Annotated in this window: 56 protein-coding genes and 2 pseudogenes (2 of these 58 cut by a window edge); 8 read left to right on the forward strand and 50 right to left on the reverse strand. The window is 40.7% G+C overall.

The genetic code is table 11. The annotated features are described in order from the left end of the window. Nucleotides 1-1,256: the 5' portion of an AGE family epimerase/isomerase gene (locus strainIA91_RS09840; RefSeq protein ID WP_400166607.1), read on the reverse strand. The gene continues 547 nt to the left of window position 1, outside the view; 1,256 of the gene's 1,803 nt are visible here — the first part of the coding sequence; it begins with the start codon at nucleotides 1,254-1,256; the stop codon falls past the left edge of the window. Nucleotides 1,257-1,268: 12 nt separating this feature from the next. Continuing rightward, nucleotides 1,269-2,612 carry a PhoH family protein gene (locus tag strainIA91_RS09845; RefSeq protein ID WP_400166608.1) on the reverse strand — a complete coding sequence of 448 codons (1,344 nt, stop codon included), beginning with the start codon at nucleotides 2,610-2,612 and terminating at the stop codon, nucleotides 1,269-1,271. Nucleotides 2,613-2,711: 99 nt separating this feature from the next. Between strainIA91_RS09845 and strainIA91_RS09850 the strand changes: the two genes are divergently transcribed. Then, nucleotides 2,712-3,029 (forward strand): hypothetical protein, encoded by a 318-nt coding sequence (locus tag strainIA91_RS09850; RefSeq protein WP_400166609.1) that lies wholly within the window; start codon nucleotides 2,712-2,714, stop codon nucleotides 3,027-3,029. Between the two features lie 320 nt (nucleotides 3,030-3,349). Here strainIA91_RS09850 and strainIA91_RS09855 read toward each other — a convergent pair whose 3' ends face one another. The 3 genes from strainIA91_RS09855 to strainIA91_RS09865 form a co-directional block, all read right to left on the reverse strand. Next, nucleotides 3,350-3,544: a hypothetical protein gene (locus strainIA91_RS09855; protein WP_400166610.1), complete on the reverse strand. Its 195-nt coding sequence runs from the start codon at nucleotides 3,542-3,544 to the stop codon at nucleotides 3,350-3,352. A 589-nt stretch (nucleotides 3,545-4,133) separates the two neighbouring features. Further along, complete coding sequence (locus tag strainIA91_RS09860; RefSeq protein ID WP_400166611.1) at nucleotides 4,134-4,982, reverse strand: hypothetical protein; 849 nt, start codon at nucleotides 4,980-4,982, stop codon at nucleotides 4,134-4,136. Nucleotides 4,983-5,013: 31 nt separating this feature from the next. Further along, a complete protein-coding gene (locus strainIA91_RS09865; protein WP_400166612.1) occupies nucleotides 5,014-5,940 on the reverse strand; it encodes a hypothetical protein in 927 nt (308 codons plus the stop codon). A gap of 396 nt (nucleotides 5,941-6,336) precedes the next feature. Here strainIA91_RS09865 and strainIA91_RS09870 point away from each other — a divergent pair, with 396 nt between their 5' ends. Next, the gene (locus strainIA91_RS09870; protein ID WP_400166613.1) at nucleotides 6,337-7,494 is read left to right on the forward strand and encodes an iron-containing alcohol dehydrogenase; all 1,158 of its coding nucleotides are present in this window, start codon (nucleotides 6,337-6,339) and stop codon (nucleotides 7,492-7,494) included. Nucleotides 7,495-7,564: 70 nt separating this feature from the next. Further along, nucleotides 7,565-9,751 carry a patatin-like phospholipase family protein gene (locus strainIA91_RS09875; protein WP_400166614.1) on the forward strand — a complete coding sequence of 729 codons (2,187 nt, stop codon included), beginning with the start codon at nucleotides 7,565-7,567 and terminating at the stop codon, nucleotides 9,749-9,751. Between the two features lie 91 nt (nucleotides 9,752-9,842). Here the strand turns inward: strainIA91_RS09875 and strainIA91_RS09880 are convergent, their stop codons facing one another. The 14 genes from strainIA91_RS09880 to strainIA91_RS09945 all read right to left on the reverse strand — a co-directional run bounded on the left by strainIA91_RS09880 (nucleotide 9,843) and on the right by strainIA91_RS09945 (nucleotide 24,239). Next, entirely contained in the window at nucleotides 9,843-10,580 is a 738-nt protein-coding gene (locus tag strainIA91_RS09880) for a pseudouridine synthase (protein WP_400166615.1), read from the reverse strand. Beyond that, nucleotides 10,567-11,232 (reverse strand): SMC-Scp complex subunit ScpB, encoded by a 666-nt coding sequence (gene scpB / locus strainIA91_RS09885; protein ID WP_400166616.1) that lies wholly within the window; start codon nucleotides 11,230-11,232, stop codon nucleotides 10,567-10,569. Before scpB ends, strainIA91_RS09880 begins: the two co-directional genes overlap by 14 nt. Nucleotides 11,233-11,237: 5 nt before the next feature. Next, a complete protein-coding gene (locus tag strainIA91_RS09890) occupies nucleotides 11,238-11,969 on the reverse strand; it encodes a segregation and condensation protein A (RefSeq protein WP_400166617.1) in 732 nt (243 codons plus the stop codon). 7 nt (nucleotides 11,970-11,976) lie between these two features. Continuing rightward, nucleotides 11,977-12,987 carry a tryptophan--tRNA ligase gene (locus tag strainIA91_RS09895; RefSeq protein WP_400166618.1) on the reverse strand — a complete coding sequence of 337 codons (1,011 nt, stop codon included), beginning with the start codon at nucleotides 12,985-12,987 and terminating at the stop codon, nucleotides 11,977-11,979. 143 nt (nucleotides 12,988-13,130) lie between these two features. Further along, on the reverse strand, nucleotides 13,131-15,077 hold the full coding sequence (locus tag strainIA91_RS09900) for a tetratricopeptide repeat protein (RefSeq protein ID WP_400166619.1): 1,947 nt from the start codon (nucleotides 15,075-15,077) through the stop codon (nucleotides 13,131-13,133). A 162-nt stretch (nucleotides 15,078-15,239) separates the two neighbouring features. Then, a complete protein-coding gene (locus tag strainIA91_RS09905) occupies nucleotides 15,240-17,306 on the reverse strand; it encodes a tetratricopeptide repeat protein (RefSeq protein WP_400166620.1) in 2,067 nt (688 codons plus the stop codon). Between the two features lie 130 nt (nucleotides 17,307-17,436). Beyond that, the gene (locus strainIA91_RS09910; RefSeq protein ID WP_400166621.1) at nucleotides 17,437-18,192 is read right to left on the reverse strand and encodes a nitrilase-related carbon-nitrogen hydrolase; all 756 of its coding nucleotides are present in this window, start codon (nucleotides 18,190-18,192) and stop codon (nucleotides 17,437-17,439) included. Nucleotides 18,193-18,194: 2 nt separating this feature from the next. Then, nucleotides 18,195-18,509: a YbjQ family protein gene (locus strainIA91_RS09915; RefSeq protein WP_400168258.1), complete on the reverse strand. Its 315-nt coding sequence runs from the start codon at nucleotides 18,507-18,509 to the stop codon at nucleotides 18,195-18,197. Next, nucleotides 18,490-18,714, reverse strand: coding sequence for a hypothetical protein (locus tag strainIA91_RS09920; protein ID WP_400166622.1), 225 nt, complete (start codon nucleotides 18,712-18,714; stop codon nucleotides 18,490-18,492). Before strainIA91_RS09920 ends, strainIA91_RS09915 begins: the two co-directional genes overlap by 20 nt. 18 nt (nucleotides 18,715-18,732) lie before the next feature. Continuing rightward, nucleotides 18,733-19,755 (reverse strand): ribosome small subunit-dependent GTPase A, encoded by a 1,023-nt coding sequence (gene rsgA, locus strainIA91_RS09925; protein ID WP_400166623.1) that lies wholly within the window; start codon nucleotides 19,753-19,755, stop codon nucleotides 18,733-18,735. Between the two features lie 90 nt (nucleotides 19,756-19,845). Then, a complete protein-coding gene (locus tag strainIA91_RS09930; RefSeq protein ID WP_400166624.1) occupies nucleotides 19,846-21,087 on the reverse strand; it encodes an exo-beta-N-acetylmuramidase NamZ domain-containing protein in 1,242 nt (413 codons plus the stop codon). An 11-nt stretch (nucleotides 21,088-21,098) separates the two neighbouring features. Then, nucleotides 21,099-22,250, reverse strand: coding sequence for an acyltransferase family protein (locus tag strainIA91_RS09935; RefSeq protein ID WP_400166625.1), 1,152 nt, complete (start codon nucleotides 22,248-22,250; stop codon nucleotides 21,099-21,101). 175 nt (nucleotides 22,251-22,425) lie between these two features. Beyond that, nucleotides 22,426-23,145 (reverse strand): hypothetical protein, encoded by a 720-nt coding sequence (locus strainIA91_RS09940; RefSeq protein ID WP_400166626.1) that lies wholly within the window; start codon nucleotides 23,143-23,145, stop codon nucleotides 22,426-22,428. Nucleotides 23,146-23,153: 8 nt separating this feature from the next. Then, a complete protein-coding gene (locus tag strainIA91_RS09945; RefSeq protein ID WP_400166627.1) occupies nucleotides 23,154-24,239 on the reverse strand; it encodes a hypothetical protein in 1,086 nt (361 codons plus the stop codon). A 199-nt stretch (nucleotides 24,240-24,438) separates the two neighbouring features. On the opposite strand from strainIA91_RS09945, the gene strainIA91_RS09950 reads away from it, so the two are divergent. From strainIA91_RS09950 to strainIA91_RS09960, 3 genes are read left to right on the forward strand one after another with little or no spacing between them, the layout of a single operon-like run. Next, complete coding sequence (locus strainIA91_RS09950; protein ID WP_400166628.1) at nucleotides 24,439-24,870, forward strand: Smr/MutS family protein; 432 nt, start codon at nucleotides 24,439-24,441, stop codon at nucleotides 24,868-24,870. Between the two features lie 16 nt (nucleotides 24,871-24,886). Next, nucleotides 24,887-25,732 (forward strand): CPBP family intramembrane glutamic endopeptidase, encoded by an 846-nt coding sequence (locus strainIA91_RS09955; protein WP_400166629.1) that lies wholly within the window; start codon nucleotides 24,887-24,889, stop codon nucleotides 25,730-25,732. Beyond that, a complete protein-coding gene (locus tag strainIA91_RS09960; protein ID WP_400166630.1) occupies nucleotides 25,716-26,477 on the forward strand; it encodes a class I SAM-dependent methyltransferase in 762 nt (253 codons plus the stop codon). The genes strainIA91_RS09955 and strainIA91_RS09960 overlap by 17 nt, the downstream gene beginning before the upstream one ends. 254 nt (nucleotides 26,478-26,731) lie before the next feature. Here the strand turns inward: strainIA91_RS09960 and strainIA91_RS09965 are convergent, their stop codons facing one another. The 31 genes and pseudogenes from strainIA91_RS09965 to strainIA91_RS10115 all read right to left on the reverse strand — a co-directional run. Continuing rightward, a complete protein-coding gene (locus tag strainIA91_RS09965) occupies nucleotides 26,732-27,193 on the reverse strand; it encodes a hypothetical protein (protein WP_400166631.1) in 462 nt (153 codons plus the stop codon). Between the two features lie 162 nt (nucleotides 27,194-27,355). After that, on the reverse strand, nucleotides 27,356-28,015 hold the full coding sequence (locus tag strainIA91_RS09970; RefSeq protein ID WP_400166632.1) for a methyltransferase domain-containing protein: 660 nt from the start codon (nucleotides 28,013-28,015) through the stop codon (nucleotides 27,356-27,358). Nucleotides 28,016-28,018: 3 nt separating this feature from the next. Further along, nucleotides 28,019-29,239, reverse strand: a complete 1,221-nt coding sequence (locus strainIA91_RS09975) for an MFS transporter (RefSeq protein ID WP_400166633.1) — start codon at nucleotides 29,237-29,239, stop codon at nucleotides 28,019-28,021. Between the two features lie 302 nt (nucleotides 29,240-29,541). Further along, the gene (locus strainIA91_RS09980; RefSeq protein WP_400166634.1) at nucleotides 29,542-29,703 is read right to left on the reverse strand and encodes a uracil-DNA glycosylase; all 162 of its coding nucleotides are present in this window, start codon (nucleotides 29,701-29,703) and stop codon (nucleotides 29,542-29,544) included. A 174-nt stretch (nucleotides 29,704-29,877) separates the two neighbouring features. Then, nucleotides 29,878-30,192 (reverse strand): CGGC domain-containing protein, encoded by a 315-nt coding sequence (locus strainIA91_RS09985; RefSeq protein WP_400166635.1) that lies wholly within the window; start codon nucleotides 30,190-30,192, stop codon nucleotides 29,878-29,880. 44 nt (nucleotides 30,193-30,236) lie between these two features. Continuing rightward, nucleotides 30,237-30,626, reverse strand: coding sequence for a VOC family protein (locus tag strainIA91_RS09990; RefSeq protein WP_400166636.1), 390 nt, complete (start codon nucleotides 30,624-30,626; stop codon nucleotides 30,237-30,239). Between the two features lie 267 nt (nucleotides 30,627-30,893). Next, nucleotides 30,894-31,247, reverse strand: coding sequence for a NifB/NifX family molybdenum-iron cluster-binding protein (locus strainIA91_RS09995; protein ID WP_400166637.1), 354 nt, complete (start codon nucleotides 31,245-31,247; stop codon nucleotides 30,894-30,896). Nucleotides 31,248-31,272: 25 nt separating this feature from the next. Further along, entirely contained in the window at nucleotides 31,273-33,126 is a 1,854-nt protein-coding gene (locus strainIA91_RS10000; RefSeq protein WP_400166638.1) for an NAD(P)/FAD-dependent oxidoreductase, read from the reverse strand. A 695-nt stretch (nucleotides 33,127-33,821) separates the two neighbouring features. Beyond that, nucleotides 33,822-35,027: an MFS transporter gene (locus tag strainIA91_RS10005; RefSeq protein WP_400166639.1), complete on the reverse strand. Its 1,206-nt coding sequence runs from the start codon at nucleotides 35,025-35,027 to the stop codon at nucleotides 33,822-33,824. Nucleotides 35,028-35,049: 22 nt separating this feature from the next. After that, nucleotides 35,050-36,429 (reverse strand): hypothetical protein, encoded by a 1,380-nt coding sequence (locus strainIA91_RS10010; RefSeq protein ID WP_400166640.1) that lies wholly within the window; start codon nucleotides 36,427-36,429, stop codon nucleotides 35,050-35,052. Then, the gene (locus strainIA91_RS10015) at nucleotides 36,426-37,154 is read right to left on the reverse strand and encodes a hypothetical protein (RefSeq protein WP_400166641.1); all 729 of its coding nucleotides are present in this window, start codon (nucleotides 37,152-37,154) and stop codon (nucleotides 36,426-36,428) included. The genes strainIA91_RS10010 and strainIA91_RS10015 overlap by 4 nt, the downstream gene beginning before the upstream one ends. A 19-nt stretch (nucleotides 37,155-37,173) precedes the next feature. Next, entirely contained in the window at nucleotides 37,174-37,845 is a 672-nt protein-coding gene (locus tag strainIA91_RS10020; RefSeq protein ID WP_400166642.1) for a glycosyltransferase family 2 protein, read from the reverse strand. Further along, nucleotides 37,842-38,714, reverse strand: a complete 873-nt coding sequence (locus strainIA91_RS10025) for a 1-acyl-sn-glycerol-3-phosphate acyltransferase (RefSeq protein WP_400166643.1) — start codon at nucleotides 38,712-38,714, stop codon at nucleotides 37,842-37,844. The genes strainIA91_RS10020 and strainIA91_RS10025 overlap by 4 nt, the downstream gene beginning before the upstream one ends. A 183-nt stretch (nucleotides 38,715-38,897) precedes the next feature. Next, nucleotides 38,898-39,125 (reverse strand): SDR family NAD(P)-dependent oxidoreductase, encoded by a 228-nt coding sequence (locus tag strainIA91_RS10030; RefSeq protein WP_400166644.1) that lies wholly within the window; start codon nucleotides 39,123-39,125, stop codon nucleotides 38,898-38,900. Then, nucleotides 39,122-40,252, reverse strand: coding sequence for a hypothetical protein (locus strainIA91_RS10035; protein WP_400166645.1), 1,131 nt, complete (start codon nucleotides 40,250-40,252; stop codon nucleotides 39,122-39,124). The genes strainIA91_RS10030 and strainIA91_RS10035 overlap by 4 nt, the downstream gene beginning before the upstream one ends. Before the next feature lie 137 nt (nucleotides 40,253-40,389). Then, entirely contained in the window at nucleotides 40,390-41,832 is a 1,443-nt protein-coding gene (locus strainIA91_RS10040; protein WP_400166646.1) for a radical SAM/SPASM domain-containing protein, read from the reverse strand. A gap of 23 nt (nucleotides 41,833-41,855) precedes the next feature. Continuing rightward, nucleotides 41,856-42,587: an outer membrane lipoprotein-sorting protein gene (locus strainIA91_RS10045; RefSeq protein WP_400166647.1), complete on the reverse strand. Its 732-nt coding sequence runs from the start codon at nucleotides 42,585-42,587 to the stop codon at nucleotides 41,856-41,858. A 228-nt stretch (nucleotides 42,588-42,815) separates the two neighbouring features. Then, nucleotides 42,816-45,074, reverse strand: coding sequence for an RND family transporter (locus strainIA91_RS10050; RefSeq protein ID WP_400166648.1), 2,259 nt, complete (start codon nucleotides 45,072-45,074; stop codon nucleotides 42,816-42,818). 59 nt (nucleotides 45,075-45,133) lie between these two features. Beyond that, the gene (locus strainIA91_RS10055; RefSeq protein WP_400166649.1) at nucleotides 45,134-45,715 is read right to left on the reverse strand and encodes a TetR/AcrR family transcriptional regulator; all 582 of its coding nucleotides are present in this window, start codon (nucleotides 45,713-45,715) and stop codon (nucleotides 45,134-45,136) included. A gap of 105 nt (nucleotides 45,716-45,820) precedes the next feature. Continuing rightward, nucleotides 45,821-46,651 (reverse strand): SDH family Clp fold serine proteinase, encoded by an 831-nt coding sequence (locus strainIA91_RS10060; protein ID WP_400166650.1) that lies wholly within the window; start codon nucleotides 46,649-46,651, stop codon nucleotides 45,821-45,823. Continuing rightward, complete coding sequence (locus strainIA91_RS10065) at nucleotides 46,639-47,328, reverse strand: rhomboid family intramembrane serine protease (protein ID WP_400166651.1); 690 nt, start codon at nucleotides 47,326-47,328, stop codon at nucleotides 46,639-46,641. The genes strainIA91_RS10060 and strainIA91_RS10065 overlap by 13 nt, the downstream gene beginning before the upstream one ends. A 137-nt stretch (nucleotides 47,329-47,465) precedes the next feature. Then, nucleotides 47,466-48,206 (reverse strand): methyltransferase family protein, encoded by a 741-nt coding sequence (locus strainIA91_RS10070; protein ID WP_400166652.1) that lies wholly within the window; start codon nucleotides 48,204-48,206, stop codon nucleotides 47,466-47,468. Between the two features lie 181 nt (nucleotides 48,207-48,387). After that, nucleotides 48,388-48,756 (reverse strand): annotated as a pseudogene (locus strainIA91_RS10075) (tyrosine-type recombinase/integrase); the annotation flags it as partial. A 246-nt stretch (nucleotides 48,757-49,002) separates the two neighbouring features. Continuing rightward, nucleotides 49,003-49,452 carry a PepSY-like domain-containing protein gene (locus strainIA91_RS10080; protein ID WP_400166653.1) on the reverse strand — a complete coding sequence of 150 codons (450 nt, stop codon included), beginning with the start codon at nucleotides 49,450-49,452 and terminating at the stop codon, nucleotides 49,003-49,005. 124 nt (nucleotides 49,453-49,576) lie between these two features. Beyond that, the gene (locus tag strainIA91_RS10085; protein WP_400166654.1) at nucleotides 49,577-50,431 is read right to left on the reverse strand and encodes a hypothetical protein; all 855 of its coding nucleotides are present in this window, start codon (nucleotides 50,429-50,431) and stop codon (nucleotides 49,577-49,579) included. 70 nt (nucleotides 50,432-50,501) lie between these two features. Continuing rightward, on the reverse strand, nucleotides 50,502-51,767 hold the full coding sequence (locus tag strainIA91_RS10090; protein WP_400166655.1) for a HAMP domain-containing sensor histidine kinase: 1,266 nt from the start codon (nucleotides 51,765-51,767) through the stop codon (nucleotides 50,502-50,504). After that, the gene (locus strainIA91_RS10095; protein ID WP_400166656.1) at nucleotides 51,760-52,437 is read right to left on the reverse strand and encodes a response regulator transcription factor; all 678 of its coding nucleotides are present in this window, start codon (nucleotides 52,435-52,437) and stop codon (nucleotides 51,760-51,762) included. Before strainIA91_RS10095 ends, strainIA91_RS10090 begins: the two co-directional genes overlap by 8 nt. Before the next feature lie 744 nt (nucleotides 52,438-53,181). Then, nucleotides 53,182-54,075: a TlpA family protein disulfide reductase gene (locus strainIA91_RS10100; RefSeq protein ID WP_400166657.1), complete on the reverse strand. Its 894-nt coding sequence runs from the start codon at nucleotides 54,073-54,075 to the stop codon at nucleotides 53,182-53,184. A 184-nt stretch (nucleotides 54,076-54,259) separates the two neighbouring features. Then, a complete protein-coding gene (locus strainIA91_RS10105; protein ID WP_400166658.1) occupies nucleotides 54,260-55,339 on the reverse strand; it encodes a Fic family protein in 1,080 nt (359 codons plus the stop codon). Nucleotides 55,340-55,616: 277 nt separating this feature from the next. Beyond that, entirely contained in the window at nucleotides 55,617-55,982 is a 366-nt protein-coding gene (locus strainIA91_RS10110) for a hypothetical protein (protein WP_400166659.1), read from the reverse strand. Nucleotides 55,983-56,469: 487 nt separating this feature from the next. Further along, nucleotides 56,470-56,655: pseudogene (locus tag strainIA91_RS10115) on the reverse strand (tyrosine-type recombinase/integrase); the annotation flags it as partial. 520 nt (nucleotides 56,656-57,175) lie between these two features. Here strainIA91_RS10115 and strainIA91_RS10120 point away from each other — a divergent pair. Beyond that, nucleotides 57,176-57,370, forward strand: a complete 195-nt coding sequence (locus strainIA91_RS10120; protein WP_400166660.1) for a type II toxin-antitoxin system VapB family antitoxin — start codon at nucleotides 57,176-57,178, stop codon at nucleotides 57,368-57,370. Next, on the forward strand, nucleotides 57,367-57,671 hold the 5' portion of the coding sequence (locus strainIA91_RS10125; RefSeq protein WP_400166661.1) for a PIN domain nuclease. The gene runs 106 nt beyond the window's last position; 305 of the gene's 411 nt are visible here — the first part of the coding sequence; it begins with the start codon at nucleotides 57,367-57,369; its stop codon lies beyond the right edge, outside the window. The genes strainIA91_RS10120 and strainIA91_RS10125 overlap by 4 nt, the downstream gene beginning before the upstream one ends.

The raw sequence follows: 57,671 nt of genomic DNA on the forward strand, positions 1-57,671 counted from the left end.
AGATACACATAATAGGCATATTCAGAGGCATGATAACCTGCTTTCCATCCCCCGCCCTTTCCATCGTTGATGATAGTCTGTCCGTCATTGCTCACCTCGGCAAACACACCGCCGTATTGATGATCCACAAGATAACGTGTATAAAAATGAAGAGTGGAATCGGCCATTTGAAGATACAACACCTTACCAGTCAGATCATAGAGCTGCAAGCCGGCCATGACAGCCTGTTGCTGTTCCCACCAGGATTTGTTCCAGTTCCAGTTCGGCAGATTGGTTGAACGGTTAAAGGCTCCCCACATCCCTCCGTGTTCTTTGTCGAAAGCATAGTCATACATATTCCCGGTAATCAGTTCTGCCGCATCCAGATACGTTTCCTGAGGATTGGACCGGTAGAGTCTGGCCAGGCACCATGAGGCTTTATTCATGTGACCGCTGTTGCCCCATTCCTCCCGGCCGGGATCAGTGCTCCCATCCCCCCATGAAGCACTGAAATACTCTTTAAAAAAGGGGGTGGACGGTGTGATGGTAGGCACCAGCTTCGTGAGAATCAGATCCGTCTGTTCAAGCCACCGGGACATATACCGGCTTTCGGGGTCATGCATCGATAGAGTTACCAGATGTGTTGTGATCGCATCCACAATGCCGTTGAAACTTTTGTCTTTGGGATAGGACCAATTGGCATTGGCATATTCAAAATATCCGTCATGCAATGTATCCCACATCCTGTTTTCCAGCACATCAAAGGTTTCGTCAATCCAACTTTTCATTTCCGGATCCCGGGTACATTCCCAATAAGCTGTCAGTCCCAGAAGGGCATACAGATTTTGAAAAATAGTTTTTCGGTCGTTGGGATAGGGGACCGATCCGTCCATTTTCACGACTGTATACCAGCCGCCTCTGCTTTCATCCCAGGCATGTGCCCGCATGAAACGGAGGGCTCTTTCTGCCATATTCAAATAGCTCGTATCGCCGTTCACCATAAAAATCCGGATCATGGCATAGGCGTTCCGGCTTTGTGTCAGGGTGGAGGCATAGTCGGCCGTACCCCACTTGGTTTCAATATCACCATTCCGCTTAATTTCCGTATAAAAAGCGCCTGTTTCATGATTAAAGGTTCCTTCCCAGAAGGTTGCCAGACTGTCCAGATGGGGACGTGTATTTTCAGGGTTGGTCAGCCAGGGATGGGTGGGTGTGTAGGCATGTAAAAAAACAGCACATACCAGAAAAAGTGCGAATATTTCGCGAAACAATTTCATATAGAAACTCCTTTATAGCAGATTGGAAGCAAGCTCGGCCAGTTCTGACCGTTCACCTTTTTCCAGGTTAATATGTGAATAGAGTGGTTGTCCCTTCATCCGGTCAATGAGAAAACTGAGTCCGTTACTTTGACTGTCCAGGTACGGATGATCTATTTGATAAATATCTCCCGTAAACACCAGTTTGGTTCCTTCTCCGGCCCGGGTAATGATGGTTTTAATCTCATGGGGAGTCAGGTTCTGGGCTTCATCTATGATAAAATAGATTTTTTGCAGGCTCCGTCCCCGGATATAGGGCAGTGGTGTAATGATCAATTTTTCCAGTTCCAGCAGTTCCTTGATCTTCTCATTCCGTTTATCTTTGTCGTCAAACTGATTCTGAATCACTTTTAAATTATCCCAGAGAGGTTGCATATAGGGATCCAGCTTGCTTTTCACATCTCCCGGCAGAAACCCAAGGTCCCGGTTACTCAGGGGGATAATAGGACGTGCCAGGTAAATCTGGCGATAACTTCTTTTACATTCCAGAGCGGATGCCAGGGCCAGCAGGGTCTTCCCCGTTCCCGCCTTTCCCGTCATCGTCACCAAAGGGATTTCATCATTCAACAGGGCATGGATGGCAAAGGTTTGCTCTGCATTCCGGGGGTTCACACCATACGCATGGACCTTATCAACCCGTTGCACAAGATCTTTTCCGGCATGATAATGGGCCAGAACGCTGTGGTTTTCCGTCTTAAGGATAAAATATTTATTCGGGACTGGTGCTTCGGTGGAATATTTTTTCATATTATCAGGAGGAATTTCGTAGGGTGGTTTGTATAGTTTATCTATCTCATCCCCGGGATACCCGATAATCAATTCCTTCCCGGTATATAATTCGTCTACACTGGCAATCCGGTCCGTTGTATAATCTTCGGCATGGAGTCCAAGAGCTTTGGCTTTCATGCGCAAATTAACATCCTTACTAATCAGGACCACGGCATTCCGGCGGGATGTTTGAACCTCCTGAATTTCCAGGGCTGTGCTCAAAATCCTGTGATCGGCGCTATCCTCCTTAAAAACGGCCCGGAGGACCGGATGAAGCTCACGGGTCATTGTGATCCGGACCTTCCCCCGTTTGTCTCCAAGAGGAATACCCGCTTTAAAAATCTGTGAACCGGTGATATTGTCCAGAAATCGGGTAAATTCCCGGGCATTCAGATTAATGATCTGATTCCCCCGTTTAAAATTGTCCAGCTCTTCCAGTACCACAATCGGGATAACCACATCGTGCTCCTGAAAATTCTGGATACAGGTGGAATCATGGAGGATAACATTCGTGTCGAGGATAAAAGTTTTCTTTTGGGATGCGGACATAGACTCTCCAACTTTCCAGAATATACAAAATAGAATGATGAATGATGAATGATGAATGATGAATGATGAATTGAGAATTGAGAATTGAGAATGGGGGGATTGGTACGTCTCTGGCTCAACATTCAAACGCCTTCGGCGATCAAAAATTCAAGCGGCACTTTGTGCCGTTCAATTGCTTCGCAGTGTTCAAAAAAGAAGTCCAGTCACCTATTGAAATCTGCAAAGCCGGGATTGAAGATCGAACGCAGTGAGATCCTTGAACGCTGCGCAGCAGCGTTTAATAATTCAAGCGGCACTTCGTGCCGTTCAATAGCTTCGCTGCGCTCAGCATTCCAGCACTGCTTCGCAGTGTTCAAAAAAGAAGTCCAGTCACCTATTGAAATCTGCAAAGCCGGGATTGAAGATCGAACGAAGTGAGATCCTTGAACGCTGCGCAGCAGCGTTTGAAAGCCGCGAAGCGGCTATTGAACCCTTGAACCCTTGAGCCCATGAGCCCCTGAACCCATGAACCAACTATCAGAAGCGAAGCGACGCCAAACCAACTTCCAGCTTCAAACTTCTTGAAAATGATTGCCTGCCCCGTGAAATAGGACCAGGGAAGTGACGCGTGATGCGTGACGGGTAACAAGGGTTTTTGTGAGATAATTATTGTTTATAGTGATGAATATTAGTATGTGTTAGTTAATTGTGTAAAAGGGGATTTTTAACAATAGAACATCTCAATATCTCAACAACGTTTAAACGTTTACAGCAAACGTATCCACCCAGGTTTCACCATTCCAAAATTTGATTTTGGACATATCATCCATAAATGTATCACGATCCACGGCATCCCAGGCATTGGATCCCTGATCAGGGCGCAATTCATAATGAAAAATATCATTGACATTCATATTCTTAATGGTAAATGATGTGTCAAAAAAATACATCAAATTAGATCCATTATAATATACAACTGCGGATACATATAACTCATGATTGGGTAAGGCGTAGATTTCCTCAATAATCCCTCTTCCCTCATAATCAAGAACTTTCGATTCATTCGGAAATCGTACATAAAACCAGGGAGACGTAAATTCCCTGATGGATTTATTATTTATTGTATAATCCGGATCGTCAAAAGGGGCACATCCACTGAAATTCGGCCATTTGAATCCAAATAATACAGGACAGTTATAATGATTATTGGTCCCACCCAGCAATAATTCATCATATCCATCATTGTCAAGATCGATGATAAGCTTTGCGTAAATATATCCCGGATGATAAAAGGTGTCTACAACTTGGCCCTCATCATTAAAACGAATCAGTTTCGACGGATACCATGGATAATGATTAAAAATACTGACGATTTCATCCTGTCCATCTTTATTGAAATCGTGTAGGATAATATATTTTGTGATATAACTGTCCGAAAAAGAAGTTTTACCATACGTGTCTTCCGTATGATTGTTCCAGAAGCTGCTGGAATTTTTTTTCTACATGTACTATCGAATCCATCATGGAACAGTGGAAATGTACCTATTCTCCAAGATATAAACGGAGAATAAAATTCTTTTTCAGTGGAATATTGGTAAATCCAAAAAAGTGCTTTGTCTGTTTGATGGGATGATACATCGTGTCCTCTTCAAATCCGATGATCAGATCATGCCGAACGGAATAGGTCTCTCTGCACAAAAAATCCAGTTCATACTGACCGGCGATTTCCTGTACTTTGATATCCAGACGATTGTCAATGCCTTCTTTTAATAATAGATCTTTCCCACGGGGAACCGTTTGCAGGGCAGTCCGGACTTTTTCTGCATCCAGCGTGTAAATAATATCCGGGACATGGACTTGAATCACCAGATCCTGGGGATATTCAATTTGCACAGGACCCAGTTCAATCTGGCCTTGATTGTCTGTTAAATACGTTTTCCCAATGGTATCTACAGAAACAAGGACATACTCGTACAATACCGGATCATTGGCAATAATGTACATGGTATATTCCTGACTCTGTCGATGCTTGGCCAGGCGTATCATCAGGTTCTCTTCTTCCGACGTAAAAACAGCAACTATCTCAAGGTCACTCTTACTCTTCCGGGATTTGTTGTCTGCTGAAAGGATGGCATAATTTGATACTGTAGATGGTATGTGATGTGTTAAATCATACCCCGGTACGGTATCTGTACGGATGGATGAGGGAAATTGGGGCATGGCATGGGTCACTTCATGGTGAAACAAGGTATAAAATTCCTTCGTCGCTTCATACCGGCTCCTACAAAAGGGACATTCCTGAAGATGGGCCGTGATATGTTTATTCACAGGTTTGAGAAAAAGTTCATCCAAAACATACTGTTCAAGATTTTTTAAATCAGGGCACTCCATAATATTAGATATAGTCGCATTCCAGGTATTTTCAGATTTTTTTGTAGAGCTCCCTCATTTTCTCCCTGCCCAGGCGGATCAGATATTCCAGGCGGGATTTATGGTGGGGAAAGGTATTTTCACGGGGGATAATCGTGTTCCAGTACTCAGGCAGAGCCTCTGTATGGCCATCCTGAATTAAATCACTAAAATAGTGTTTGAGAATGATCTGATAATTGGTTTTCATGCTGTCATCTATTTTACCCCTTCGATAGTAGGTTTCCACAATGGCATCCTTCAGAATCATCATCAGGTGATTTATCAGGATATCGCGCCGTTCCTCCGGAGAATGCTCTTCTGCAACCAATACATGATCCGTGATTTCTGTCCGGAGATTCAGAGATAACACCTTTCGAAAGGCCTGATGAACCAGACTTTTTTCAACCATCATGGCATAGATCTCTTTTCGTTCGATTTCCACCAGGATTTCCTGTATATAGTGGGGAAAATCCTGATGAAACCTGATGTTTTTATACAGGATCTGTATCAGATCATCAAAATAAATCATCGGCCGTTTTTTCACGTAATCCGAGGGAAACATCCATCCCGGATGAAAAAGGTAAAGATACGTTTCATTGCCCCAGGATCTTTCATACAGACTTTTATTTCTTTCTGAAGCCAGTGAAATATTTCTGTACAATCGGAAACCTTCCATATCTACTTGTTTAAAATACCGTGCCAGTTCCTGATCAACACACGACAGAATCAATCCTTTTAAAGCAAGAAACAAATCTGCCTCGGATGTCTCCTGAAGATTTGGAAAACGTGATTTGAAAAAGGTCTGAAACTGGATAAAACACCGGGGTTGGTCCTGCTCAAACAGCGGCATAATGCAATCAGTGGCTAAATCCTCGAGATCCTTGCCTACATCACTTTCTATGTTAAAATAGAGTTTTCCACGGTTCTTTTTTACACGCAAATAACTAACGGCTATCGCATAGCAATACTGATAAAACTGTCGAATCTCACGGCCGTTTACACATCCTTGATACAGCTTTGAGATCAGTATGTGAAGCTCACCAGAAACCCAGGGCGTCATTCCTTACTCGCGTCTTACAAAGGTTTAGACCACTTTTTACTGATCATCAAAGGAAGTTTTCCGAAACAAACCTATATTAATTTTACATAAGATAGCAAGAATTTTTTTGGGGATATTCAATACACATCACCTTTGAAATACCTTGCAACTACCCTCTGCAGCGCAACATCTGTAAACGCAATCGGACAGTGCTGTATCCATTCTCCATTCTCCATTCTCCATTCTCAATTTCCAATTCTCAATTCTCCATTCTAAATTCACCCAAACGCCGGAGGTATGATGCGTTCTTTCACATTACATATTCCCACACGTTTTGTTTTCGGTTGGGGAAATCTGGACCGTATCGGACGGGAAACCAAACGGATTGCCCAAAAAGTCTTGATTGTCTGTTCGTCCGGAAGTGCCGTAAAGACAGGCACACTGAATCAGGTTATCAGGTCATTGTCCGAAGAGGGGATTGAAGTGGATGTGTTCGATCAGGTAACTCCCAACCCCCGGGTGAGCATGGTTAACCGGGCAGGTGAACTGGCCCGGGATTTGAAGGTTCAGGCAATTTTAGGACTCGGTGGCGGATCAGCCATGGACACCGCCAAAGGTGCCGCTATAGTCGCAGTAAACGGGGGTTCAATCTGGGACTATGTACACATTCACAAAACCGTCAATAACGCACTACCGGTGATCACAATTCCCACATTAAGTGCCACAGGTTCGGAAGGGAACGCGTACGGAGTCGTTACTCACGACGAAACACGGCAAAAAGCCGGTTTTGTTTGCTATGCCGCCCGTCCGAAAGTGGCACTCATCGATCCTGAACTAACCCTGAGCGTCCCTGAGGATTATTTAAAAGACGGTGCCGTGGATATCATATCCCACGCTCTGGAAGCCTATTTTACCACCCGTGATGAAGCCCCGCTGAATGACGGACTCTCCCTTTTGCTGGTCCGGACGACAGCCGAAGCAATACAACATATTTTGAGTGATCCGGCAGCACATTTACCCCGTGAGACTTTTGCCTGGACTGCCACATTGGCATTATCGGATCTGAATGACGCCGGCCGTGAGGGTCCCTATGCCATGCATGCTCTGGCCCATCCCCTGAGCGGACTCTATGATATATCCCACGGACGGGCTTTGGCCTTTATCATGCCCCGGTATCTGAAAATCTTTGAGGATGTTTGTCGGGATAAGATCCTGAAACTGGGGGAAACTTTTGGCTTCAAGGGAACCGATCCCCATAAAGCACTCAATACATTCACCGGCTTTCTGAAAAGGATAGACCGGGATTTGTCCTGGAAGGATTTAAACATCCAGAACCCGGATATAGACTTATTAACTGACCATGTATTTGCTTTAAACCAGAACCGGAAAGGTTTTGTCCAGGGACCTCATCCCATGACCCGTGATGATGTAAAAACTATCTATTCACTGTCCTGATGACACATTTAAAGGATTTAATTCCAGGGGGAAACCCTGTATATTTTCAGAGCATTTTTATAGGTGATTCATGCGTACACAAGGTTTCAGACTTCTTTTTCTTCTCTTGCTGTTTTGCGGGATACTGCAGGCCGGACAGGCAACATTAGGTCTTGTTCTGAGTGGAGGTGGTGCCAGGGGATTGGCCCATATCGGAGTTATCAAGGTCTTGGAGGAAGAAGGTATCCGGCCGGATATCATCACGGGAACCAGTATGGGCAGCATTGTAGGCGGACTCTATGCCATGGGATATGATGCAGACGCTTTGGAACGCATTGCCCGTGAAATGGATTGGGAACTTATGTTTTCAGACCGGATTTCACGAAAAAATATTGCCATTGAGGAAAAGGAGGATGCAGAAAAATTCATCGCATCTTTTCCATTGAAAGAGGGAAAAGTCACCTTGCCGTTGGGACTCATTGCCGGACACAATATTTCCAACAAACTTTCCAATCTTACATTACCGGTTCACCATATCGAGGATTTCAGTGAACTCCCTATTCCCTACCGTTGTGTTGCCACAGATATTGAAACCGGTGAAGCCGTTGTACTAAAAGATGGTTATCTTGCCGATGCCCTCCGGGCCAGTATGGCAGTCCCTTCAGTCTTTACCCCTGTAGAAATTGACGGCAGACTTTTAGTTGATGGCGGTGTTGTGCGAAATCTTCCTGTTTCTGATGCCCTGGAAATGGGTGCAGATATTACTATTGCCGTGGATGTGGCCACCCCTCTGTTTGACAGGTCCCAGCTCTCTTCAGCTCTGCTCATCATGGGACAAACAGCTCTTTTCCAAAGCAACGCCAGCAATCTTGTGGAACAAAAAAAGACAGATATCCTCATTGTACCGGAAATCGGGAACCTGACGGCTGCAAATTTTACCAATGATGCTGTAGATTCTCTGATTCAGGCCGGAGAAAAGGCAGCACTGCAAGCTTTGCCACAGATAAAAGCGTTGACAGATTCTTTGAATATCCGGCGTAAAGAGGGAATCCGTTTCATCCCAACTACCCAGATTGAGCGTCTCTACGTGAGGGATTTATCCCTGGTGGGGCTAAAAAATGTTTCTGAAGAAGTCATTCAAAGTAAACTGCGTATTTCTCCACCTCAGTGGATCACACCGGAGGAGTTAAAAAACGCCATTGACCGGGTATACGGCAGCCAGTTTTTTGAGCAGGTGAATTATAAGCTGGAACCCATGAGTGCCGGTGGTGTCCGTTTAATCGTCAGAGTTATTGAAAATTCATCAAATTTTTTGAAAGTGGGGGTCCACTACGATGACCACCTGAAATCTCTGCTCCTGCTAAATCTGACCTTTCGGAATATTCTCATCGACGGATCCAAATTTTCAACAGATCTGATGCTGGGAGGCAATCCGGCCCTGACCAGCAGTTTTTTTTATTACACCTCGTGGAAATATGCCCCCGGAGTGGGAATGAACATCCAACTTCAAAATTTTACAGCCTATCTCTATGAGAATCATAACCGGACACAGGAACTGGATCTCAGATATGGCTCTGCAGCCATAATGCTTCACTCCAGTCCGGCCGACAACATGTATATCCATCTGGGGCTCCAGAATGAGCTGACCCGCATTAAAACAATTATCGGATCATATCCTGAATCGACATTCAACATACCTTTTGCTTTTTTTCATTTGCATCATGATTCCTACGACGACCGTTTTTTTCCCGATGAAGGCGTATATGCCGATCTGCTCATCCGGCGGGTTACCGGTACAGTCTATTCAAGTAATTCGGATTTTCAATACGACCCTTATTCCACTTTCACAATGCGCGTTGACAAAGCCATTCTCCTGAATGAAAATGCCGTGATTGTCCGATCACTCAATTTCGGTTTTTCTGACACAAAAAATATCCCGGATTTGCATAAGTTTTATATGGGAGGATCGGGTGTTCAAAGCCTGAATTTTATCCCCCTTTTTGGATATCAGGTGATGGAATTGACAGGCACTCAGCTCTCTGCTTTCTCATTTTCCCTTCGGAACCGGCTATCCAAAAATAATTACTTTTTCACCACCCTGAACGGCGGAATGGTCTCAGAGGAAATATCCCAGTTGATCAAATTCGGCAAATACCATTACGGCATCGGATTATCCTATGGTTATAACAGTCCCATCGGTCCCATCATGCTCACCGCAGGAAAGAATTTCAATCGGTCAGATATCATCACACATATTAGTATAGGATATCCTTTTTAGAGTCGTAGAGACAGGACACGCCCTGTCTCTGAATTGGAGTTACAAGGTATTAAATCGCACCAACAAAGCGTGCCCTGTCTCTGAATTGGAGTTACAAGGTGTGAGCCGGTGTCATAGAACCTGCATTAACAAGAGCTTTTAAGTGCTCAATTTCCTGGTGGGTCAGTTTTTTCCATTTACCTTCGGCAAGGTCATCCACCCGGATTCCGGCGAATTCAAAACGGTGCAGCCGGATAACCCGGGTTCCGAAATAGCGAAAAATGCGTTTGATTTCGCGTTTTTTACCTTCCCTGAGTACCACAAGATAATGGGTTTTTTTACTGTTTTGAGGATGGGCTTCCCCCTTTACCCGGTCACCGTTTTCAAGAATAATGCCTTTGGACAGTTCTGTTTCAGGATCCCCGTTATTGGGAGGCCATTTCAGCCATACGTCATATTTCTTTTCTACTTCATGTCTTGGATGGGTCAGCTTGTGGAGCAAATCTCCGTCATCCGTCATAAGAAGCACACCTGTTGTATCCACATCCAGGCGCCCTACCGGGCGAACATCCAGGATCCGGGGCACCAGATCCATCACGGTACGGCTGTAGTGGGGGTCTTTCCGGCTGGTGATATATCCGGCCGGTTTGTGAAGTTTGATATATGTATACACCTTTTTCAATTCCACCCGTTCACCATCCACCGTTACACAATCATGTTCAGGATCAATATCGGTCCCCGGTTCTTTAATGATCGATTTGTTCACAGTCACCCGTCCCTGAAAAACCAGGTCATCACACATCCGCCGGGATCCGGTACCGCTGTGGGCTAAAAACTTATTCAGTCTCATGGTTCATCCTTTGTGATGTATCCGGATCAGATTCTTCACGGTCATCATGATCTTTTTCTTCCGGGATATTGATCATTTCATCAGGGACATCCTCCCGGTAGGCATAATCTTCTGAATGAGCCTGGAGGATCTCCTTCAATTCTTTCAACCGGGGCAGATCCGATGTGGAATTGAGTCCGAAATACCGGAGAAATTCCTGTGTTACCCCATACAATAAGGGCCGTCCCGGAGCATCACTCCGGCCCTGAACCGCGATCAGATCCCTTTCCAGCAAGGTGCTGATAACCCCTTCAGAATTGACTCCCCGGATGGCATCAATATCCGGACGGCTTACAGGCTGTTTATAGGCAATGATGGCCAGGGTTTCCAATGCAGCATAGGACAGACGAATCCTTCCGGAGCGGTTCAGAAAGCGGCGAATATATCCTTCATAGTCTTTTTTCGTCACCAATTGATATCCCCCGGCAACACCTTTGATCAGAAAACTGTGTCCGTGTTCTTCATAGAGCGTATTCAGATAGTCCACAGCCTTATCCAAATCAATCTGGTGACCGTCATCCAGGCATTCATTCAGTCTGGACTGTGTCACCGGTGTTTCAGAGGCAATCAGCAGTGCTTCCACAATACGGGCATTTAATTCTGTCATATCCATACTTGTCAAGACTCCACTTTTTCAAGGGTAAAATCATCAAAAACACCTTCCTGATACACCCGAATCTGTTGGGTACGGATCATTTCCAGGATAGCCAGAAAGGTTACGATTAACACAATCCGTTTCTGAATTCCTCCGGCCAATTCGGAAAAACGGATTTTGGATTTTTTAATAAAATGGCTGTAGATATATGCTGTCTGCTCTTTGATACTCACTTCCAGTTTGTTGACCTGGTGTTCCGCGGGTCCTTCAGGCAAACGGTCCAGCACTTTTTTAAAGGCAGCCAGGATATCGAAAAGAGTCACCTTTTGCAGCACTTCCTCTGCATCGACAGATGTATCAATTTGGCTCAGGTCCGGCCTTCGCGGAAAATGGCCGATAGATTTTCCCTCAAGCTGGCGTAATTCTTCACCCAATTCTTTAAATTGCTGATATTCAACGAGTTTCCGGACAAGTTCAGAACGGGGATCTTCCACATTCTCATCTTCCGGGTTGGAAAAACGGGGTAAAAGCATCCGTGCCTTGATTTGCATCAGGGTGCTGGCCATGGCAATAAATTCACCGGCAACCCGTAAATTCAGTGTCTGCATTAAGTCCAGATATTCCAGGTATTCCCGGGTGATCCTGGCAATGGGAATATCATAAATATTGATTTCATCCCGCTTGATGAAATAGAGCAGGAGATCCATGGGACCTTCGAAAACATCCAGCTCGATATTGTAATTTTCCAGGGACATTCAGGACTCACAAATAAAAAGTGTTTACGCCGATGGCTTTCCGTACCCGGGCTACAGTGCGGGAGGCAACCTGCCGGGCTTTTTCCGATCCCTCTTTCAGGATCCGGTCTATCTCATCTTTGTTTTCCATAATGGAGAAATACTTTTCCCGCATGGGTTTCAGGCAGGCATCCATTACTTCAAAGAGTTCCTGCTTAGCTTCACCCCAGCCCATCCCACCGGCCCGGTAACGCGCTGCCAGTTTTTCCTGCTGTTCCGGTGTGGCAAAAAGCTTGTACAAGGCAAAGACACTGCATGAATCGGGATCTTTCGGTTCTTCAATCCCCTGGGAATTGGTCACAATTTTCATCACAGTTTTCCGGAGCTTTTTCTGAGGTAAAAAGAGGGATATGGTATTATTATAACTCTTGCTCATTTTCCGGCCATCCATCCCCACAACGGTCTGGGTAGATTCACTGATCATGGCTTCGGGAACCACCAGGAGCTCTTTTCCGTAAGTGTGGTTCACACTTTGGGCAATATCCGCCGTCATTTCTACATGCTGTTTCTGATCTTTCCCAACAGGAACCACGTTGGTATCAAAAAGCAAAATATCTGCCGCCATAAGGACCGGATAGGTATATAATCCCATATTAATACCGTCATCAGGATCTTTCCCGGCTGCCTCATTTTCCTGGACGGATGCTTTGTACGCATGAGCCCGGTTCATAAGTCCCTTGGGGGTAAAAGCCATAAGTATGGTGGTTAAATCAAATGTTTCAGGTACATCCGACTGACGATAAAAAAGGACCTTATCCGGATTGAGTCCGGCCGCAAGCCAGGCTGCAGCCACTTCATAGACCATCTCTTTTAAATGGACCGGATCCTTTATGGAATTCAAGGCGTGATAATCGGCAATAAAATAGCGGGCTTCGTATGCCTTCGCCAGTTCCAATGCCGGCCGGATAGCACCAAAATAATTACCTATATGAGGAATACCCGTGGGTTTAATACCTGTCAGTGAGACTTTTTGTTGCATTCATGCACTCCTTTGGTTTCTGGCGAAATATAAAGAATAATTCTGAGTTCTGAATTCTGAATTTCGATTTGATTTTGAATGAAATGAATCGCTGGTTGTTTTCAGGATCTGAAATTTGAAATCTGAAATTTTAAATATAAAATCTATCCTTCCGTTTCAGGTTTTGGGAATTCTATGACAAAGCATGTTTCTTCATTGGAATGAACATGTAATGAGCCGTTCAGTTGCTGGATAAGCATGGACACAAGCTGAAGACCAAAGCCGCTGGTATTTTCCGGAGAAAAGTTATCTGGAAGCGGAACCCCATTGTTACACAGTTTCAAAACGAAATGTGTATCCCTCTGAAACAAATGAAACCGGATAATCCCACTTCGATCTTCGGGAAATGCATATTTCATGGCATTGGTAATCAGTTCGGTTACAACGATCCCCAAACCAGAGAGAATTTTTACACTGAGCATAAAATCTTCGATTTCCGTTTTCACCGTTACCTGTTTGCTATTCGGAAAAACCTGTATAATATCATGGATCAGGGATGAAAAATACTCTTGTGTCGAATGGGTATGGACATTTTCCGATCTGTACAGACGTTCATAGAGCAGACTCATGCTTTGCACCCGGTTGCCTGCGTCTTTCAACGCCTGCCTGGCCCCGGGGTCAGGCAATGTACGGGCTTGTAGGGTTAATAAACTGCGAACCGTATTCAAATTGTTTTTTATCCGGTGGTGAACCTCTTTCAGGAGGATTTCTTTTTCTTCAAGGAGTGAGGCGATGCGGGCTTCTGCCGTCTTCCGCTCCTGAATTTCCTGTACCATGTTCTGGTTCAGCCGCTTCAGGTCACTTCTCTGCCGGTATAAAACGCCCAGAGCAATCAGCACCAGGAGTGTACCGGTCATGAAGGAGTATCGTATCACCCGTTCCCGTCGGATCCGAAGCACCTGAATTTCATTGTCCTTACGTAATAGTTCGTTTTCACGCTCCTTTTTTTCCAGGTTGTATTGAATCTGCAATTCGGTAAAACGGGAACTCTTTTCTTCATTAAAGATGGAATCATCGATGGCTGAAGCCATTTTAAAGTAGTTTAAAGCTTTTTCATGATTCTCTTTTTGAACCTCCATATCTGCCATGAGATAATAAATATCCCTCAGAAACTGATCGTACTCATAAGCTTTTGCCGTCTCTAATACCTCACCTGCATAGATACGGGCTGAATCCGTTTCATCTGTGGCAAAAAAGGTTTTAGCCATGGAGAGCCGGGCATGGGTTCCCCGGTAAATATTACTTTCCTGAAGAGCATCGGATAAGGCTCTGCGATAATAATAGAGTGCATCTTCAAAGTGTCCCTGATGAAAATAGAGGTCTCCCATCCCCCTTAAAACCAAAGATGTCGCCCCTCCTATTTTCCCTCCATTCCGGTACTCATCATAGGCCGTCCGAAAATACTCCAGAGCCTGATCGGTCCTTTTCTGTGCTTCAAAACAGCGACCCATGTTATAATAGGAATAGGCCATGGCTTCCCGGTCATCCAGGTTTTCAGCGATTTTCACCGCCTGATGGTGGTATTGGATGGCCTGATCAAATAGCTGCCATTCCTGATAAACCATCCCGATATTGTTTAACACGATGGATTCACCCCGCCGATCATCCATCATTTTACGGATTGCCAGGGATTGCTGATAATATTCCAGGGCTTTATCGTAATTGTTCAGCCCCCAGTAGATGGCCCCCAGATTATTGGTCACACGGGCAATGCCCGATTGTATATTCCGGGTATTATAAATCGTCAGTGCTTCCGTATAGTAAGAAATGGCAGTTGTATATTGACCCATAAGCCAGTGATTGTATCCCATACTGTTCAACGCCCGGGCCTGACCCAGGGGAAAATCCGCCTGCATAAAGTGGTTCAGTGCTTTCTGTGTGAGTTCAATAGATAATTCAGGATCTGTCTCATCTGTTAAAACACCCAGACGGATATAGTATTCACCCAGGAGTGAGTCGTTGCGGGTTATGCGGATCAACTGTCTCAGACTATCTGCCTCGGAAATATCACCGGAAAGAAAAACCGGTAAAGTCAAAAGGAAAAAAAACACCCATATCCGAATATATATGGCCCCCATTTCCTGTGCAACCCCCCATATATTGCGTACGGTATGCCTCATTTCAGTCACTTTTCCTTATAAAAACAGCGGTGAAAGCTATAAAAGATAACTGAAAAAAACCTCATTTAAAAAAATCTCCTTTCAACAGGATAATTAGGTAAACATGGGAAAAGTGATCATAAAGCAGGTTTCCCGGTCTTTTCCGGTGTGGATTTTTCCGTCCAGTTGTTGTACCAGCATATTTACCAGCCGCAGTCCGAATCCCCGGGAGTCTTCGATGGAAAAATCCTCCGGAAGGGCCTGTCCGTTATTCCGGATTTCATACTTTACTTTCCCGTCCATCCGGCGGAACCGTAGCTGCAAATGGCCCTTTTCAACTTCTTCAAAACCATATTTCATGGCATTGGTCACCAATTCTGTCGTAATGATACCCAGGGGGGATAAAATATCCACCGGCAGGGTGACATCCTCAATCTCTGTTTCAATCTGCACCTTCTCGCAATTGGGAAATACCGCAACAATCTCTTCCACAAGATGGGGGATATATTCACGGGCTGACAACGCCCGGATATTCTCGGACCGATAAATCTTGTCGTACAAAAGTCCCATACTCTGAATCCGGGAACCGGCATCTTTCAGCACTTCTGCCGCTTTGGCATCCTCTATCGTTTTGGCCTGCAGCGACAAAAGGCTTTTCATCGTATTCATATTATTCTTTATCCGGTGGTGAACTTCTTTCAACAGCAGTTCTTTATCCTGTAAAAGCATGGCGATCCGTTTCTCTGCACGACGGCGCTCTTCATTCTCCTTCTCCAGCTGCCGGATCAGATCCTCTTTCTCTTCATTCATCTTCAGGATCTCAGCGTTCTGACGCTCTAAAGCAGTGTTCGTCCGTTGCAGCATACGGCTCTGATAATAGATTAGAAAAAGGATGATGAGCACAAACACCGACCCGGCAATCAGGGAGATACGGATAATACGGTCCCGGCGGATCTGAAGACTCTGTATCTCATTCTTCTGGCGTAGCAGTTCATTCTCCTGATTCTGTTTTTCCATATTGTAGCGGATCTGAAGTTCGGTGAATTTTGCAATCTTTTCCTTGTTGAAGATGGAATCATTTACCGATGCGGCAATCTTAAAGTAATCCAGGGCCTTATCCAGATTTCCGGATTCTTCTTCCAGGCGGGATAGCACATAGTAATTATCTCGGGTTACGTCCTCATAACCCATCTCACGGGAGGTGTTCAAACTGGCATTGATATAGTACCGCGCTGAATCAAAGCGGGCGGCTTCTGCAAAGGTCTTTCCCATAGAATGCTGGGCGTAGGCCATCCGGAATAAGTTCTTCACTTTCCGCCCATCTTCCAGAGCCTGCCGGTAATAGGTAATTGCCTTGTCCAAATCCCCCCTTTTATGATAAATATCCCCCATACTGCGAAGGGCCAGAGAGGTGGCACCGCCTTCACCTACATCCTCCAGGTAATCCTGATAGGAATTCTTATACGAATCGAGGGCTTTATCATATGCTCCAAGTGCCTCATAACACAGTCCCAGATTGTGGTAGGAATAAGCCCGGGCAAACAAATAATCTGTTTCCTCCGCCAGAGCCAGAGCTTTCCGGTGATACGCCATGGCTTCATCATATAACTGCCATTCCTGGTATATCAGACCGATATTGTTATTGGTAAGGGCCATGCTCCTTTGATGTCCCAGTTCAGTACGAATGGCCAGGGATTCCTGATACAATTCAAGGGCTCTGTTATAATCACTCAGTCCCCAGTAAACCGCCCCCAGATTATTGGCCGTCCGGGCAATCCAATAGGGCAAATCCAATTCCCGGAAAATGTTCAGGGCTTCAGTATAATAGTCTACCGATTCTTTGAAAAAACCAAGCAGCCAATTGTAATACCCGATCATATTGAGGGATTTGCCACGACCGTAATCATTTTGGATGTCTGTGAAAATTCCCAGGGCTTCCTCAGCATATTCAATGGATTTATGAGGATCTATCTGGTCATAGGCCGATCCAATTTCCAGTATAATTTCCGCCCGGCTGGAATCATCCTCCGTGTGTTCCAATACCTGATGAAGGCTGTCTATTTGGTTATTTTGAGCCAATAATAAGCGGTTTCCGGGGAATAAAAACATCCAGACCAAAACAATGAGACTAAGAAAAAAGGGGATGCCATATCGTCGGAATATTTTTGGGGAATGTTGCATTGGACCTTTTGTTGTGGACGTTTATCATCATTAAGGTACGAAATAAGTGCATAAATATTCCAGTTATAAATATCCAAATCTTCCGGATGTGATATATCGGCATTAAAAATTTTTAGTCAAGTAACTATTATCAATCTGACAGAAAAGGATACAATTTGCGGACGATAAAACACTTTTCCGGGTCAATGTCCACAAGTTTTACCCCTTCCTGGTCATCCATGTGTTCGATCACGTTGCCCAAGGGGTCCACAACCATGGAATCGCCACTGTACCGAAGGCCTGAACTGTCTTTCCCAATCCGGTTCACACCAATGATCCAGCACTGATTTTCAATCGCCCTTGCTTTTAAAAGACACATCCAGTGCTCTCTCCGTTCTTCCGGCCAATTGGCAAGAACGATTATCAGGGTCACATGTGGTGCCACCTGCCTGAATTCCAGGGGAAAGCGGAGATCATAGCAGACAAACAGGGAAGCGGGATATCCCAGAAGGTGAAAAAGGACCGGTTCAGATCCCGGGATGACATATTTCTCTTCATGTCCGAAGGTAAAGAGGTGAATTTTACGATATTCGGATACACATTTACCGTCGGGTGTATAAACCCGGCCTGTGTTGTACATTTTCCCGCCATCTGTTTCATCTCCACATCCTGCCACGAGAGAGATACCGTGCTTTACTGCCAGTTCAGCCAGGCACTTTCGTGTTTCAGGTCCCCATACCGGCGCAGCAGCAACCGCCCTGTCCGGCGGAAATCCTGTAGAAAAAAGTTCAGGTAACACGACTACCTCCGCACCGTCTTCTGCCGCAGTTGAACACAGATCTTCCGCCCGGTTGAGATTTTCCCGGATGTTATCCCCAATGGATATTTGCACAAGGGCAATTTTCATGGTCACTTCAAAAATTTAACAGCCGTCCCATACACCATCACTTCCGCCGATCCGGCTTTGACGGCAGTAGAAGAATAGCGAATATTCACGACGGCATCCGCCCCCAATTCATTGGCATTCTCCACCATCCGTTTCGTGGCCACAGCCCGGGCTTCATTAATCATCTCAGAATAACTGGTCAATTCCCCTCCGAAAAGGGCTTTTATTCCGTTGGCAATATCATGTCCTAAATGTTTCGCCCGGATACAGGAACCTTTTACAAGTCCCAAATGTGCTATTTTTTTTCCTTCGATGGTTTCAGTATTGACTAAGATCATCATTCGCCTCCTTTTTAATTTCACGGATTCTCTGGATAAAGACAACTGTCACAACAATGAGTAGAATCAGGAGCACCAGGATCATCATCACACGGATAAAGGGGGAACTCATCGAATCAAGGCTTGAGCTCCAGGCCAGAAGATTCATGACAATCATCAGTATAAGAAAGAAAAATATCAGAATTGGACCCCCGTATTTTTTCATCACTTTTCCCTTCAGCTCTTATTTCCTGGATGTTTTCCAGGTCTTTTCCATTACCTGCTGTGTATATTGTTTATATTCCTGCCGTAGATTCATATAATTCTCGTATTGCCGGACATCAAGAGTCCCTTCATTTACAGCTCTTTTGACGGCGCAATCCGGTTCCCGGGTATGGGTACAATCGTCAAAACGGCAATTTGCGGCCAGTTCAAAAATTCGGGGAAACGTTTTATTTAGTCCTTCGTCTGCATCGGCAATCCCGATTTCCCGGAGTCCGGGCATATCAATTAAGATGGTACCGTTTGATAACATGTGAAGCTGTCGGCGGGAGGTTATATGTACGCCCTTTGTGGTAGACGTGCTTACATCACCGGTTTCTGCCAGATTTTCGCCGGCAATGGCATTGATGAGGGTTGATTTTCCCACTCCCGAAGATCCCACCAGGCAAAAGGTGAGCCCGGGTTCCAAGAAGTGACGAATCTCTTCAATCCCCTTTCCATAAAGGGCTGAGACGAGAAATAGCATTGTTTCCGGGAATCGCTTTCTCACTTCTTCAAACCGGCATTTTACCTCATGTTCCTCCGGGATATCCACCTTGTTCAACACAACAGCCGGTGTAATATTCCCGCTGTAAACCACAGTCATATACCGCTCCAAACGGTTCAGATTATAGTCCCGGTCCAGTGCCTGAACAATAAAAGCCACATCCACATTTGCCGCAAGGACCTGTTTTTCAAAGGTGCGTCCGGCGGTTTTTCGGGTCAACACGGATTTCCTGGGAAAGACCCGGCGGATCAGCACCTGTTGCCTGTCTCCTGAGATCGCCACCCAGTCTCCCACAACAGGTAAATCCACAGGAGAACCTGCATTATGTTTCAGGCGTCCCGAAAGGTCCCCTTCCACGAGTCCATTGGAAATTTTTATGAGATATCGCTTTTTAAATGTTGTGATCACCCGCCCGGGGGACCAATCCGCCGGAAGGTCTGTAAAGTGTTTTTTCCAATATTCAAAGGATCCTGCATCTTTCAATCCGGAAAAATTCATGCCATGATCTCCGGTGTTCTTTCAGGCAGTATGCAAGATCCTTTCCGATGAACCATTGAAAACCACAAGCGGCTCACGAGCCCTTTATGGCTACCGGTACAGATAATATTTTTTCGACAGGTTCCGGAAAGATTCCACATCTTTTTCCAGAATCGGTTTGATATCTTCAAAGCGGTAGCGCTCACTGAATTTTTTACGGATTTCATCTGTCCCGCATACCTTGTCAAACATGGCCAGGCGATGGGGATTGATGCTGAAAACATCCAAATCGGGATACATTTCGTGGAGGACCTCCAGGAAACGGAACTGTACATACATGAGTTCTGTTTTCTCAAAATCTGTGATATGCAGTTGTACGCCTTTCAATGTTTTCCCCTGATAAACCCGGTAAAAGGGTTTATAGACGATGGGGCGGAAACCCATGCCTTCAATTCCCAGGGCATTCATACGTTTTGCCAGTTCAAAGGGATCGTCGATCCATTCAGCACCATACAACTGAAAGGGGATAGTGTATCCCACACCTTCATCCACGGCTTTCAGCTCACCCAGAATACCGGTTGCCACATAATAGGCAGCTGAATAGGCATGGGGGATATGGGGGGATGTAGGCACCCAGGGAAGACCGGTATCTTCGAAAGTCATGCTCCGTTTCCACCCTTCCATGGGAACAACTGTAACTTTGCATTTCTTATCTGTATCCAGCCAGCCTTCCTCATTGATCATCATGGCGACTTCACCGGGTGTAAGTCCATATACATAGGGAATGGGATAGGCACTGACAAAGGAGAAAAATCCTTCTTCTGCCACATTTCCTTCAATCTTATTTCCTGTCAGAGGATTGGGACGGTCCAGCACCACAATTTCAATATCATTTTCAGCAGCAGCCGTCATGATATTGCCCATGCTGCTGATATACGTATAGGACCGGCAGCCGATATCCTGAATATCGTAGACGATGACATCCACATTTTCCAGCATCTCCGGAGTTGGTATGCGGGTCTTTCCATACAGGGAATACACCGGGAGTCCCGTTTGTTCATCGATATAATTTTCAACATAATCTCCGGCATCAAAATCCCCCCGCACACCGTGTTCAGGGCCATATAATGCCACAAGATTCACTTCAGGCGCTTCCCAAAGAATATCAATGGTGGATTTCAGGTTTCTGTCGATACCTGTCGGATTGGTCAGGAGTCCGACCCGTTTCCCTTTCAACACATCAAATCCACGATCCTTCAGCACCTCAACACCCGGTTTGACCACCGGTTTTTCCGCTGATACGCATCCGGCAGCAAACACAATCAACAGTGTGATTGCAAGTATTTTTCTCATGATTTCCTCCTTTAAATTTTAATGTAAATCTTTCGTTTATACAGTTCCCGCAGGATAAGCCAGTAGATAAAAATATGCATGAGGGCAAACAGCAGAGATCCATTGGGATTATCACCCAACAGGGGAACACAGATAGACTGATAAATCCACTGGAGACCGGTCATCACGGTGCCGTCTTCCGTCGTCCAACGGACAATCCGGGAAAGGGTTTTCACCCAAAAGACGGACAGGATAAAAAGGAACAGAGGATTCATCCCAAAAACCCGGAGGGGATAAGTCCATTTCTGGTACCCTTTTACGTCAATAAAGAGGATAAAAAGCGCCAGCACCATCATGGCCAGTCCGCCGGTATACAGAACATACGAGCTGGTCCAGATGGGTTTGTTGATAGGAAAAAACTGTCCCCACACATAACCGGCAAATAGAGCTGTTACACCATACAAATAGAGGTCATTGACCAGTTCCGGCCGGGATTTTGCCCGGGTAATCATCCGACCGGTTTCATAACCAAACAGGACGGTCACAACAGCCGGCAGGGTGCTGAACAATCCTTCCGGATCAAAGGGAATACCAAAACCTTTATATACATGGTTTTCCCCGAAGAAAAACAAATCCACTTTCCGGGCGAAATTATCCGCCAAAGAAAAGGGTTCGGATCCCCCAAGCCATAACATCAGAAGCCAGTACGCCACCAAAATCCCGGCACCGGTCCAGAGCCAGGTTTTCCGTTTAAACTTCAGTACAATAAGAGAAGCCATGCCGTATGCCAGGGCAATGCGTTGAAGTACACCCATGATGCGTAAATTTCCATAGTAATCCGCCAGTTCCTGCCCGAAAGTCAGTTCCGGATCAAAACGAATAAAGGGGTAGGCATTTAAAAGCACTCCAATGACGAAAATGAGGGTTGTTCGTTTCAGGACTTTTTGAATGGCTTCCGGGGTTGCGCTGTGGTCATATTTTCGGAATGAGAACCACATGGCCACACCCACGATAAAGAGAAAAAAAGGAAAAACCAGGTCTGTAGGTGTACACCCATGCCAGGACGCATGGCGCAGGGGGGCATAAATCTGTCGCCAGGTTCCGGGGGTGTTCACGGTAATCATAAAAGCAATAACCAGCCCGCGAAAGGCATCCAGTGATACCAGCCGTTTTGAAGAATCCATGGTGTTTACTCCTTACCTTAAGACATCAGGGCTCAGACACGAATCAAGAATAATGAATTCCGGATATTACGGAGGAAATTTAAAGAGACTTTCTCTGTGAATCAAAAGGGAAAGAAAACAAACGGCCGGAACAGATCCGGCCGCATGGTGATGTTTATGTGTCATAAAAGATTGATCAGGAATTCCGGATTTCCCACAGGCGACTGAACAGCTTATCCAGGGCAGGCCCCAGAAGTTTAGGATCGTCTGTTTGAGAAGGCATATTGTGAAAAACCACATAGGGAACGGAAATTCCACGGACATGAATATATTCCGGGTCATCCCCTTTAAACGTTTCCCAATCCACTTCGTAGTACATTTTTTTCAGTTTTTCATCGGGCAAACCGTGTTCAAGGATGGAATCGGGGCGATCGGGATTAAAGCGTTTCCGATTTTTCCGGAGGGATTCTTCGAAGGGAACATCGATATAGAGAATGGCTGCCTTTTTCAGGATTTTTTCGGACAGGTGTTGAAAGGCCGATTGATAGCCACCATGTTCCGAACCCCGGCTGAATTCGATGACAGAGGTCATCTTATCATGATAATGTTCATCTCTCAGACGCTTGTCATACTCCAGGGAAATCCGTTCAATCAAGAGATCCCATTGATACTGGTAGAGGAAATATCCTTCTTTATCCGTATGCATCCGGGGTTTATGCATAATTTTTTCCAGGATGGCATCTTCCTCAAACCAGGTCCACAGCATAGGGAAATCATCGATCTCCTCAAACTGATTGATATGAAAGCGTTCCAGCCGTTCTTCAACCGGTGTTTTTTTCAGGTAATCGATCACTTCTGATTTTCCGGCGGCGGGGCGGCCCATCAAAATAATGACATCAAAATGATTTATACTCATGATACACCTCAGATTTCATGTTTCATTTTCAGCTCAGCAATCCGTTTCCGCTCGGCTTTTGTCATAAACCAGACAGCCACAAAAATGAAGATCAGACTGATCCAGTCAACCACAGCCGGCCATCTGCCGCCCCAGAGCAGGGCAAAGAGCAATGTGGAGGTTGTTCCGGCGATAAGCGACGTAAGCCGGTTCACCAGTCCGGCAAAAGTGGCGGTTCTCCCTTTGAACATGAAAAGAAAGACGGAGAAAAATGCCACAATCCCGAAAGCACAACCCCAGAACATGGCCCAGCCGAAACCGGGTACGGGATTCGTGAAGGATTTGATATAGGGGGTAATCCGTTCGCCACTCCAGTTGTGATTCACGGCCAAAAGCAAAATTACCAGGGCCACAATCCAGATTGTAAGGGTAGAGGCAATTTGTTCAATGGCAAAAAAGGCCTTATTATTATCCACCCGGCTGTCTTTTGGACGGGTATTTTTGTAATAATTCATGATATAAATGCGGATGGCATAGGCGGAGATATAGCTAAAGAAGATCACCATGACCGGGACACTGGTCAGGGGATTGGCACCCCCATCCCGGCCGCCGGTCAACACCTTGAGTCCTACAGCGAGGACAGCAAACACCACACCCATGTTTTCTTCCAGATAGACCTTTTTATTCAGGATACCCCGTTTAATCTGGATGGCATCCACAATCCGCCCGATAATAATAACCGAACCCCGCATGATAGTCATAGCCACCATAACGGAAATCCCCTTGAAACTGTACATCAGGGTTGTTGTGGGTATCACCACAGCGGTCATCACTCCCGAGGGAATGATATAAAGCAGTTCGGAAGGAAAGGTAAAAGGTCCCCATGTTGTTAAGCGAATAGACTGGAGCTTATACCACCGGAGCACCAGGACAACCGATGTAGCCAAAAGCGTAGAGCTGGCGGTACTGTACACAAGGTATTCCATACTGTGCATTCCGGCGATATTTTGAAAATACTTCACACTCAGGCCGGTAATCACATAAAAGAAAAAATAACCGAATACCAACTGAAGAAGTCTGCCGGTACTTCCATTTTCTGTTTTAAGATTCCACATGTTTCACCCTCTCGTATATGATCTTATTGATTATGAAGGACTTGGAATTTAATAAAACATCTAACCAGGAAAAACTATTTTTGGGATATCGTTCCCCAGACTGAAATCCGGGGCTTTTCTCCCTCTCATTCCCCCGGACTGAAGTCCGGGGTCATTCTTCCACTCTTCCATTCTTCTCCATTCCATCCTAAATTCCGGTATGAAACTTTGCGAGATATGTGGTAATCCTATTCCCGAAAACAGCCGGCAGTGTCCCTATTGTCAACAGCTTCAATCCGGTGAGAAAAAAGGACATCCCGGGGAATCCATCCGGACCATCAATCTGGAAGCCGGTAAACCCACCGTGGAAGAGGCTTTAATCCGACTGGAGAGGGAATTGAATTTTGCAAAAAGTGCCGGGGTGTTACTGATCCGCATTATTCACGGATATGGTTCGTCCGGGGTTGGCGGGGATATCCGAAATGCCTGTCAACGGTATCTCCGGGAAGCTTACCAGAAAGGGAACATCAAACGCTTCATTCCCGGAGAATTATTGAGAATCTCCACAAAACAGGGACATGTCATTCTAACCCGGTATCCGGAACTCAAAAACGACAAGAAAAACCGCGGGATCACCATCATTGAATTGTAACACAGCAAGGAGTCGCATGACAAAGAATAACGACAATCCGAAACAAACTCTGATTCCCTTTTTTATCATCACCTTTCTCTTTTCATGGTTCTTCTGGTTGATAGCCGTCCTGGCATCTTTTGATTTTTTCACACTTCCAATTAATAAAATCATTTTCGTGGGGATTGGTGCCCATGGGCCTTTGGTCTCTGCCTTGTGGCTGACCGGAAGAAAAGACGGGTGGACCGGCATAAAAAGACTTATACGCTCCGGTTTTGACCTGCGACTCTCCCTGTATCACTGGTTACTCATTCTCTTACTGCCGATCGTACTGGCCGGACTTGCAGTACGCTTAAACATGTACATGTCCCCGTTTCATCCGGATGTAACCCTGTTAAACAATCCCCTTTTCATTCTGCCGGTTTTTCTCTTTATGTTTTTCCTCGGAGGCTCCGTCCAGGAAGAATTCGGCTGGCGGGGATTTGCCCTCCCCCGGCTTTTGAAAAAATGGAATCCGTTATGGGCCGCTTTGTTCCTGGGGCTGATATGGGGAGTCTGGCATTTTCCCCTTTTTTATATTTCCACGTTGAGCCAGTCATACATGAACTTTGGACTTTTCATTCTGCTGACCCTGTGTTTCAGTCTTCTCATGACCCATTTATACCTTCAGTCAGATAAGAATTTATTTACAGCCTTGCTGTTCCATACGGCAGTGAATACATCTTTGTCCCTCTTCCCGCCCATCGAACAGAAGGCCGGCGGGAACCAACACGCTTTCACACTCATGACACTTTTCTATATACTTGTAACGGCCGTTGTCATCATAAAAGAACGAAAAACATTTTTTAAAGCAAAGGAAGCACACCATGAAACAGTGGTATGAAGAACTCTTTACCAATTATGCCAAAAAATATGATGAAGAATCGTTCACCCAGGGTACACAGGGTGAATGTGATTTTATTGAGGATGAAGCAGGACATGACAGATCACTTCGCATCCTGGATATGGGATGCGGCACGGGGCGTCATGCCATTGAACTGACAAAGCGGGGTTATCAGGTCACGGGAATTGATTTATCCGAATCCCAGCTGGAAAGGGCCCGGGAAAAAGCAAAAGAAGCAGGACTGGAAATTGATTTCCGTCAGGCTGATGCACGCAATCTTCCCTTTTTGGAAGCATTCAGTATGGCCATCATGCTGTGTGAAGGGGGATTCCCCCTCATGGAGACGGACGAGATGAATTTCCAAATCCTCCAAAGTGCTGCAAAGTCTCTGAAACCAGGCGGAAAATTTATTTTCACCACCCTGAACGGACTCTTCCCCATTTTTCATTCCCTGCAAAAATTTTACGGCGAAGCAGCCCAAGAGGGCGGTGCCACTTATGAGAACAGCACCTTTGATCTCATGACTTTCCGGGATCACAACATCACGGTTTTCGAAGATGATGACGGAAACAAAAAAGAACTGGTTTGCAACGAACGTTATTACATTCCCAGTGAAATCACCTGGCTTTTAAAATCCCTGGGATTTAAAACCATCGATATCTTCGGGGCAAAACTGGGTGCCTTCAGCCGGAACGATCCCCTGACACCCGATGATTTTGAAATGCTGGTAGTGGCGGAAAAATAAAAAGGGCAGAAAAATCTGCCCTTTTTTAAAAATTATGGAGCGATACGTGACATATCCCTGTCTGTTTCTAAGTTACGTTACGGATTTCTGCCATCCCTTTTTAAATATACACTGAGACCGAAAATCACATTGGATGATAGATTGGCAACTTGCTCTTTATCTATTTTATCTAATGTTGTGTACTCAATTTTTCGCCATCTGTATGTGCCGGTCACAAGATATTCGCAATGGATACCGATGTGAGGATTCACTTTTCATTCCACTCCAAGAATCGCTCTTGGACCGGTTTCAAGTGTTAATTGGTATGATTTTGTCTCATCGCCCCCCAAATATGATACAATATTTAACTTATTGTAGCCATAACCGGCAAACAATCCGGCTCCCGTGAACAGATTGACCGAACTGTTTCTGAGAAGGATCCACAGATAATCGGTCCCGATGTTCAGAGAAGAATTCTGTGTTTTATGTTCGCTTATCAGCTCACCCTCGTCCTCTTGTTCGACACGACTGGCGGACAACTCGGGAGATATGAACAGCCTGATTTCATGTTTTTCGTCGCGTATTTTCTTGACTGCAATACTCGCATTAAACTTTTTCAGTGTAAAATTGTCCCCAATGCCAAAAGATAGGGCATATTGATCCGGGGATACCTTTTCCTGTCCATACATAAATGAAAACAGGAAAAGAGCGAGCAAAAGGGTATAAACAGTTTTCATGGCCACTCCTTTTTTCGTAAGCAATTTCTCATATCATTTCTTTGTACGAATTATTTTATATGCTATAAACTCCTTGCTTAGTCTGTTTTTTGGGGGTAATGGTTTCTCATATATTGGATGAATGATTACTTGTACCATGTTATATTTAGTTGGTTAGTAAATTTATTCCCCTGTTTTTACGGCTTTTAGTAAACGAACATATTTTTTTAAATAGAAATGCTCATGAAAATTATGGAATCCGGATGCTTTTAAAATTGCTTTCCAATCTCGTTCGATGTAATCGAAAGCATATTTACATTCTATTTTTTTAAATATAAACCGATGAAGTACCGGCATTTTTGCCATATCAAATTCAGCAAAATCAAGAATAAAAAATTTCCCGTTGGGTTTTAAGTGATTGTAAGCATTTTGAACTATCTTATTTCTTATTTCATGAGGGAACCCGTGAATGACAAAACTGATAAAGACAATATCAAATTGTTTTTTTAAATCAAACAATTGGTCGATGCGTTGATTTTTAAACTGTATGTTTGGATTGTTTTGAAATTTTCGCAGAAACTGTTTCTCCATAAATTTCGAGATATCAAGCCCGATAATATGTCCATCATTACCAATATATTTTGCCATCAATCGAGCGTTTCTGCCTGTGCCACATCCCAAATCCAATATGGAATTTCCGGCTTGTATATCCATATTTTTTATGGCTTTTTTGATAAAACCACGGTACAAGCCTAAAGACATAAAATTCATTACCTTATCGTAGTTTGCAGCGATAAATTTGTTAAGTTCAACACCTGAATCGGGATAAATTTTTTTGTTCATATTTTATTTTTCACAGTTTATTTTAAAAATAAAAAACGCAGACAACAGAATAATTACCATAAAAAAACCGAAAAATATTGGGTAACCGAATTGACTTATTAATACACCTCCAATCAGCGGGAAAATAGCAGGTAAAATATTTCCTGCACCCGTAAAGCCGGTGTACAGAGCCCGATTTTCATTTCTTGAAATTTCTAGTAATAAGCCATTCATGGAAATATTAAATAGCGAAAATACAATTCCACCCAAAACAAATATATATTTAATTGAATGAGCATCAGTGATAACATACGTGAAGATAACCATACCAAGAGAAAGCATCACATTACTGTAAAGTAGCAGGTTGTATTTTATTTTTTTTGCTCCTAACAAAACAAAAATGCTCATCAAAACAATTCCTGTTACTTTGTAAATGAGGTAGGTCCCTACATCGGCAGAGTCAGTATGAAATGTTTCTTTGGCATAGAGCACGATAAAGGGTAAAAATGAAGTAGCAATTCCCTGTGTATTAATGAAACCCAGAAAATAACCCAGTTTTTTATTTTGTTTAAATTCTGTTTCCATAACCTTAAAAAAGGCTTTTAACCCTCCGATTTTCAAACTTGATGATATAACTTCTTTTATATTCCAAAACCCAATAGTTGCAATAAATAGCAATGTAGCACCTATAAAAAACATGAAAGCATAATTTTCTGGATATTCTTTCCATGCTAATAAATGTTTAACTAAAAATGCTGAACCAAGTACAATTAGCCCTGATATAATTTGATTGGTTGAAAAAAATGTTTTCCTTTTATTTTGAGTAATTGATTTTCCTAAAATATCAACATAACTGATATTTGCAAAGGCTCCTGCAAGTGAAAAAGTAGCAATAAAAAAGAATATCAAACCAAGAGCATAAGTCTGTTGTTTCCCCTGTAACAGATACAATAACAAGCCAAGCCCATATAGAGCGAATACACGGGTAGTAATTCCGATTAACAAATATTTTTTTTTGTAAGATTTGCTACTTATATAGGGAGCATAGAAAATTTGCGTAAATTTAGAACCGCCCATCATTATTGCTGTTAAAATTCCAATGTGGACAGCACCCCCTCCTGCAGCTGCAACCATAGAAGGGATAATAGTATCAACATCCATGAAATTTTTAGCAAAGGCCAAAAAGGTAGCATGCCATAAAAAGGCTTTAAAATTATGGTTTGATATTTTTTTTGTTAATTCCATTTATTCTATTTTTTAATGTATGACTTAAGTTTTTGAATCCGCTTCTTTGAAAATTCTCTATAGAGTTTTTTCCCTTCTGATTTTAAAAAGTCTGAATATTGTTGATTTCGTTAACATGTTTTGCTGTTTAAGTTCAGCCATTACTTGATCATATTTTACATATTCGTGTATTTTGGTAGTTAATTTTGTGATTTTAGTCAACGCCAGTTAAAGAACAAACTTTTTCAGGGATCAAATCAATTCCTAGCGGCATTTCAATCCTTTGCAAAAACACCCGGGCCAAAAGATGCATGTATATTTTTTTACTTTAGATTTGTATTGATATGCCCATCGGGCATCATGTTGTCCGGATGATAAATACCTGCTTCTTCTTTTTGATAGCGAACGCATGCTTCCCAATCTCCCCGGCAATATTGTTGTATCCATGATTTTTCAATTTTACCCTTTTCAAAGTAAAATTTCATGGGGCAAACCGGAAACCATTTACATTGATTATGTTTGTGGTGAGTCATATAGTAGCCGTGCTTTTTCATCACAAAAGGTTGGAGCAATAAGTTTCTGCAATACATTGGATTCCCATGTTTCCAATTTTTTATGGATTGATCCATATTTTTGAGAAATTGGATTCACATCAATCACTACAGGAATATTATATTTTTTTTAATTAACTGTTTAAAATAAGCAGTAGAAGGGGAAGGAGGATCACCTGCCATCATATCTGTTACCAGATGAATGGCGTCCACTCCATTTTTCTGCATTGCCGGCGGGGAATATTCAATGTTTCCGGCCGGACAAACTTCATTCGGAATATATGCAACAATCTCTAGTGTGTTATCATCATACGTGTCAAATGCTCCTTTAGGATTTTTCATGTCCCAAAAACATTTTCGACCGGTACTATTCCGGTAGCGGTTACAAATTGTTGTCTCTATTTTCTTTGTTTTTGCCATCATTGCTTATTTATTATCATGTTATAAAATAATTCCTATAAAACACGTTAATCATTGAAATTTTCTTCTTTAATTTCAAAACAGTTCCCGGAATTATCCCAGACAAACAGAAGATTTGGTTTATTATCCCGTTGAATGTTTTTGACTTTATAGCCTTTATTTAAGCATTGGGTTATCAGTTTATTTCTATCGGGCATTTCAAGACAAATATGTGCGATTCCATTGTTTTTGCTTCCAGGCAAAATGAATATTTCAAAAGCCACCTGCTCTTTTTTACAAAAATAAGAAGTTAAATTTTTATTAATTCCGAAAAGAGTAAAACTTAAATCTGCCGGTAATTCGAACTGATATTCCTTATTAAAACCTAGAATATTTTGATAGAAATCAATGACATCGTTAATGCTACTAACATTTAATGCAATGTGGTTGAGTTTCATTTATTCCTTTTTCTTTTTTTCATTCAGTAATTCTTCACGAATCATCGTGTGTCCGCATTTGGGACACTTCACAGAAGTGCATTTAACTCCTCGTTGATGGGGTACTTTCTCACCACATTTAGCACAGATACAATAGCCACCAACGCTGTAACCGCCCCCCTTATTTCTCCCCCGGCCTCTTCCGTTTCCCAAGCCACGGCCACCGCCTAATCCACCGCTTCTTCCTGATTCAGACATTTTCATAAGTTTTTACGTATTAAATTTTTGTTAGTGTTTACGAATAGGCTTTTTTAGTGTTGCCTTAGTTAAAGGTTCCAAGCTATTATTCAAAAAGGAATTTAAGGCTTGTTCTGCCTCCAATCCTCTTGCCAGATAAAGTTTGGCTCCTTTGTGAGTTAATACATCAAAGGCATTGGGGCCTGTATTCCCCACGATATAGTACAACACACCTTCGTTTACCAGGTCAATAAGGGCAGAGTGATTATCGTCATGTCCTGGGTTTTCTCTTACTTCTGTGACCTGTGATTCACTGTCATGTATTAAATAATAAGGAGCTTCTCCAAATCTTTTTGAGACTTTACTTTTCAGCGAGTTTCCATCAGTTGCTATAAGTATTTTCATTGTTTTAAAAATTTAAATTTATTCGTTAAATTGTTTTTGCAGTTTCATAAGCACCATGAATGGCATCCTGCGCTTTTCCTACTTTTAATGCGTCACCTATGAGATGAACCGGTTTATCTAATTTGATATTTTCATACGGATTATAGGGCTTCATACCCGTAGCCAATACGATCACATCAACATTTTCTATGGTTTGCCTGTAATCCGGTCCTTCTAGCTGAACTTTATGATCACACACTTTTTGAATTTTTGTATTCAAAAAAATACTGACATTTTCATGTTGAAGAATTTTAAGGGTTTGTTTTTGCTCAAGCATTTCCATTCCTCTGGCTATTTCACTCATCATTTCAACGATAAAAACTTTGTTTCCTTTCGATAATAGTTTAACGGCAATTTCTGTTCCGATCAGTCCACCACCGATTACTACAACTCGTTTATTTTGCGGTAAATTGTGGTTTTCAAGAACTTCAGCCCAGTAATATTTTTTTAGTCCTTCAACGGGAGGAATACTCGGTTTTGACCCTGTTGCTATCATTATTTCATCAAAAATAGACAAATCTTCTTTGCTTGCTTCTTTATAAATGACAGGAATCTTCCTATCTTGAATTTCTTTTTTCAGATAATCTACAATTTTTATAAGGGACCCTTTATGGGGAGGCAAAGGAGCCAGCAAAAACTGTCCTCCAAGTTTGTTTTTCTCGTAAAGCGTTACAAAATGACCGCGCTGATGAAGTGTAATGGCTGCTTGCATTCCGGCAAGTCCGCCACCTACAATGGCGACTTTCTTATTTACTGGAGATTTTTCAACTGTTTCATAATCTTTACCAACGGTAGGATTGACTGAACATCCGAGGCCATTTCCACTTCTGACCCCACCAAGGCAACCTTCACTACATGCTAAACATGGACGAAGATTTCCTTTTACTTGCCCCAAATATTTACCCACAAAATCGGGGTCTGCCACCAATGGGCGGCCCATGGCAATAAAATCATCTTTGTATTCTTTTAATATGAGATCGACATCTTTAAACTCATTAATTTGACCCACAAAAATTACAGGAATATCTACCATATCTTTAATTTTGCGGGCATACTCCCATGTTTTTCCCTTGGGGACGAACATATGTTGAAAAAACCATGGAGGAGTACTGCAAACTGTGCCGGCTGAGACATGCATAGCTTCAACTGCTTGTTCTTTAAGTATTTTAGAAAATTGAATCATCTCATCCATCTTAATGCCGTCAGGGATCATTTCATCACCGCTTATTCTGACGATAACCGGCAGATGGGTAACAGATTTTACAGCTTGAAGAATTTCTAACGGAAATTTTATTCTATTTTTAAAACTACCCCCATATTCGTCTGTTCTCGTGTTAACTTTTGGAGAAATAAATTGAGCGGCAAGATAGCCATGTCCGAATTGTAATTCAATAATGTCAAAACCTGCTGTTTCTGCTCTTTTCGCCGCATCGGCAAACAAATGTATCACGTGCTTTATATCATCACTATCCATTTGTTTGGGTTTTGCACCCCCGTTTTCGCAAGCTTCATCGGTTGAAGACAAAAAATAATTCCCGGAAATTTTAGGATTTGCCATTCTGCCCGGATGGTTTAAATGTGCAATCACTTTTGTCCCGTATTGATGTATGGCATCCGTAAGTTTTTTAAGTCCTTCAATTTTGTCATCATTATCAATACCTATTTGGGTAGGCAATTCTCTTAGCCCTTTGTCAAGATACAGCGGTTCCGGGGTTACAGCTCCAATAAACCGACTTCTTGCTTTGTAAAATACAAGATGTTTTTCGGTGATAACACCCGTATTATCACTATATCCTGTTTTTACAGGAGCAAAAATGAAATTGTTTTTTAGTTGTAACATTATATCCCTTTTACAAGTGGAGAGGGGGTCTGAAAATTCAATTTTTGCTTTTTGACTAAAAAAAACGCCAAACCCTTAAACGATTTTTTTAAATCATCACACGTGTAAATTATGTTTCGATAACTTGTATCGAAAAATTTAACTTTTTGAAGTGATCTACTAAAACTGGAGACTTCCATCCTTTTCTGACGTGTTATTATTCTAAGCAACGTTATCATTCAAAGTATCTTTCAAAAAAATTGTTAAAATTTACCTCATCTGCTGCCTGGCAGTCAAGGAAAGAGTGTGTTTGTTTCGGATTGTAGAAATAAATATAGGAACTGATTGATTGTTCCGGGTTTTCTAAACGGTTTTATACGCTTTCAGATAGGCTTCATCATACTTGAGGGCTCGCACCAAAATCGTTCAATAAAAACATTATCAATCCAGCATTCCTTTCCATTCATGCTCATACAGATATAAAATTCCTTCAGGATGTCAGTAAAATCATCATTGTAAGCTGACTGCCCTGATCCGTGAGGATACTGAACATGGATTCACTGGCGTTTGCTCACACTACGAACCCGCTAACGCACCATTGAATATCCCGGTCTACGAAGCAAATCCCGAAGCTGGCGGCTTTTCATGGTTGGATATTTTAATGTGTAACTTATCCATATTCCTGCACAGTTTCTGTTCAAATGCAAATAAATATTCTATGCACAATATTGAACAACATTATTTTTTCTTTTATTATTTCTATCAACTAGTACAAAGATGACCATTAAAAATGAAGCGATCAAAGCCATGAAAGAACCAAAATAAAAAGGTGCATTTGAATTAACATGATCATACAATAAACCTGCAATTAAGCTGGCAGGAAGAAGTGTAATCCCAAGTACAGCATGATATAATCCATAGCCGGTTCCCTTCAAATTTTTACTCACAATATCTGAAATTAAAGCTTTTTGACTCCCATCTACTAATGCACTATATAAGCCGTACAATACAAATAAACACAGAAAAACATTAAGGTTGTTAAATTTTCCAAAAAAGAAGTATACAATTGAGTAAACAAGAAATCCAAGAATAATCAAAACTTCACGACCTTTTTTGTCAGAAACTTTACCAATAGGTATAGCCAAAAGAACAGAGACAGTATTAAAAATCATATAAACAAAAGGAACGTATGATTTATTGATACCAATTTCAGCTGTTTTGACAAGTAATAAAGCATCTGCTGAATTACCAAGGGTAAAGACAAACACAATGAACAAGAAAAAATAAAATTTCTTATTCAACTGATTTAAATGGAATTTATTATTATCTTTATTTTTTACTGACTTAGCTTCTTTAATAAAAACTGCAATTGAAACAACGCCCAATAAAGCAGGAATAGTAGCAATAAGGAAAATATTGGTATAGTTTAACGGGAAAAAGTATAGTAGAATAAATGCAGTTAAGGGTCCTATTATGGCTCCGCTATTATCCATTACTTTATGAAATCCAAAATTTTTACCGGTTTCATTTTTTGACACTGAGTTACTAATCAGACTGTCTCGTGGTGCAGTCCTTAGTCCTTTACCTATCCTTTCAATAAATCTCAAAAATAAAACATGAATTGGAAACCTCACTAAAGCATATAGCGGAGTTATCAATGCAGTAATTCCATAACCAATCAACATAAAGGGTTTGTTTTTACCTATTTTATCACTCCAGTGTCCCGAGAATGCCTTAAATAGAGATGCAGTACTTTCTGCAATTCCTTCAATCAATGAAATCGAGGTCTTTGAAGCGCCTATTGACAATAGGAAAAGAGGCATGATGCTGTATATCATTTTTATGGATGTATCCGTAAAAAAACTGGTCAATCCAGTAAAAAAGACATTTCTATGTAATCCAAATATTTTTGTGTTTTCCATTTTAGGATTTCAGCAATGTTGGCTAAAAACTATATTTCATTTCAAACATTAGCATATCATAATCTTTCAACCCGGTAAAAAGGTTTTGACCTTTGCCATCGAAAATTGTGCACGATAATGATATTTCAGTATTAGGGCTTGCTTTGTAAGTAAATTCCGGCATATAAATAATTGCATAATTATTATTAATATCATTCCAGTCGTTTACAACCACCCCCCCTCCAAGAGGAGTAACTTTAAGTTTATCATTGAAAAAGTTTTTTTCGTAGCGTAAAAAGAAATAATCATTCAGCTCATCTGCACCTCTTTCATGAATAAAGCCATGCAGGTATTGCATGTTCAAATAGGAGCCATCGGAGAAAAAATAATCGCCGCCTATCACAAATTTTACATAAGGTTCGTTTTTTTCCAATAACAACGAATCCCGTGTAACCGGAACAGGGGAGTCAGGATTAAATGCTGATAAATCAGTAGTCATCACAACATCAGCATCAGGTATAAATGCAGCAGCTTCGGCCCAAACACCAATGCCGGCAATGCTGGTCACCAAATCGGCACCCATGATATGGCTGCGGATAAATGAAAGTTGAGAATGAATGCTTGTACCACCGGTTACATCAACAGGGGTCAGAATATTTTTTGAGCTGTAAGGCAAACCGTCATAACCCCAAAGGTAACTTAAAGAGAAATTAATGCCTTTGGCAAATCCCTTGAACCTAAGACCTGCTGTAGAACTTTCGCCCAAATTGTATTTTGGCATCATTAATGTATCAGAAAAACTTTTTAAGACCATTCCCTGTGGCAGATCCATTGAGGGATTAAGTACATTTGAGAAAACCCCGACCGGCATGTTAGCAGGCTGGAAAAAGGGGACAAAAACCCCTTGCAAAGAGAAATCATAGTTGAAATAATATTGTAAGTTAATCGCATCAGAACCTCTTTTTCGCCCGAAATCGAGAATGTCCTCCAGGTCGTAAGGGTTAAGGTTGTTTGTCGGGTTAAGTTTGTCGGCAGTGCCCCAGGCAAACTGTTGACGACCTATCGTCAGGTCTGTTTTTTTGCTTAAAAAACCGTTGATTTGTACGTAAGCCTCCCTGAATTCGAGATTGTAAGGATCAACAATGTCTTTGTTGTACAGGTCACTTGATTTAGCTACGTTTGGCAAACCGATATTTCGGAACCAAACTTCGCTGTAGAATATGGATTCACCTGAAATTTGCTTGTCCAGTTTTAAACTCAGGCGGTTTTCGTTCCATGCCCAGTTGTTATCGTCCTTTAATATAACACGTTGGTCGGTAAGCAGTTCACCTGAAAGTTTAAGGTCTTTTTCGTCCTGTGCATTGATTGTGTTGAAAAATACTGCAATCATAGCTAAAGTCGCTAAAAAGATTTTCGTCCTCATAGGTCACCTCTTTTTGTTTGTTTAATTCTTAAAGTATTTCTATATGTAAAAAGCCCGATTCCTACCAAAATAATCATAACACCAAACCAATAAATAGGCCAGTAAAAATTATCGGGATAATACTCAACAGATAATTCAAAACGGCTTTTTGTAAGCAATGACCAAATTTGACCGAGGGAATAATGAGCTAAAATAAAATTCGTATAATCCGCTGTAAATGAAGCGATGACTGTTAAAGCACCGAATATTAAGATTAAAAGTTCATGAGGTTTTAATTGCGCATGTTCATGGTACGAAGAAAAATAAAGCATTAATAAAGCAAAAATAATCATAATAACGGACAGAATTAATGGGGTTATGACCGGACCTATCCAGGTTACAGGCAAGAGGAATAAAACATCCATAGTCATTAAAGATTCCGGCCAATCGATTAATAGTTTTAGAAAGATATAATAAAAAATATCCCAAACAGCAAAGGAAAACAAAAAGTACGCAAAACTTCTGATTGTTGATTTACCTGCGAGGATACTAACGGACAAAAGCATAAGTAAAGAAAAAGCTTCTCTTATTATTTCCGTTATTGCGAGTTCTTGCGCAATGGGTTTTAAAGGAAAGGCAAATCCACCGGGATAGGCAACTTGCCGTAGGTAAATGACAATCGCACTTTCAAAATAGCCCATCGAAACCGCAAAAATCGTAATCCATAATATGGTTTTTGGTTTCATTTTATGACATCACCAGTTGTTATATTTTAAAGAAATGTTTCAAAATCTGGTAGTTCATAAGAAGAGTATAGATTATTTCATTAGCTTCTAATAAAATTTGTTTATTTGCTTTTAAGAAAGTTGTCTTTTGGTATTTTGTCGGATGCTTTAATCCTTTGAGGTGAACCAAAATGACTTTCTTTTTTATCGATTTATAGTATATGTTGATTAAAGTTTCGACTCCAAACCGGGATTTTTTCATTTTATCCAAAATAGGTACTATATCCATTCTTCGTAATGCTCTTTCACCCGTCAATATCTTAAAAGGATTTACTTTGAAATGGATAGCTGTTTCAGTTGGCTGTCCTAAAACCATATCGGCTTCTTTACTGAAAACAGGCATGATTAGCTGTTCTAAATGCTCCTCTGTTAAGTTTGACAAATCGGCATCAATGAAAATAATCATTTCGCCACCTGCATTTTCCACACCGGTTGCCATGGCGTATCCTTTGCCCTTATTTTCATCAAGATGAATGGCTTTTAAGGGAATTTTACTTTTAAGGCTTTCAATTATTTCCTTTGTTTTGTCATTGGAACCATCGTTCACCACTACAATTTCTGTAACAATTTGGGCCTGGGATACAGAGTTGATAACATTTTCGAGGGTTTTCTCCTCGTTATACGCACATATGATTGCCGATACCTTTTTCATATTGCCTCTTTTAACTTATAAACCTGCTGTTTAACGCTTTGAGCCCATTCATAATGCGATTTAGTGTTCTTAAACGTTTGGTAGGCAATTGGACTTCCGATTCTTACCTTAATTGTTTTATTCCTTTTATTAAAGATTTCCCGTGGAAGAAGAACTAACTCAAGATTCGTTTTAATTCCCAAAATTTTACGGACAAAATAAACAATATAAAATAAGCGGGAATTTCGACCGAAGAAAAAGAAGGGCACCACATCCCTTTGATGCTCTATTGCTTTTGTAATAAATGATTTATGCCACACTTTATCCTCAATTGCAAAACCGTTTAATCGTGAAACCATACCAGCCGGAAAATGGGTGATAGGCAAATCGGATGCAAACACTTTCTCCAGTTCCAAAAGGTATTCCCTGGGGTTAGAACCAAAAACATGAACTGCCGCAATAATTGGCTTAATCTGAGGAACAAGTGTAAAAATATCATTGCCTATAGCTTTAAAGTTACCGTATTTACCGGCAATGGTGTTAGTTAGAATAAGTCCATCAATGAAACCAAAAGGATGGTTCGCTACAAAAAAGCATTTTCCGTTTTCGGGTAAATTTTCCATACCTTCAATTTCTACATTGATGTTCAATTCAGATATTATTTTCGGCAGGAAATCCACCCCTTCATAATCAGCATAAACAGATAAAATGCGGTTTATTTCATTTTGCCTGATAATTATTTTTATCAGGCTAATCATAAAGTCTGGTAATCTTTTTAGAAATTTCGAATTACTTTTTTTTACCAACTTGTGAATGTTTATATATTCCTGTTTAGCATTCATAGTCAATTCAAATAATATCGTTATTTTCAAGAACTCGCTTTGTTTCATTTTGCCCCCGCTCAATGAGCTCCCTGGCTTTGCAAAAATCGAAGGTATTGGCTGAATCGTAGCTCATACGATGCTTGTCGCCCGTAGATATTATCATCGTCAGAGTTTTCTTTAATCTGTTCAAATCGTTTTTTTCTACATTTTTTTCAATAGTTGTAATTATGTTTATACTATATTTTATTATTAATACACAAGATTTCTGCAACCCACTTCATTTCTGACATCCGTTGTAACTGAAAAAGCAGTGCCATTTCTTGACCTGATTTCAGTTTCCACCTGAAGTAATTCTGTCTCATTTTTTGAGGCTAAAATTCCCATTGCGCTCCTGTTTGCAAACTCCAAAACATATATTTTTCCAATAGCGGCCAAGGATCCCGTGATGATAATAACTTTATCATGATCACTTTTCATTGCTTCAATGTTTTAAAATAACATCTACTTTTTTTATGCTGCTGGTACTCAAATTTATTCCAAAGATTCAAAACTTGAAAATTATTTTCGAGTTCTCTGGTAGTTTCAATGTATTTAAACCCGTTGGAGATAATACTACTTCCGATTTGATTGAATATTAATGCATTTATTCCCTTTGATGTGTACTCCGGATCTACAGCAATAATGAGAGTATCCACTGTATCATTAAAACGAAGCGCTTCAATGAGATGTAAAAACCCAAAAGGGAATAATCTTCCTCTGCACTTTTGCAGTGCCTTAGAGAGGGATGGCAAGCAAATACCAACACCAACCATTTTGTTTTCAGCATTTTGTACAATCGAAATATATTTTAATCTTAACATGGGGATAAACGCTTTTATGAGGCTATCTATTTGTTTCTCAGAAAGTTCACTAAAACCGTGAATCTTGTCATACGCTTTATTGATGAGTTGAAACATTTCTTTAGCGTATCCTGGAAGCTCTTTTTTTGAATCTAATTTAACACAGTGCAAATTATATTTTTTTTCAATCATTTCGGACAATCTTGTAAATCTCTCAGGCATAGTATATGGAACTGTTACTTTATACTCAACCCAATCAACTTCTTTAGTGTAATCGCAGCGTTCTATAAGTTTTGAATAGTATGAGAAGTTATATTTTCCATAGGCTGTAGGTAACTCATCAAATCCCTCAATCAGCACACCTGATTGATCAAAGGACGTAAATCCAAGTGGACCGTGGATATACTCAGCATTTTTCTCTCTTGCCCAGGCTTCAACTGTTTGAAAAAGTGCGCACAGAACCATTTCATTTTCTATAAAATCAATCCAACCGAAACGCGCAAAGGTTTTTCCAACCTTTTGGTTATATCTGTTGTTAATAATGCCAGCTATTCGGCCAACAATGGCATTATTTTCATCAACTGCCAGCCAGTATTTTGTTTCACAAAACTCGAAAGCAGAATTTTTATCCTTTGCCAGTGTCAATAATTCTGATTTGATGATAGGAGGCACAAAATATGCATTATCCCTATACAGTTTAATTGGAAACTTTATAAACTTTTTCAATTCATGCTTGTTTGTGACCTCTTTAATCGTGATTTTCATAAATTATATTAATTTCCCATAGTGTTTCAATAATACAGACCCGATTGAACATCCACCACCAGAAGCAATAATAACACTCTTCTTGTCCTTTTGAAATTATTTACAGTAATTTTCAAATTGAAAAAACATCCAGTTTTTCATGTGTTGAAACCTACATCTTTCTTTAATTCGTCCCAAACAGGAGAGGCCATTTCTTCCAATTTATGGTCAAATTCCAGCATAAAGTCGTGGTATTCTTTGGAATGAAAGGCTTCGTCTGCCTCTTCATTTTCGGGCAGCACCTGGCTTTGTTGCGCATTCTCATAAAATATTTTGTAATGGTCCCTGTAAAAACAAGGCGTTAACAGATTTCCGGGATTGTTTTTATCTCCGAGATGATTTTTCTGCCATGCCCTACCCTTCACAAAGAGCGGGGAAAACATGGCATCGGACAGGGATTTCCCTGAATTGTAAAGCGTGATTATGTTTTCGTGATAGTAGGGCACAAAAACACAAGGCATAATATTTCCATCCCAATTAATATAAAAATATCCGCCGCTCCTGCCACAACAAATACAACCATTAGACATAGGAGCGCTATTCCAGAAATCTGCCACGAAGTATTCTTTTTCTTTTAGCAGTTTATCTTGAAGGGTGTGTAATTGCAACCGTTCCTCGGGCGTAATCATCAAATCCTTCGAAAAATCCCGGCCAATGGGCATGTATTGAAATACCCACATGTATGTGGCACCAAACTCACCGAAATAGTAATCATAAAATGTTTCGGTAAGTAGCGTGTTTATATTTTTTTTCGTTGCTGTAACAGAAAGGCCAAAAGGCACCCCGTAGGAAATAAGATTATCTTTTGCTTTTATAATTCTTTGGAAAACACCTTTGCCTCTTCGCTCGTCCGTTTCAGCCTGATAACCTTCCACAGAGATAGCAGGAGTAATATTGCCCAAATCAGCCATGCGCGAAGCCATGTCTTTATTTATCAATGTCCCGTTTGTGTACATTAAGAAGAAACAATCGTTCCATTTTTCAGCTAAATCAAATATGGTTTTGCTTTCACTTTTGTACATCGTAGGCTCACCTCCTGATATCACAAAGAATCTCATTCCCATATTGGAATAGCCATCTTCTATAATCCTGTTGAGCAAACTCCAGTTAAGGGTTGTTCCTGTTTCCGGAGATGAGGCAGCATAACATCCGGCACATCTGAGGTTGCATTTTTTTGTAGGTGAAATGGTAAAAAAACCGGGAGGATACATTCCATACTTATTTAGAAAATTCTGCCTTGACTCTTTTGTAGCATTTTTTTCCAACAGGACTGAATTCAATAATGTATCCAATGTCCTTTTTATAACCTCTGAAGATATGTTCCCTTTGTCGATATTTCTAATATAAGATTTATACATTGCCCAAAGAGCAAAAAACCGGTAATGTCTGACAATTTCCGAAACCTGAGATTCCTCGTTCTTGATTATCTTTTGCCTCATATACTTCTCTAATTGCCCTTCCAGTAAATTTCTGGAAACTTTACTTTTCACCAGGCTGCTGAGCAGGCCTGAAATTTGTGCACCTAAATGAGTCGTTTTCATACTGATTTCCTCCTATTTTATTTTTATTGTATGAGTTTTCTCACCGTAAACTCATCATCCGACAGGCCGGTGTCGTATTTCACATCCGACATTTGCATTTTGGTTTTGTGGTTCTTTTTTAGGTCGATCATTTCTATTTCTGAAGCATTCCAGTAATTGCCAATCTTTGTAAAGGTATAATTTGCCTTCTTCACTTTGTTGCGACCCTTGTCGTAAAATTCCATCATTATGGGGTAGTAATGCATTTTATCGATAGTTACCACTACCTTTGAGTAATCTGAACGCCCTTGGGGTGTAAGTTCAAGAACAAAGATACTATCTTCTTCTGTTTTTAATAATTTTGGCGTGTACTTATCCGAAAAGGGGACCGATTCCATATCATCATACGAAAAATCAGTACCGGCAAAATTCTGGTTTTTAGCGCTGGATGCAATTCTCCTTTCCCGGCCAAAGGCGGGCAGGTACATATACATGACATCGTTTGGAAGCGATAAAAAGGCGATACCGGCTTGCGAAGCAGGCGATGTAAACCGAAATATCCGCTTATCTGTACCTTTTTGCTTGATAATTGCCTCACGAACTTCCTCATTGCCAGCCTTGTCAATAAGGATTATTGTATTTTTTCCCGTCATATCTTTTGGGGAGTACATCACATCGTCCATCTTTTTTAAAATGGTTGATGCATCCTGGGCAAAAAGAATGGTTCCCATTCCCATTAATGCCGTAAAAATTACTTTTTTAGATAGTGCTTTCATCTCCTCACCTCTTCGTTTTATGGTTACCTCATGAACTTCCTCATTGCCAGCTTAGTCAATAAAGACCCTTGTATTTTTTTCCGTCATATCTTTTGGGGAATACATCACATCGTCTATCTTTTTTAAAATGATTGATGCATCCTGGGCATTTGCGAAAAGAATACTTTCCGTTCCGATGAATAAAACAACTTTTCTGAATATTGATTTCATAATTGTAGCGTTTCATTGTTAGTGATTATTTGCTATTATTTTTCGTTTTCTGTTAGCAAGTATAAGGATGGCCGGCAGTAATGTCAGGGCTCCAAAACCGGAGCCAAACATACTGATGGCAATCAGCAGTCCAAAATTTTGCAGAGGTACGATCTGAGAAAATAAAAGCATAAGGAACCCCGCGGAAACAGACAAGACGTTGATTACAATAGCTTTTCCACTGGATAAGATAACATTTTCAATAGCTTTTTCCGCATCTCCGTTTTCTATCAGATAATGATTGAACCCTGTAATCACATGGATGGAGTAATCAATACCTATTCCGAGGGCGATACTTGCCACAAGAACAGTTGCAATATCAAGCGGAATACCGACAATTCCCATAAATCCGAACAAAACTATGATGGTGGCAACAATAGGAATGGCTGCATAAATCCCTTTTGAAACCGATTTTAGTATGGAGCCAACAATAAGAATGACTAAAACAATAGCAATCAACAGGCTGTTATACTGACTTTTAATAAGACTATCATTTAGTTTTGTATAAACCGAAGGCATCCCGGTAATTTCTATGTCACAAAAATCGTTTTGATTTTCTTCAATGTAACGGTTCATTTTTTCCGTAAATGCTTCAATATCTTTGGTGTTGACCGATGAAAATTTTGATTGAATAACCCCTTTTGTCAGTCCATCATTCACCAACTGAGGCATCACTTCCTGTCCCTCGAGCAAAAACCACAATTGTTGAATTTTTGCCTTATCGTTAGGTATCTTCTTACCCTCGCCCATGGCATCGTTCATCTGCTCAATAAGATCGGCGACCGATTGCGCAACGCTTACGTTTGGGTCTTCCTTCAGGAAGTCCTGGGTTTTTATCATCAATTCCAACACCGCAGGGCTTTGCAAATCACCTTTAAAAACGACAAAGACAGGCAATGAACCGCCAAATTTTTTCTGCATCACCTCTTCTGCCACCCTTGTCGGATTATCTTTTTTAAAATAATCGGCCATGTTGACACTGGTTTCTATTTGAAAAATCCCAATGATAAATATCACAAGCATCACTCCCCACCCCGATAAAGTATAACTTGGATGCTTAAAAAGGGTTTCTGACAGCGGCAAGAGTATTTTATGAGTCAGTATGGTTTGCTTATCCTCATTTTCGCCATAATTATTTTTTCGATACATGGAGAATGCCGAAATCAGCGCCGGTACAAAGGTTATCGAGAGCAACAACGCAATTAAAGTACCTATTGCCGTAAATATTCCAAAGTCCTTAATCATAGTAAGGTAGGCGCCAAAAACGAATGAAATGAAACCTATTGAAGTGGTAACGGCAGCCAGTATTACCGGAACTGTGATGTAGCGCATTGCCTGAACAAGGGCTTTTTTCCTGTCCTGCAAGACGATATGATTAATGCTGTTCAATACGTGTATCGTGTAGGCATTGCTAACCGCCAGTAGAACAACGGGGATAACGTTGGAGATGATGGTAATTTCATAGCCTGTTAACGCCATTAATCCCAGGGTCCAGATTACTGAAATTGCGGCGGTAAGCAAAGGCAACAGAACTCCCCTAACAGATTTAAAACTAAAAAAAAGGATAAAGGCAATCAGAAGAAAAACGATGGGGACGAGCCAAACGATATCGGAAATAATTAAATCATTGATATCGTTCATCATCATGGGCAATCCACCGAAATAGAGTTTTTCCGGAATGTCCATTTTTTCAACTTTTGATTTTATTTCTTTTGCAACTGCCTGGTTATCGACATCCGGCAGAAGAGTGAACATAATGGCCGCAGCCGTAGTATCATCGGAAACAATGATCCCCTTGTACATTTCTTTCGAAAACACATAATCTTTTAGGCTATCGAGCTCCTGTGGGGTTGTTGGCAAATCATATTCATCAACCAGTTTGCCAATTTCAATGCCCCATTCGGAACTTTTTATGTCAAGAATGTTGGTCAGACTTGTGACGCTGGAAACACCCTGTGTAAATCTTACACTGTCGGTAATAGTGCGGATACGCTCAATAACTCCCGCGTTAAATACATCATCCGTTTCTAAAACAATCATGCCCATGTCATTGCCACCAAATTCCTTCCCGATGTCCTTGACAAGCTTTGCAACAGGGTCATCATCAGGTAGTGAACTGATAATATCGGTATTGATATGTAGTCTGGTAATTTGGTAACCCAAGAAAATGGTTAAAATCAATACAACTGTTACAATCGTCCATTTGAATTTTAAAATGTGTTCTGTGAATCTTTCCATTTCTGCTTTCTCGTTAATTTGTTCTCTTTCCGTTTTTTAGTCAATTTTGAGAAAAAAAATTATTTTGACACTCCTTTATTAAAAATTTGTATCAAACCCTCAAAATGAGGGGAATATTCCTCATATTTATTCTGGAGAAAGAAGGGAATTTCAAGACCCTTCAAAACCATCAAGAAAATATCTGCCACAACATCTGTCTTGATATCTAATACAAATTCACCGGAATTGATACCCTGATTTATTATTTTCATTATATTTTCTTTTTCCCACCTATCTAAATCAGTTCGCAAGTCATCGACAAAATGAAAATGCTCAAAAAAATCAGCTTTAAGTGTTTCGTGATAATTGGCGGCATTATTTAAAACTTCCATTCTTTTTATAAAATATTTATTTAGTTTTTCATAAGCAGATAATTCAGGGTTCGTAAAAATTTTTGTCAGTTGATTTTTCAGATTATTCATTTCTTTAATGATAACCTCTCTAAATAAATCTTCTTTACTGGCAAAATGATAGTATATGGAACCTTTTGCTTTCCGCGCAATTTTGGCTATCTCATCCATGGAGGTCTTATGAAACCCAAACCGGCTGAACAGTCTGTTGGCTACGTTTATAATCATCTCTTTTGTATCATTAATACTCATGTTATTTTTGTACCATATTCGTTTTCTAGTTCAAAAATACAACTATCTTTTTAAAAAAAACAAGTTTTTTAACATTTTCTCGAAATGTGGCTTTCGCCCCTGTGATCATTGCTCCTTAATCGAGTGGTGACGGGGCATCGGCAGATACTCTACGCCGCCACTTTGTCGCCGGACAGGCTGTGGATATAGTTTCATCAGTTGCAGAAGATCGTCTGGCATATCTGTGTTGACGGGAAGGCCCAACGACCGGGCCGCTTCGGCTGAGATTGGATAGTCATGCGTCCAAGTGCCAGTAGCAAGCTTTGCCGCAACCTCACCGGCCGTCTTCTCATCCATATGCCTTCGCAACAGGTCCGTGGCTGCTTCCACAACTTGCTGAATGGCCTTGCGCCCGATATCGGCCATGATCAGGGTCTGGTCATCCACCTCAGCGATCGGTTTCTGCTCGACAACTTTGATCAACGAAGCGGCAGGGAATTGCCCCAGCTGCGGATCAATGGGTCCGAGCATGGAGTGCTTGCACATCACGATCTCGTCGGCAGCAAGGGCAATCAGGGTGCCCCCCGACATGGCATAATGAGGAACAAAAACGGTGACTTTGCCCTTGTGGTTACGGATTGCACGGGCGATCTGAAGCGCTGCGAGAACCAACCCCCCAGGTGTGTGCAGAACAATGTCCAGAGGCACTTCCTCATCTGTCATCTGTATCGCGCGCAACACCTCTTCGGAATCGTTGATATCAATGTATCGCATTAGGGGAAAGCCGAGGAGGCTCATGGTCTCTTGCCTGTGTATTAAAAGGATGACGCGCGTGCCTCTTTTTCGCTCCAATTCTGCTATTTTGCGTGTTCGCATCGTATCAAGAAATTGCCTTCGCAAAACCGGTTGCAATGCAGAGATCATGAAGAAGAGCCAGAGAATGCTCAGTATATCCATTGTGATCCTCCTTTCATTCTGCTAGCGCGTGGAAAGAATCTGTAGAATCCTTCGTCACCGTAGTAGCGACAATAGCTACGAGCCGGGCGTTTCACCAATGGCGCAAGAATCCACACGACAATAAACCCACCCATATGCGCCCACCCTGCAATGCCTCCGCCATCGGTCAGCATCATCAATGTCATAATACCGGAAATGATATGAGACATCATCCAGAAGAACGCGAATCCGATAGCGGGCATCTTGATAAGAATAGGAACGAAGATGATGGGAACAATCATCACCCGCTGCGCAGATGGGAACATCCAGGCATAACAGCCAATGACCCCGGCAATGACACCAGTCGCACCAAGGGCTGGTCCCGCCGAATGCGTGTTGACGATCGCGTGGACAAAGAAAGCAGCGATCACGGCAGCAAGGTAAATGATTACAAAACGAACCGTTCCCCGGCGATCCTCGACGGCATGACCGAACATCCACAGAGTCCACATATTGAGGATCAGGTGCAGCCATTCGCCGTGAAGGAACATATCTGAAACAAAGGGCAGATAGCCCAAAATGCTTGCCGGAGACGCCACGCCGAAATAGCGTGCCGGGATCAAAGCAAACGTTGCCAGGAATCGCTCCAGAGTTGGGGGCGGAAGCGTCAGTTGAAACAGAAATTCGAATGCGTTCATTGCCACGTGACAGAAGGCGGGTAGCGTATTGCTGCGTTATCGCGAGAAATAGAATCACGACCAGACCGTTCTTGCTAACGCAGAAGCTCACCTGCCGCCATGATGCGCAGCGGAATTGCCTTCCGGTGCAGCGCTTTTCATCGTCCTTCTACATAAAGAACTTTTGTGTACTTTTTTAATGACCTTAATACCATCCAAACAACAAAGCCAATCCCCAATAAGAATATCCACCCAAGATCAAATTCTAAACGGCCTTTAACAAATATTTCTCCAACGGTTTCCAGGACGAACAATATAACAATCACTGCAAAGAAACCGTTGTATTCTCGCCTTAAAACATTTCTCAAGGAGAAGGGAAGATTCGCTTTTCTGTATTGGCTGAGCTTCGGAATAAAAGCAGGGGTCTTATTCGCCCATTCGAGGTATTCATTGCCGAATTTATCACGTAGATACGCCTCTTCTGCAAAAATTATCCGTTCATAGTAAAGCCAAAAGACTAAAATATAAATAAGTGTCAGCCACCACAAATGAGCAAATAAAGCAATGCCAAGCCACATAAAGAAATTCCCCAAATACAGCGGGTTTCTAACAACGGAGTAAAGGCCAGTCGTATTTAAGGTCTCTGCAACTTGCTTTTTCGTGTTTCTGCCTGATGTGCCCCTTGGGGTATGCCCAATGGTAACAATACGAATACCCAGACCCAAAAAACTGACAAGGAGGCAGACCACTTCCCAAATGTGGTCCAACTTTTCGCTATGACCTGGATATTCATACTCTCGTAATGCCAGCAGAAATATAGCGATAACAATTAGCGGCAAGTAGCTGCGCCAGCGGAACAGCCAATTCCCAGTATTCTCAAATTCTTCTCTTAGTGCCATGTTTCATCTCCTGTAAGCCTAACATAAAATTAGGTGTACTCATGAAAAAAGCAAAGCTTGCTTTTCATGACTACCTAATCTATGTTGTTTGTTAATTGTTATTTGTTAACTATTGTTTAATTCATTCATTTTCCCTCTTTACTTATCTCCTTGTATATATTGCTCATATTGGCAACCTAACCTAAAAATCGGCAGGGCTTCTAACTCCCTTACCACCCTGATTAATCACATGGGTATAAATCATAGTCGTTTCCACATGTGTATGTCCTAATAATTCCTGGATTGTTCGTATATCATAACCTGATTCAAGAAGATGAGTAGCAAAAGAATGCCGGAATGTATGACAGCTTGCCTGTTTCGTTACACCAGCATCTCTGATCGCCTGTTTAACCGCCTTTTGAATAACAGTATCATACAAACGATATCTTCTTTCTACTCTGGATCTTGGTTCAGTTGAAATTTTGGTAGCAAGGAAAACATATTGCCAATTCCATTCATATTTTGCATTAGGATATTTCTTTTCTTTCGCATAAGGTAAATATACCGTTCCAACGTAAGCATTCGTTGACCCCGGTCTGTACAAGATAAAAAGGGATTACTAATTTAGTGCTCGATAAAGCGGAAGAAAGCAAAGATGATCCAGAAAAAGAGCGGGAAACGCATCGGGAAGAAACGAATAATAGTAGTGTTATTGGTATGGGAAAATATTTCATCGGTTTAAATTGAACTTCCATTTTGATTTAAGGGGAAAAAGTCGCAGTATATCATTTACTGCGACTTTTCATAAAGAAAATGATTAATCTTCTTTTTCTGTTTTCACTTCTTTTTTCTTTACTATTCCGTCGGGCGCAATGGCCACTTCCATTTTCTGTTCGCCTTTTTCCAATGCAAATTCATAAACAGTATCTTCGGAAGTTTCTGATATTTCAGCTCCTTCGATTTCAAAGTCGGCAAATTCACTGTCCAGCGTTTGTTTTACATTGGCAGGAATGGCAGATTGTTCGATTTCGTATTCGGTCTCCATCCAAACGCCGTCAGTAGAAAAGTTGGCTGAATATTCTTCGCTATCCATCTTAAACTCGGCTTCCCACTCGGATTCGTTTTCTTTGTTCCATTTTACCGATTGGGCATCAGGAAATTTTTGAGAAAAGGCTTTAACCACGTTTTCGGGGGCTGTTGTTTTTTGTGCACAAGCGGTAATGCTGAGAATTGCAAAAGCAAGTGCAAATAATTTTAGTGTTTTCATATAGAACTCCTTTTTTTATAATTCAAAACTACAACCTGACTTTGAAGAAATTTTGAATTTAGTAATCTAAAAAAATCGGGGTAATGGGTCCCGGTTTTTTTAATTATACTTTCCAAACTGGTTTTTAATCTTCTTCAAATTCTACGCTGTTGTTAAGGTTTTTTTCAAAAGTTGTAAGCAGTTGGGTGTTATGGGAGTCATCAATGAGAAGGGTACCATTGGTAACGGTTGCCGAGCTAAAGTTTAAGTTGGAAAAGATTTTATTGAAATCAAAAATAATTGTAACCGGCACGGTGGTGTTTGCAGTGACGGTAATTCCATTACCTGAGAGTAAGGTTTCAAAACTTTTATCAAATTTTGAATTTAAAATTACAGGTGTTGTCGTTCCTGCCTCATCGGTAAACTCGCCATTCATCACAATTGAATTGCCGTTGTATGGTTGCTCTGACGAAATTGAAAAAGTTACATCCACTTTTTTAAAGGTCCCCGGGTAAACATCAAAGGAACCAATCTCAACGAAACCGCTCGCAATATTCAGACTGAAGGGACCGTTCAAGGTGATGTCCGATGCGTCTGATTCTTCTGATTCTTCTAATTCTTCGTCAGTTTCTGCTTCGTTGTCGTTTGTACCTCCATCATTATTTTCACCTTCCTGTTCAACATCAAAGCCGGATGAATCTGTCTCTGTTTCTTCGTTGTCGATATCGCCGTCATTATATTCACCTTCCTGTTCAACATCAAAGCCGGAATTTTCCTGAATCTGAATTTTTGCCAGATTTACATCAAACACTGATAAAGCAAGATCTCCGCCTATAACAGGAATAGTCCCGGATGTCGTTTTACTTTCTGCTTTTAACATAATCGAACCTGATTGCGATAGTGTCAAAGGCATTGTTGGCTCACTTTTATTGCAAGCCGAAAGAAAGAGTGCTGCCATAACAAATGTCCCTGACACAAGGACAAGTTTTAATGCTTTCATCTTTTTCTCCTTTTTTAAAATTGTTTCATATAACTATAATAAAAATCGATTTCGAAGAAATTTTGAATTTTTAGAATTGCACAGAAAAAATGTGCTTGTTTTCTGAAAAGAAATACTTGATTTCCCAATGGTTCAGATCGGCAATTTTTTTCACGATAGCCAAACCCAATCCGTTGCCTTGAGCCGATGGATTGATTTTTGAAAAGCGGGTAAATAATTTTTCTTTATTCAAGGCCTGGGGAGTGCCGGTATTTATGAAATTTATTGAGTTGCTCATAATTTTAATCAAAACCTGACCATTTTTAACATTGTGCCGGATGGCATTCATCAATAAGTTGCTGATGAGAATTTCGGCTAACGTTTGGTTCGATTCAATAAATAGCTGTTCGCTAATATCTGTTTTAATGTGAATCTTTTTCGAATGAGCCTGTTCGGTAAAAAAGTCGAGTTGCTTTTCAATGATTTCGTTTAAACAGAGCGTTTGTTTCTGATCGTAAGTTTCATGCTCAATTTTTGACAGCAGCAGCAGGTTTTTGTTTAAGCGATTTAATCGCGAAACGCTATCGTTTAATGAATTAAGTATCTCGCTTTGCTGCCCGGTGAAATCGGCAGTTTGCATGAGTGTATCAATTTTTGACTGAAAAACGGCCAGCGGTGTTTGCAGTTCGTGGGCAGCATTTTCCACAAATTCACGTTGGTTGCGGTAAATCGCCCTGTTTTTTTGTATCAGATATTCAATGCTTTGATTGAGTTTTCTGAATTCTTCGATATCAGTATCAGGTAGTTGTGGCAGATTATTTTTATCGACTTCAAAGTTTTCTATTTGCTCAATGATTTGATAAAAAGGCTGCCATAGTTTTGCCGATAATCGTTTATTGATAAAAAACAAACCTATCAGCATAATAATCAACAGAAATATAAAAATTGAGAAGATGCTTAAAATTAAATCTTCCGATTCGACCATATTGTCACGAACCGACAAAGTATAAGGCTTCCCCTGAATAAAAACCGGGGTGTTTAATTCTCTGTAAGGCTCATTTTCCTGTCCCAACGAATCGTAATAACTTTTATAAAAGTAAGTATCGGTTTTGATGGATTGGTTTTTCAGGATTTTTATATCCCGATTATAGGCGTTCCAAAACGGAATATCGCTTTCTTTGAGTTGATTTACGGAATATTGTAAAAATTCATCTTTGCGAAGTTCCAATGCTTCGTCCACATCTTCGAGATAGAGGTTTTGAATGAGAAAATAAAAAACTGGTGCGCTTATCAAAAGTAAGATTGATGTGAGCAACAGATACGATTTTGAGGTTTTATGCAGTAGTTTTTTAGTCATTTTGCCATTTGTAACCAAGTCCGTAAACTGTTTTAATATAATCGGGGCAACCTGCGTGTTTTAGTTTATTTTTCAGATTTTTTATGTGAGCATACACAAAATCAAAATTGTCGAGCATATCGGCCATATCGCCGGAAAGATGCTCGGCAATAGCATTTTTGGAAAGCACCCGGTTTTTATTTCCCGTAAGGAAAAGCAGCAATTCGAATTCTGTTTTAGTAATGTCAATCTTTTTTTCATTTACCATAACTGTTTTTGAAAGCAGGTCAATTTTAATTTCGTTGTAAGTAAGAATGTTATTGCCGTTAAAATTCTTTCGCCGGATAAGCGCCTGTATTCTTGCCATAAGTTCGGATAAGTGAAAGGGTTTTGTCAGATAATCATCGGCGCCCAGCTGCAAGCCTTCGATTTTGGTTTCCAAAGTTTCTTTGGCCGAAATAATGATGACGCCGTCGCTTTTGTTTTGCCGTTTGAGTTCTTTCAGGATTTCAAAGCCGTTGCCGTCGGGCAGCATCAGGTCCAACAGGATGCAGTCATAATCATAAGCAGAAATTTTACCCAATGCAGTATCCAGATTATCAGCCCATTCGCACACAAAATCGTTGCCTGTAAGATAGTCGATAATACTTTTGGCGAGTTCTTGTTCGTCTTCTATAAGTAAAATTTTCATACTGCTAGTTTACTATTCAATTTAGAATAAAATTTGAATAAAATTTTTTGATAATTGAATGTTGCGGCAAGATTACACTCTTTGGCAAAGCTTTGGTATTAGTGTTGGATTGTGGAGCTTTTGTATGGTTTCTTTAGGCTCATGACTGTTTCTTTTACATTGGTTATAACGTCTATGTAAACACCATTGTGTTTATTTTTTCTATATCATTCGTCCTCAAAAAAATCATCGACGGGTTCTTGATCTGATCGATGGCCTTCTTTGATACATGCGGATATTTCTGTTGTTTTTGAACTGCTATACCCCAATAACTCCTGAATATATCGTAAATCTGTACCCTGTTCAAGAAGATGTGGGGAAAAACCGGCCGGTTTTTCGACACTTTTCGTAAGGAGCGGTTAAAACTTTCGATGGGATTGGTAGTATAGATCAGGCCCGTGATATCTTTTTGACGCTTACGGACAATCTGATTAAGCAACGTTTTTCCAAGAGCAGCTATATTGAAAGGTCACAAATCCTACTATTAAAATCAGGGTCAATCCAATCGTTATCAACTTTAATATTTTTTTCATATTATATATTATCCAATAAAAAAACTCAATTTTGCATAAGGATGGCAATAAGAAACGTAGGTCTTTTCGAAGCTCCTATCTGCCATGTTACCGATCAATTAATTAAATGTTATATTGTTCAAATTTAGCACTTTCTGCCTATGTTTTTAATTGCGTGTTAGGCAAAGTTTTTTCACAAAATGTCATGAATAACCTGCTCTAATTTTTGAATATTCTCTTCAGAATAACCTGTTATTATCTCTTTTACTTCATGATTTTGATTAATAATTACATGAGTAGGGTATGAAGAAATTACAAAATCATCAGCATTAACAATTACAATATCATATAAAAACGGTTTTTGGGGGAGAAACTGATTTATGAGCATCTCTCTATCTGTAAGAACCGCTAAGGCAATAAATTTTACATTCTCAGCGTCATATTTTTCAGTGAGCTTATTTAATTCAGGTATTTCTTTAATACATGGGGCACAGGATGGACTCCAAAAATTCAAAACAATAGCTTTACCTCTCAATGATTCCGAAGAAAGTTCATTGCCATAAATATCAGTATAATTGAATGGCGAAATCTTTTCCCCAATTTTATAATTTATTCTTTTCCCAAAATTTTCATCAATTATTTTAGCAAAAGAATGGTCTAAAGAAGGGATCTTTTCCAATAGCTGGTCAAACTTTATAGATTCATTAAAGAATGTCGTAAACCTCCATGTCTGACCTTCATCGTTTGAAATTCCAATTGTATAATTTTTACTGTTTCTGAAATTACAGTGATATAGAGCTTGATACTGATTTCCTGATTTAGTGAGTTTTGAGATTTCTATAAGTTTGACTTTAGCCGTATCCTGTTTCAAAATCATTTCCCAGAATCCAGCAAAATTTGCTTTGTTGGTCGAGTCGTTACCATAATAAACGGGTAATAAATAGTCTACATATTTTGAAATTTCTCTGTTATTATATAATTCAGCCATTTCTTGCGCTTGCTGAAAAGCTTTCTTTTTAATTTCATTTTCTTGATTGATTGAACATGATACCAGGATTAATAGAAAGAAAAGTTTGAAGTATTTCATTTTTAAGTTTTTATATAATTATGTTTATTCTCACAATATTTTGTCTAACATCTCAATGCAAGTTTTCGGGGCGGGTTGCGTTGCGTATTCCTGTCCGGAGGACAAGAGAAATCGGGCGTGAACCTGCCAACCGCATACCACTTCCACCGCCCTGAAATTTGCACAATGTTACCGTAATGTGGTTTTATCTTTTTGTCAATAGGTAAAATAATTTTTCATTAATATAATAGTTCCCCGTCCCAATTTTTTCTTTTCTTAAGATTCCATCTTCAGCTAATTTGTTCAGGTATTTTGCGGCAGTTATTCTTGAAACATTCAAGTCATTAACAATGAAATCAATTTTTGTGTAGGGATGTTTAAACAAATTATTCAATAAATCCTGGCTGTAAAATTTATAGTTGTCCCGAAGTATATGTTTGTATTCCAACATTAACTCCCGAATTTGGATAATTAAATCAATCGTTTCTCTCGCAGTTTTTTCAATTCCATGGATCATAAATAAAAGCCATTCTTCCCAGTTTTCATTTTCTCTGAGTTGTTGTAACAATCTGTAATAATCTGATTTATTTTGAATGATATAGTTGCTTAGGTATAAAATTGGGAGATTTTGTAATTTTTCAATTATCAGATAAAGAATGTTTATGATTCTTCCTGTTCGTCCATTTCCATCGTAAAACGGGTGGATACTTTCAAACTGGTAATGGATTATTGCCATTTTAATAATTGGGTCACAATCGCACATTGAAGGGTCATTCATGAATTTTTCGAGGTTTGCCATCAATTTGTTTATTTCATGAATATCTTGCGGCGGAGTATAAATGGTTTCTTCTGTTGATAAATTTTTCAAAGCAGTTCCGGGTAATTTTCGAAAACCGGCACTGTTCCCTTCCAATTCTTTTTGAATTTCAATAATGATGTTATTGGTAATTATCCCTTTGGCTTTAATTAATTCAAAACCTTTTTTTAACGCGGAAATATAATTTTGAACCTCTTTTGCCTCAGGCGATTTAAAAGTTTCGAGTTTTAATTCCGATTTGTACAATTCATCATGAGTTGTAATTATATTTTCAATTGCAGAACTGTCTTTTGCTTCTTGCAGCCCCAAAGTGTTTATCAAAATGATTTGGTTTGGAATTGTTGATGCAATTCCTTTTAATTCTGCCAAAGCCGCATGAGCAGAGGGTAAGCTTTTAAGAACTGCTTTCGTCTCAACGTCAACCGTCAGTGGCAGTTCTTTTAATTTCCAATTTTTAATTTGATTCATTGTGTAAAGATTTCGATGTTTTCTTTACAAATATACTACAATCTGTAAAGAGAATTTAATTTTTTTTACAAAGATTGCTTTGATTGATAATAATTTTCAATTTTCTATACATGGCATCATTTTTTCAACCATTTGTGGTAATGAACAGGCATATGAGCCGTAGCGCTTTTATTGTCGGTATAAACCGTTGTGTTTAGAAATTTCATTTGTTTCGCCTTATAGTTTATTATCTTAGTACACAGCGCTATGGCTTATGATGCCATGTTGCAGCCTGTAGCTATCCAATTATTTCTTTGTGTTTCTCTATAATAGAATCGGTTTTGAATAATTCTTCCGACCAATTCAACAATTCTTTATCAAGCCAGTCAATTCCTTCTATTATTTCATCACGATAGTTTGTTAATGCAGAGTAATTCCAGCTTACAGATTCGTGGTGAAATATTCGTTTTCTAAATTTTCTAATCCCTTTAAATTTTGAACTCATGGTTTTTCTCTGGCGCAATTTTTTCGGGCAATTTGGAAATGATAATCTTAAATTTTTCCACAAAGTTTTTTCAAATCTTGAGTCCAATAACGAAGTCCAAAATCCAAATGATAATTCCGCAATTACTTTTCCAGGTGTAATTGCTTTTTTCTCTCGCAATATGCTGTTTTGGGCATCTGTGATTTTGTCAATTTGAAATCGTGATATAATTTTTATGAATTCAGAATTTTCAAACCATTTTCAGTACTAAACTTTCTTTTGAGCTGATAATCAATATTGTTTCTAAGTCCAATTTCTAATATTGCCAATAATGGCTAAAATGATTCCGATATCTCTATGTTGGCCTTGTAATGTTTAAGTGCTTTATCAAAATTATCTGAATGATGGGTCAGATAAGGATTTAATCTATCTGCAGATAATATTCTTTCTATTGATTTTCTATCCATTTATTGTTATCTATGTATTGTCGTCCCGGTAATTCCTCTCCCAGTCTTTATGCTGGTGATGAAGCCGGGTTCTTCGTTTTTAGAGGTTTCTACTTTTACAATCAAAGATAATCATCATTTTATTTTTTAAAACCATAGTTTCTTATCAAGCTATTGGCGGCAACGTCTGAATAAACACTATAGTGTTTATTTTTTCTATATCATTCATCTTTAAAAAAATCATCGATTGGATTCTTGATCTGATCGATGGCCTTCTTTGATATATGCGTATATATTTCTGTTGTTTTTGAACTGATATACCCCAATAACTCCTGAATATATCGCAAATCTGTACCCTGTTCAAGAAGATGTGTGGCAAAACTGGGCCGTAACATGTGAGTCATGATATGTATTTGATGTGAGGTGGATGATTATGTGCTGATGTACGTGACTCACCAATTCTATAAACCCTAATGATTTTTTAAACGGGATGATTCTTTTCGTCTTTTCCATACACCTCACCCAGCGGCTCCGCCTATCACAGTCCCATTTTTACTGTATAATAATTATTCGTATTTAAAAAAACATAACCTCTGGAATCATGAAAGACAATAAAATATTTCTATTTCCCCCTGGAGGTTCTTTGTCCACAGACGGCTTCAATCCTCCATAGATGCCATACCGGATAAACCAGAACCATTCCTATCCCGGTTGTTGCAAACCCGGTGATTCTATGGGAAAATGACCGGCATTTTTAATGATTTCTTACTTTTTAGGTGCTTTTATCCTGTTAAAAAACAATTGACTGAACTCTACAGGTGCCCAAACGTACATTTTCGTAAGCTGCACGCTGCGTCTTACGCATTGTGGATGATCCCAGAAATGTGTATATTATCAATAAATATACACATTGCCAAGGGAGGCTTCATGCGGACAAATATCGTGATTGATGATAAATTAATGGACCTGGCACTTAAAATAACAGGCTTGAAGACAAAAAAAGAAGTTGTTGAAGAGGGATTAAAAGCACTCATACAAATCCAACAACAAAAGCAATTAAAATCACTTCGCGGAAAGTTACATTGGGATGGCGATCTTGAAAAAATGAGATCCGATTCATGATATTCGTCGATTCAACCGTTTTCATAGATTATTTCAATGGCAACGATACATGGCAAGTGGAAGTTCTTGATTCCAAACTCGGAAAAGAATTAATCATCATCGGTGATTATGTGTTAACAGAAGTGTTACAGGGCTTTCACAAAGATCAGGAATATCGGAAAGCAAAAAAAATCCTGCTTTCATTTCCCTGTTATTCCATCGGTGGAAAGGAGAATGCTATACAAAGTGCAGATAATTATCGATTTTTAAGGAAAAAAGGAATCACTGTCAGAAAGACCATAGATGTCTTGATTGCAACGTT

Source organism: Candidatus Neomarinimicrobiota bacterium, from assembly GCA_041154365.1.
Taxonomy (GTDB): domain Bacteria; phylum Fidelibacterota; class Fidelibacteria; order Fidelibacterales; family Fidelibacteraceae; genus Fidelibacter; species Fidelibacter multiformis.

Excerpts from the sequence above, each read along its gene's own strand:
- strainIA91_RS09845 (WP_400166608.1), bottom strand. The coding sequence starts at position 2,612 with ATGTCCGCATCCCAAAAGAAAACTTTTATCCTCGACACGAATGTTATC.
- strainIA91_RS09860 (WP_400166611.1), bottom strand. The coding sequence starts at position 4,982 with ATGGAGTGCCCTGATTTAAAAAATCTTGAACAGTATGTTTTGGATGAA.
- strainIA91_RS09870 (WP_400166613.1), top strand. The coding sequence starts at position 6,337 with ATGATGCGTTCTTTCACATTACATATTCCCACACGTTTTGTTTTCGGT.
- strainIA91_RS09875 (WP_400166614.1), top strand. The coding sequence starts at position 7,565 with ATGCGTACACAAGGTTTCAGACTTCTTTTTCTTCTCTTGCTGTTTTGC.
- strainIA91_RS09880 (WP_400166615.1), bottom strand. The coding sequence starts at position 10,580 with ATGAGACTGAATAAGTTTTTAGCCCACAGCGGTACCGGATCCCGGCGG.
- scpB (WP_400166616.1), bottom strand. The coding sequence starts at position 11,232 with ATGGATATGACAGAATTAAATGCCCGTATTGTGGAAGCACTGCTGATT.
- strainIA91_RS09890 (WP_400166617.1), bottom strand. The coding sequence starts at position 11,969 with ATGTCCCTGGAAAATTACAATATCGAGCTGGATGTTTTCGAAGGTCCC.
- strainIA91_RS09895 (WP_400166618.1), bottom strand. The coding sequence starts at position 12,987 with ATGCAACAAAAAGTCTCACTGACAGGTATTAAACCCACGGGTATTCCT.
- strainIA91_RS09905 (WP_400166620.1), bottom strand. The coding sequence starts at position 17,306 with ATGCAACATTCCCCAAAAATATTCCGACGATATGGCATCCCCTTTTTT.
- strainIA91_RS09910 (WP_400166621.1), bottom strand. The coding sequence starts at position 18,192 with ATGAAAATTGCCCTTGTGCAAATATCCATTGGGGATAACATCCGGGAA.
- strainIA91_RS09915 (WP_400168258.1), bottom strand. The coding sequence starts at position 18,509 with ATGATCTTAGTCAATACTGAAACCATCGAAGGAAAAAAAATAGCACAT.
- strainIA91_RS09920 (WP_400166622.1), bottom strand. The coding sequence starts at position 18,714 with ATGAAAAAATACGGGGGTCCAATTCTGATATTTTTCTTTCTTATACTG.
- rsgA (WP_400166623.1), bottom strand. The coding sequence starts at position 19,755 with ATGAATTTTTCCGGATTGAAAGATGCAGGATCCTTTGAATATTGGAAA.
- strainIA91_RS09930 (WP_400166624.1), bottom strand. The coding sequence starts at position 21,087 with ATGAGAAAAATACTTGCAATCACACTGTTGATTGTGTTTGCTGCCGGA.
- strainIA91_RS09935 (WP_400166625.1), bottom strand. The coding sequence starts at position 22,250 with ATGGATTCTTCAAAACGGCTGGTATCACTGGATGCCTTTCGCGGGCTG.
- strainIA91_RS09940 (WP_400166626.1), bottom strand. The coding sequence starts at position 23,145 with ATGAGTATAAATCATTTTGATGTCATTATTTTGATGGGCCGCCCCGCC.
- strainIA91_RS09945 (WP_400166627.1), bottom strand. The coding sequence starts at position 24,239 with ATGTGGAATCTTAAAACAGAAAATGGAAGTACCGGCAGACTTCTTCAG.
- strainIA91_RS09950 (WP_400166628.1), top strand. The coding sequence starts at position 24,439 with ATGAAACTTTGCGAGATATGTGGTAATCCTATTCCCGAAAACAGCCGG.
- strainIA91_RS09955 (WP_400166629.1), top strand. The coding sequence starts at position 24,887 with ATGACAAAGAATAACGACAATCCGAAACAAACTCTGATTCCCTTTTTT.
- strainIA91_RS09960 (WP_400166630.1), top strand. The coding sequence starts at position 25,716 with ATGAAACAGTGGTATGAAGAACTCTTTACCAATTATGCCAAAAAATAT.
- strainIA91_RS09965 (WP_400166631.1), bottom strand. The coding sequence starts at position 27,193 with ATGAAAACTGTTTATACCCTTTTGCTCGCTCTTTTCCTGTTTTCATTT.
- strainIA91_RS09970 (WP_400166632.1), bottom strand. The coding sequence starts at position 28,015 with ATGAACAAAAAAATTTATCCCGATTCAGGTGTTGAACTTAACAAATTT.
- strainIA91_RS09975 (WP_400166633.1), bottom strand. The coding sequence starts at position 29,239 with ATGGAATTAACAAAAAAAATATCAAACCATAATTTTAAAGCCTTTTTA.
- strainIA91_RS09980 (WP_400166634.1), bottom strand. The coding sequence starts at position 29,703 with ATGAAATTTTACTTTGAAAAGGGTAAAATTGAAAAATCATGGATACAA.
- strainIA91_RS09985 (WP_400166635.1), bottom strand. The coding sequence starts at position 30,192 with ATGATGGCAAAAACAAAGAAAATAGAGACAACAATTTGTAACCGCTAC.
- strainIA91_RS09990 (WP_400166636.1), bottom strand. The coding sequence starts at position 30,626 with ATGAAACTCAACCACATTGCATTAAATGTTAGTAGCATTAACGATGTC.
- strainIA91_RS09995 (WP_400166637.1), bottom strand. The coding sequence starts at position 31,247 with ATGAAAATACTTATAGCAACTGATGGAAACTCGCTGAAAAGTAAAGTC.
- strainIA91_RS10000 (WP_400166638.1), bottom strand. The coding sequence starts at position 33,126 with ATGTTACAACTAAAAAACAATTTCATTTTTGCTCCTGTAAAAACAGGA.
- strainIA91_RS10005 (WP_400166639.1), bottom strand. The coding sequence starts at position 35,027 with ATGGAAAACACAAAAATATTTGGATTACATAGAAATGTCTTTTTTACT.
- strainIA91_RS10010 (WP_400166640.1), bottom strand. The coding sequence starts at position 36,429 with ATGAGGACGAAAATCTTTTTAGCGACTTTAGCTATGATTGCAGTATTT.
- strainIA91_RS10015 (WP_400166641.1), bottom strand. The coding sequence starts at position 37,154 with ATGAAACCAAAAACCATATTATGGATTACGATTTTTGCGGTTTCGATG.
- strainIA91_RS10020 (WP_400166642.1), bottom strand. The coding sequence starts at position 37,845 with ATGAAAAAGGTATCGGCAATCATATGTGCGTATAACGAGGAGAAAACC.
- strainIA91_RS10025 (WP_400166643.1), bottom strand. The coding sequence starts at position 38,714 with ATGAAACAAAGCGAGTTCTTGAAAATAACGATATTATTTGAATTGACT.
- strainIA91_RS10030 (WP_400166644.1), bottom strand. The coding sequence starts at position 39,125 with ATGAAAAGTGATCATGATAAAGTTATTATCATCACGGGATCCTTGGCC.
- strainIA91_RS10035 (WP_400166645.1), bottom strand. The coding sequence starts at position 40,252 with ATGAAAATCACGATTAAAGAGGTCACAAACAAGCATGAATTGAAAAAG.
- strainIA91_RS10040 (WP_400166646.1), bottom strand. The coding sequence starts at position 41,832 with ATGAAAACGACTCATTTAGGTGCACAAATTTCAGGCCTGCTCAGCAGC.
- strainIA91_RS10045 (WP_400166647.1), bottom strand. The coding sequence starts at position 42,587 with ATGAAAGCACTATCTAAAAAAGTAATTTTTACGGCATTAATGGGAATG.
- strainIA91_RS10050 (WP_400166648.1), bottom strand. The coding sequence starts at position 45,074 with ATGGAAAGATTCACAGAACACATTTTAAAATTCAAATGGACGATTGTA.
- strainIA91_RS10055 (WP_400166649.1), bottom strand. The coding sequence starts at position 45,715 with ATGAGTATTAATGATACAAAAGAGATGATTATAAACGTAGCCAACAGA.
- strainIA91_RS10060 (WP_400166650.1), bottom strand. The coding sequence starts at position 46,651 with ATGGATATACTGAGCATTCTCTGGCTCTTCTTCATGATCTCTGCATTG.
- strainIA91_RS10065 (WP_400166651.1), bottom strand. The coding sequence starts at position 47,328 with ATGAACGCATTCGAATTTCTGTTTCAACTGACGCTTCCGCCCCCAACT.
- strainIA91_RS10070 (WP_400166652.1), bottom strand. The coding sequence starts at position 48,206 with ATGGCACTAAGAGAAGAATTTGAGAATACTGGGAATTGGCTGTTCCGC.
- strainIA91_RS10080 (WP_400166653.1), bottom strand. The coding sequence starts at position 49,452 with ATGAAAACACTAAAATTATTTGCACTTGCTTTTGCAATTCTCAGCATT.
- strainIA91_RS10085 (WP_400166654.1), bottom strand. The coding sequence starts at position 50,431 with ATGAAAGCATTAAAACTTGTCCTTGTGTCAGGGACATTTGTTATGGCA.
- strainIA91_RS10090 (WP_400166655.1), bottom strand. The coding sequence starts at position 51,767 with ATGACTAAAAAACTACTGCATAAAACCTCAAAATCGTATCTGTTGCTC.
- strainIA91_RS10095 (WP_400166656.1), bottom strand. The coding sequence starts at position 52,437 with ATGAAAATTTTACTTATAGAAGACGAACAAGAACTCGCCAAAAGTATT.
- strainIA91_RS10100 (WP_400166657.1), bottom strand. The coding sequence starts at position 54,075 with ATGAAATACTTCAAACTTTTCTTTCTATTAATCCTGGTATCATGTTCA.
- strainIA91_RS10105 (WP_400166658.1), bottom strand. The coding sequence starts at position 55,339 with ATGAATCAAATTAAAAATTGGAAATTAAAAGAACTGCCACTGACGGTT.
- strainIA91_RS10120 (WP_400166660.1), top strand. The coding sequence starts at position 57,176 with ATGCGGACAAATATCGTGATTGATGATAAATTAATGGACCTGGCACTT.